This window comes from Streptomyces sp. NPDC043996 (genome assembly GCF_056435225.1).
On record NZ_JBWKEY010000008.1, the window covers coordinates 338,698 to 395,957 of the forward strand.

Here is a 57,260-nt window from a genome sequence, read left to right on the forward strand (position 1 = left end):
GTGGAGCTGCCGCCGATGCCGCCGCGGACGCCGCCGTGGATGACGGTGAAGGCGTGCGGCCGGGTGAGCGGCTTGCCGTTGCAGTTCGCCGTGATGTCGTACGCGCCGGGGTGGGCGTTGTGGTGCACGGTGACGGTCGCGCTGGAGGTGCTGCCGCCGGGGATGGGCTTCAGGTTCGTCTTCGGGAAGGCGGGTGACTCGACGGTGCCGGGCGCCTCGCAGCTGTCGACGGTGACGGTCAGCTGACCGCCGCGCGCGATCACGCTGGGCATGGCGACGATGTTGCTGGGCCCCGCCCAGGCGGCGGCCGTCGGCGCGGCGAGCCCGACGACGGCGCTCGCGGCGACGACGGCCGCTAGTGCAGATGAGTTGCGCATGGAATTCCTCCGCGAGGGGCGCCCCGGGGAAACCCCTTCCCCGGTCGATCGGCGAGAGCACCTCTCAGAAAGACCCTCAGACGCCGTGCGTACAGCCGCATTTCGGCAATCGTCCGTCCTGGTGAGGCAACACGCCGACGAGCGTCCATGCGACCTGATATCACCGCAGGTCACAGACCGTCAGAAATTTCCCGTGAGCGGCGACTCGGATGGCGCAGACCCCGCGTGGCCGCCACCCGTTCGCTGCCGCCCTTTCGCACGCCGAGCGCGCTGCACTTAGCGTTTTCGTACGCGCCACGGACACGGCCACAACGCCGCGTCGAGAGGGGATAGGGAATGTCGTCGTCCCAGCCGTTCGAGCGGCCTTCCGGGGAATTCGAGGAGTTCGGGGAATCCAGGGAATCCAGGGAATCCAGGGCATCCGGGGAGTCCGGGGAATTCGGTGAGTGCGCGGAGGAGCGGCCGCGCAAGCGCGCGCCGTGGGGCGTGATGGCGCTGGTGCTCCTCACCGGGCTCGCGCTGATCCGCAACGGCTCCGGGGAGTTCGACGTGGGCCCGCCGCAGCCCGCGCAGGCCGCGGCCGCCGACCGGGCGCCGAGCGCGCGGCGGGGCGCCCCCGCACCGCTCACCTTCTCCGCCGCCGCCCGGGTCCGCGTCAAGGCGCTGCGCGTGGACGCCCCGGTGATGCCGGTGGGCCTGGACGCGGAGGGCTGGGTGGACGCGCCGCCGCCGGAGGACCCGAACCTCGCGGGCTGGTTCACCGGGGCGGTGTCGCCGGGCGAGAAGGGCACGGCGGTGGTCGTCGGGCACGTGGACAACCAGCAGGGGCCCGCGGTGTTCTACGGCCTCGGCTCGCTGAAGAAGGGCAACCGCGTCGAGATCCTGCGCGCGGACCGGCGCACGGCCGTCTTCGAGATCTACGGCATCGAGGTCTTCGCCAAGAACGACTTTCCCGGGGACCGCGTGTACGGCGACACCGGCGTCCCCGAGCTGCGGGTCATCACCTGCGGCGGCGGCTTCTCCAAACAGAACGGCTACGACGGGAACGTGGTGGTGTTCGCCCGCCTGGTCCAGGTGCGCTGACCGGCGCGCGCTCCGGGCCCGGCGGGCGGGGGCCTCGGCGCGCCGCGCGCTCAGAGGGTCACACGCGGGCGCGGCTGGGCACCGTGAAGCCGTATCCGGCGTCCAGGAGCGCGGGCAGATAGGCGTCCAGGGCCGCGACGCTCTGGGAGCGGTCGCCGCCCGCGTCGTGGGAGAGGACCACGACGCCGGGGCCCGCGCCGTTCAGGACGCGCCGCACGATGGTGCCGGTGCCGGGGGTGCGCCAGTCGAGGGTGTCGACGGTCCAGGCGAGCGGCTCCATGCCGAGTTCGGCGCCGAGTTCGAAGGCCGCCCGGTTCCAGGCGCCGTAGGGGGCGCGGAACCACAGCGGCGGCGCCCCGACGGTCTCGTCCACGACCGCGCAGGTGCGCTCCATCTGCTCGCGGACCGCGGCCCTGGCGAGGGCGGGCAGCAGGGGGTGGCTCCAGGTGTGGTTGCCGATGACGTGCCCGTCGTCGGCCATCCGCCGCAGCAGGTCCGGGTGGTCCGCCGCCATCTCGCCGCACACGAAGAACATCGCGCGGACGCCGTGGCGCTTGAGGGTGCGCAGGATGCCCGGGGTGTAGCGCGGGTCGGGTCCGTCGTCGAAGGACAGGACCATGGACCGCTCCCGCCCCGGAAGGCGCAGGATCGGCGCGCGGCGCACGGCGGGGCGGTGCGGGGCGGCGCGCTGCGGCCCGGCTCCCGCCATGGGCTGCAGGCGGTACATGGAGGGCTTGCGGGCGCGGGCGGCCTGCGGGCCCGCGGCGGGGGCGCCGCTGGCGGGCGGGCGGCTCGGGGTGTGCGCGCGCTCGCCGCCGACGCAGCCCGTGGCCGCCGCGAGGCCGAGGACGGTGGCGCCGCGCAGCACCGCCCGGCGCAGCGGAGGCATCTGATCGTCTTTCATGACTAATGCCTCGCATGGCCGAAGCCCCTGGGGGACTCAGCAACGCTGCGGGGGCGGGCGAAAGCACCCGATGGGACCAGCCGCCGCGGGCGGCCCGCTCAGCGGCGGCGGACCAGCGGGAAGGGCAGGGTCTCGCGGATGGTGAGCCCGGTGAGGAACATGACGAGCCGGTCGACGCCGATGCCGAGGCCGCCGGTGGGCGGCATGGCGTACTCCAGGGCGTCGAGGAAGTCCTCGTCGAGCTCCATCGCCTCCGGGTCTCCCCCGGCGGCGCGCAGCGACTGCGCGGTGAGGCGGCGGCGCTGTTCGACGGGGTCGGTCAACTCCGAGTAGGCGGTGCCCAGTTCGGTGCCGAAGGCGACGAGGTCCCAGCGCTCGGCCAGGCGCGGGTCCGCGCGGTGCTGGCGGGTGAGCGGGGAGACGTCGGTGGGGAAGTCCTTGTAGAAGGTGGGCAGCTGGGTCCGCTCCTCGACGAGCCGCTCGTACATCTCCAGGACGACGTCGCCGCGGCCGTCGTCGGGGGTGTACGGCACGCCCGCGCGCTCACACAGGCGGTGCAGGCGCTCCAGCGGGCTGTCCGCGTCGAGTTCCTCGCCGAGGGCCTCGGAGATCGCCCCGTACACCGTCTTGACCGGCCAGGGCCCGGAGATGTCGTGCTCGGTGCCGTCCTTGCGGGCGATGGGGGCGCCGAAGGCGGCGGTGGCGGCGCCCTGGATGAGCTCGCGGGTGAGGTCGAGCATCACGTCGTAGTCGGCGTGGGCCTGGTAGGCCTCCAGCATCGTGAACTCGGGGTTGTGCTTGTAGGAGACGCCTTCGTTGCGGAAGGTGCGGCCCATCTCGAAGACCTTCTCCATGCCGCCCACGCACAGCCGCTTCAGATACAGCTCGGGCGCGATGCGCAGATAGAGGTCCAGGTCGTAGGCGTTGATGTGGGTGGTGAAGGGGCGGGCGTTGGCGCCGCCGTGGATCTGCTGGAGCATCGGCGTCTCGACCTCCAGGTAGCCGCGGTCGAGCAGGCCCTGGCGCAGCGCCTGGACGGCGGTGGAGCGGGCGCGCACGACGTCGCGAGCGCCGGGGCTCGCGACCAGGTCGAGGTAGCGGCGGCGGACCTTGGCCTCGGGGTCGGTGAGGCCGCGGCGCTTGTCGGGCAGCGGGCGCAGGCACTTGCCGGTGAGCTGCCAGGCGGTGACGAAGACGGTGAGCTGGCCGGTGTCGCTGCGGCCGACCTCGCCGGTGGCGGTGACGTGGTCGCCGATGTCGGTGGTGGCGGTGAAGGCATCGAGCACGCCGGGGCCCGAGCGGTCACGGGTGAGGGCGATCTGGAGGTCCCCTGACCAGTCGCGCAGGACGGCGAAGACGACGCCGCCGAAGTCGCGGGCGAGCATGACGCGGCCCGCGACGGTCACCCGCTGGCCCGTCAGGTCCGCGCTGACGGCGGCCAGTTCGTGGGTGCGCTCGGGGCCGCCGACGGGGTAGGGGTCGATGTCCTGGGCGCGCAGCCGGTCGAGCTTGCGGTGGCGGACGCGGATCTGCTCGGGCAGGGCCTCGAAGGGGTCGCGGGCGGCGCCGCCGGCGCCGCCGAGGCCGAGCGCGGCGAGGGACGGCAGCCCCTCGGTGGTGGCGGGCTTGGTGACGCCGCGGCTCCGGTGGCCCTTGCCCCACAGCTTGCGCAGGGACGGCACGGACACGAAGCCCTCGGCGATGCCGGAGGCGAGGCCGATGCGGGCGAGGGAGCCGGTGTCGCCGTAGCAGATGAACCGCGGATACCACTCGGGGTGGTACTTGGCGTTGGAGCGGTAGAGGGCCTCCAGCTGCCACCACTTGGAGAAGAACAGCAGCAGCTTGCGCCACAGCCGAAGGACGGGACCCGCGCCGATGCGGGCGCCCTCCTCGAAGACGGAGCGGAACACCGCGAAGTTCAGCGAGATCCGCCGCACCCCGAGCTTCGGCGCGACGGCGCACAGCTCGGCGACCATGAACTCCATGACGCCGTTGGGGGCGCTGCGGTCGCGGCGCATGAGGTCGAGCGAGACGCCGTCCCTGCCCCAGGGCACGAAGGACAGCAGGGCGAGCAGCCTGCCCTCGGTGTCCAGGGCCTCGACGAGCAGGCAGTCGCCGTCCTCGGGGTCGCCGAGCCGGTCCAGGGCCATGGAGAAGCCGCGCTCGGTCTCGGTGTCCCGCCAGGCGTCGGCCTTGTCGACGATCTCCTCCATCTCCTCGTCGGAGAGGGTGGCGTGGCGGCGGACGCGGGCGGTGGCGCCGGTGCGGCGCACCCGGTTCACGGCCTGGCGCGTGACGCGCATGTCGCGTCCGTCCAGGTCGAAGTCCGGTACGTGCAGGATGGCCTCGTCGCCGAGCTGGAGGGCGCCGAGCCCGGCGCGGGCGAACGCCGTCGCGCCGTCTTCGGAGGCGCCCATCACGGCGGGCGCCCAGGCGTAGCGGCGGGCCACGTCCAGCCAGGCGCCGATGGCGTGCGGCCAGGCCTCGCGGTCGCCGACGGGGTCGCCGCTGGCGAGGCAGACGCCCGCCTCGACGCGGTAGGTGACGGCGGCCTTGCCGCTGGGCGAGAAGACGACGGCCTTGTCGCGGCGGGTGGCGAAGTAGCCGAGGGAGTCCGCCTCGCCGTAGGCGCCGAGGAGGGCGCGGATGCGGGGTTCCTCGTCGCCGTGCAGGGCGGCTTCCATGCGCTGGGAGCGGAACAGGGTGGCAGCGGCATTGAGCAGGGCGAGCGCGCCGAACAGGCCGAGGAAGAAGAACAGCGGGCGCGGCGGGGCCCCGGCGAAGTAGTCGTGGCCGTGCAGCAGGCCGCCGCACACCCGGTTGGCCGCCCACAGCAGCCGCTCGCCGCGCGGCAGGGTGCCGGGGAAGAGCTCGACGAGCCCCCAGCCGACGAGGATCGCGATGCCGAGCCCGGCGGCGAGCACCGCGACGGCCCGCCACAGGGCGCCGCGCCGCGAGTCGGCGTAGAACTCGGCGCGCGCCCAGATCAGCAGGACCAGGAACGCCCCGCAGATGACGAAGGACGGCAGCGACTCGCTCCAGTAGCCGAGGGCGACGCCGAGCACGTCGAAGGCGATGAGCAGGCCCAGGTAGACCACGACGAGCCACCAGGCGACCTTCTTGCGGGCCGCGGTGGCCGCGGCGAGCAGGAAGAGGAAGACGGCGTAGGCGAGGTTCGGGCTGACCGGCACGGTGAGCTGGTCGAGGAAGCGGATGACGGGCCGCAGCAGGTGCCGCAGGGGCGCGATGACGGCGAGGACGGCGCAGAACAGGCCGAGGGTGCCGAAGAAGGCCGCGAACACCTCGGGCACCCGGTGGAGGCCGCTGAGGCGGAAGCCGCCGGGGCGCCTGCCGCCCGCGGCGCCGGGCTCCTGCGCGGTGGCACTCATGGTCACGACTCTAAGAACAGCTGGGGCGCGCCGCCCGTCGAACGCCCGGCGGCCAGGAGGCCGCCCGACCACGGAACGAGGTCCTCCGATAGCCTCGGAGCCGTGACCGAAGAGCCCGTGCAGCAGCCGTCCCAGCAGTTCGAACGGGGCACCGACGGCCCCAAGGTGATCGTCGTCGGCGTCGACGGCTCGGATTCCTCGCTGCGCGCCGCGGCATATGCCGGAGGCCTGGCGCGGCGGCAGCGGGCGCTGCTCGCGGTCGTGTACGTGCAGCCGGTGCTCGCGGCGGGGGCGGCGCTCGGCGCGCCGGTCGCGGAGACCACCGACGCGATCGCCGAGGGCCTGATCGCCGAGATCCGCGAGGCGACAGAGCGCGTGAAGGGCATATTCGACGTGCGCTGGGAGTTCCACACCTTCCGCGGCGATCCCTACAACGGCCTGGTCAGCGCCGCCGACGAGCTGACGGCGGACGCCGTCGTGGTGGGCGCGTCCGAGCAGGCGGGCCACCGCATCGTCGGCTCGGTCGCGGTGCGCCTGGTCAAGGCGGGGCGCTGGCCGGTCACGGTCGTGCCGTAGAGCGTCGTGCCGTAGGGCCTCGTGCCGTAGGGCCGACCGGGCGAACCTGGCCCGGGTGGCGGGGCCGCGCCCCCGCCGGGTGCGTGGCGCCTTCCGTGCCGCCGGGGCCTGGGCCATCATGATCCGCCAGCAGCCGACGGCCGCCAGCGGAGAGGTGAGGCTCATGGCCGGACTACGGATGGGGCAGGGCGTCCTGCGGCGCAAGCCCATCGAGACCATCGAAGAGACGGCGGAGACCGCAGCGGGCGGCGCGGAGGCACAGCTCACCCGCACGCTGGGCCTGTGGCAGCTGACCGCGATCGGCGTGGGCGGCATCATCGGCGCCGGGATCTTCACCCTCGCGGGCACCGTCGCCAACGAGAAGGCGGGGCCCGCGGTCCTCATCTCGTTCCTGATCGCGGGCGTCGCGAGCGCCGCGGCGGCGTTCTCCTACGCGGAGTTCGCGGGCCTGATCCCGAAGGCGGGCTCGGCCTACACCTACGGCTACGCGGTGCTCGGGGAGATCGCGGGCTGGTTCATCGGCTGGGACCTGCTGCTTGAGTACACGGCGATCGTGGCGGTGGTCGCGATCGGCATCTCGGGGTACTTCAACTTCCTGCTGAACGAGATGGGCGCGGAGCTGCCCACCTGGATGCTGGGCGCGCCGGGCACCGGCGACGGCCACAAGGTCGACCTGTTCGCCGCGGTCCTGTGTCTGTTCATCGCGTACATGCTCACCCTCGGGATCAAGAACGCGGCGCGCTTCGAGATGGTCGTCGTCGTCCTGAAGGTCCTCGTCGTGCTCCTCGTCATCGGCGTCGGCTTCTTCCACGTCAAGACGGGCAACTACTCGCCGTTCTTCCCGTTCGGCCTGAGCGGCGCGTTCACGGGCGCGGCCACGGTGTTCTTCGCGGTCTTCGGGTACGACGCCATGTCCACGGCCGCCGAGGAGTCCAAGGACGCGCAGCGGCACATGCCGAAGGCGATCCTGTACTCGCTCGCCATCTCGATGGTCCTGTACGTCCTCGCCTGTCTGGTCCTGACGGGCATGCAGGACTACAAGGACATCGACCCGGAGAGCGGCTTCTCCTCGGCGTTCAAGGCGGCGGGGCTCGGCGGGCTCGCGGACGTCATCGCGGTGGGCGCGATCATCGGCATCCTCACGGTGATGTTCACGTTCATGCTGGGCTGTACGCGCGTGTGGTTCTCGATGAGCCGCGACGGGCTGCTGCCCAAGTGGTTCGCCAAGACGCATCCGACGCGGCACGTGCCGACGCGCGTGACGTGGATCGTCGGGTTCGCTTCGGCCGCGATCGCCGGTTTCCTGCCGATCGGCGAGGCGGCCGAGCTCACCAACATCGGCATCCTGCTGGCCTTCGTCGTGGTGTGCGTCGCGGTGATCGTGCTCCGCTACAAGCAGCCGGAGCTGCCGCGCACGTTCCGCTGCCCGGGCATGCCGGTGGTGCCCGCGGTCGGGGTGGTCTTCTCGATCTGGCTCATCACGTTCCTGGAGTGGCAGACGTGGGTGCGGTTCGCGGTGTGGTTCGCGATCGGTCTGGTGGTGTACTTCGCCTACTCGTACCGCAGGTCGGAGCTGGCCCGGAGCGAGGGCGGCGGGCCCCGGTGAGCCCCGTCAGGGGGTGACCAGGTCCACGACGGCGCCCACGAGGCCGCTGACGAGTCCGCCCACGGAGTCCCGGACCCACTCCCCGAAGTCGGTCGGGGCGACCAGCACGACGAACAGCAGCACGACGAACACCATCAGCAGGTCGTCCGAACGGCCGCCGGCCAGCGTGTGGCCGCGCAGGCGCAGCACGATGAGGACGGCGAGGAAGAACGCCACGTTGATCGACAGACTCACCCGGGGGGCCTCCCGTCAGACGTGGCACCGGCGCGGCACCGGACGCTGCTCCACCTTCCTGGATAGCCACTGCCGGGCGGCGAGGTGACCGCTTTACCCATGATTGGCGGCCGAAACCCCCACTGAGGCTGGAATTCCCCGGCGCGCGGCGAGGGCCGCCGCCCCCTAGGCACCAGAAGGGTCCCAGGGGCGGGCCGCTCTCACTTCCCCATCGTCAGACCGTCCTTGGCCGCGCCCCGGCTCAGCACCACCCGGCGGATGCGGTCGCGCACGTCGCGCACGTCGGCGCCCCGGTCCAGGGCGGTGTTCAGGTTGACGACCCGTCCGGCGCCCGTGTCGAACCAGTGCGGGACGAACTCCGCCCGGCTCACCCGCCAGCGGCCGCCGGGCGCGGCGGGCGGGGCGAAGGTGAAGCGGCCGACGGTGCCCTGGTTGCCGCGCGGGTCGTGGGCGCCCGCGTGGTTGATCATGTCGCCCGCGATCTGGTCTCCCATGCCGTAGACGACCCAGACGCCGTTGACCTTCTCGTACGCCTGCGGGACGTGGGCGTGGGTGCCGAGGATCAGGTCGATGTCGGGGCGCCCGCCCGTCCGCGATGCGGTCAACCGGCGGCCCAGGGTGAGCTGCTGGCGGTCGGGGGCGTCCTGCCATTCGCTGCCCCAGTGCAGGGACACGACGACCACGTCGGCGCCCGCCTTCCGGGCCGCGCGGGCGTCGGCGACGATGCGCTGGGGGTCGATGAGGTTCACCGCCCAGGGCCTGCCCTTCGGCAGCGGGATGCCGTTCGTGCCGTAGGTGTACGCCAGTTGGGCGACCCTGGCCCCGCCCGCGCGCAGCCACGCCGGGGCGCGGCCCTCGGCGGCGGTGCGGCCGGAGCCCGCGTGCTTGATGCCCGCGGCGTCGAGCGCGGCCAGGGTGCGCCGGATGCCAGGGGCGCCCGCGTCGAGGGTGTGGTTGGAGGCGGTGGAGCAGGCGTCGTAGCCGGTGGCCCTCAGTCCGTCGGCGACCTGCGGCGGGGACTTGAAGGTGGGGTAGCCGGTGTAGTCGCCGTCCGCGCCGTACACGGTCTCCATGTGACAGATCGCCAGGTCCGCCCGGGAGACGACGGGCCTGGCGCCGGCCAGCATCGGCGCGAAGTCATAGCCGTCGCCGCCCGCGTCGGCCTGGGCCCTGCGGATGATCGAGGCGTGCGGCAGCACGTCGCCGGAGGCGACGAGGGTGAACGGGCGGGCCGCGCCGGTGCTGCCGCCCGCCGCCGAGAGGGCGGGCGAGGGCTGCCTGGCGGCGGGCGCGCGGGGGCGTTCCGGCTCGGGCGGCGGCCCCTGCCCGCAGGCGGTGGCGGCCCCGACCAGGGCCGCGGCCAGGAGCGTCAGACTCCGGTAAGGGGGACGGGGGCGCCGCGCGGCCCGTGTACGCTGTGTCATCGGCTTGTCTTCCGTATGAGGTGATAAACGACAAGTCGATCCAGATATGGATGTAACGGCTAGTCAAGACGCAATGCCGCGTGCATCACTGAAACGGACCTCCACATAGCGTGATGTGAGCCGAAAAACACATGCCTCGCGACCTGGGACGAAACCGTACGGCAGGTCAAGGCTCGGCAAAGCGCCTTGCTCAGCACCCCAGTTGAGTAATCGTCTTGCCTCATCCGTGTTCCGGGTGGGGGGCCAGAAGCCGGTGACGCGTACACGGAGCCTAGGAAGGCGGAGCGTGATGCTGCACGAGAGCACGGACGGCACCGGTGGCCCCAGCGGCGGCGAGCTGACGGTGCCGATGGCATGGCTGTACGCCGAGTACATCGCGGACGAACTGCTGCGTACCGGCGATCTGATGCCGCCGACGTCGTTCGAGTACCGGGCCGGGCGCGACGCGCTCGCGCTGACGATCTTCCTGTCGGACACCCGGGGTGAGCTGTCCGGCATCCGCGTGGTGTCGCAGCTGGAGACCTGGCTGTCCCTGACCGCGCACGACCAGCCCTGGCAGGAGTGGGTGCGCGAGCGCCTGGACGGCCGCACCGCCGACGCCATGGCCGCGCGCGACCCCGCGCCCGACCTCGCGCTCGCCGAGGCCGCCTGGCGCTGGCTGGAGGAGACCGAGCTCCTCGCCCCCGACCTGGACGCGGTGCCCGGCGGCCCGGGCCCGGGCCCCGGCGAGGACGACGTACCCAAGGTGTGGACCCCGGCCTGGCAACTGGGCCTGCCGCTCGGGCACTTGGCGATCCAGCTGTTCTGACCGGCCGAAGGGGGCGCCCGGCGGTGCCGGGCGCCCCCGGCCGGTTGAGTGATTCGGCGGCCGAATCCGTACGGGAGAGGGCACGGAACACCCCTCACCGACAAGGAACGCCATGAGGTCCCCTGAGCCCCATCGCGACGTCGGCGCCTACGCGCTCGGCGTCCTGGACCGAGCGGACGCCTTCCGCTTCGAGGACCACCTCATGGACTGCCCCCGGTGCCGGTCGAGCCTCGACGAACTCGCCCTGCCCGCGGGTCTTTTGCGCACCCATGGCGGGGCGCTGCCGCTCGGCGCTCCCCCGGCGCCGGGCCCGCGGCTGCTCGACCGCCTCCTCGGGGAGGCCGGACGGGTCCGCCGGGTGCGGCGGGTGCGGCGCAGGTGCTGGCTGGGGTCCTTCGCCGCGGGCGTGGCCCTGGCCGTCGCCGTGCCCACGGCCCTGGTCCCGCACCCGGAAGGACCGGCTCCGCTGCGGCTCGCCGCGACCGACGCACACGGCCGGATGTCCGCCGTGCTCACCGCGTGGGAGCGCTCCTGGGGCACGGAGGTCGACCTCCGGGTGCGGGACGGCGCGGCGGGGCGGCGGGTGTGTGAACTCGTCGCCGTGGGGCGCGACGGCGCCGAGGAGACGGTGACGACCTGGCACGGCCCGGGCCGCGCGCTCGCGGTCAGCGGCGGCACCGCGCACCGCCTCGCCCACGTCGACCGCTTCGAGGTGCGCGCCCGCGGCGGCGCTCGCGTCCTCACCCTGCGCCCGCGCTGACGTGGGGCAACCCCGGGACAGGGGACCGGGGTTGCCTCTTCCCCGGCCCCGGCGCGGCTACTTCAGGAGCCGCGACATGCGGCGGTCGGCCAGCGGCTTGCCGCCCGTCTGGCACGTCGGGCAGTACTGGAGCGAGGAGTCCGCGAAGGAGACCTCGCGGATGGTGTCGCCGCACACCGGGCAGGGCTCGCCGGTGCGGCCGTGGACGCGCAGGCCCGACTTCTTCTCCGACTTCAGGCGGGCGGCGGCCAGGCCGTGGGAGCGGGCCACGGCGTCGGTGAGCGTCGCCTTCAAGGCGGTGTACAGGCGCGCGGTCTCCTCGGGGCCGAGGCGGTCGGCGCGCGCGTAGGGCGACATGCGGGCGGCGTGCAGGATCTCGTCGCTGTAGGCGTTGCCGATGCCCGCGATGAGGCTCTGGTCACGCAACGCGCCCTTGATCCGGCGCCGTTCGCCCGCGAGCAGCTCCGCGAGGCGCTCCTCGGTGAAGTCGGCGGCGAGCGGGTCGGGGCCCAGGCGGGCGATGCCGGGCAGCGCCGCGGGCGCGTCCGTCACGTACACCGCGAGGCTCTTCTTCGTGCCCGCCTCCGTCAGGTCGAAGCCCGCGCCGGTCTCCAGGGCCACGCGCAGCGCCAGCGGGCCCTTGCCGGGGCGGGGCGCGCCGCTCGGCAGCGGGTCCCGCCACTGGAGCCAGCCCGCGCGGGCCAGGTGCGTGACCAGGTGCAGCCCGTCGGCGTCGACGGCGAGGAACTTGCCGTGCCGGGCGACCCCGGTGACCGCGCGCCCTTCAAGGGCCGTCACCGGCGGGTCGTACGTCTTCAGGACGCTCACCGCGAGGGGCAGCACGCGCACGATCTCGTGGCCCACCAGCTCCGCGTCCAGGAACTCCCGCAGCGCCTCGACCTCCGGCAGTTCGGGCATCGGTCACCTCCTGGCCGCTCGGCCCTACGCCTCGTCCCGCGCGGGCACCACGAACTCGCACCACACGCACTTGCCGCTGCCGCGCGAGTCCACGCCCCACACGTCCGCGAGCCGGTCCACGAGCAGCAGGCCGCGCCCGGAGACCCCGTCGTCGGAGGCCTCGCGCAGGCGCGGCAGGGCGCTGGAGGCGTCCTCGACGTCGACGCGCAGCCGCCGGTCGGCGCCGCTCAGGACGCGCAGGGTGACGATGGCGGGCCCGTCGGTGTGCATGAGGGCGTTGGTGATCAGCTCGTCGGCGGCGAGTTCGATCTCGTCGGCGCGGCCGCGTGCCCCCCAGGCGCGCACGGCCGCGCGGATCATGTGCCGGGCGTCGTAGAGCCCGTCGGGGTCGTTGGGGGCGACGTGCTGCTGGAGCCGTCCGCCGGAGCGGGGGGCGTCCATGACGAGGCGGCGCAGCAGGAGCAGCGCGGCGTCGTCCTCGCCGCGGGCGCCCTCGACGCTGCCGCACAGCAGGTCGGCGAGGTGCTCCAGGTCGCGGGGGCCGCCGCAGACGAGCTCGGCCAGGGCCCGGGTGCCGTCGTCGAGGTCGGCGCCCGGCTCCTCGACGAGGCCGTCGGTGAACAGGATCAGGGTCTGTCCCGGGTCGAGTTCGACGGTCGTGACGGGGTAGTCGAGCCGCCCGAACTCGGCGGAGAGGCCCAGCGGCAGACCACCGGCGACGGGCACCCGGCGGCAGGTGCCGTCGGTGAGCTGGAGCAGCGGGTCGATGTGCCCGGCGCGCACCAGCTGGACCACGCCGGTGGACAGGTCGGCCTCGGCGTACAGGCACGTGGCGAAGCGTTCCGTGTCCAGTTCGTGGAGGAAGCCGGAGGCGCGGGCCATGACGGTGGCCGGCGTGTGGCCCTCGGCGGCGTACGCGCGCAGCACGATGCGCAGCTGCCCCATGACGGCGGCGGCGTGTGTGTCGTGGCCCTGGACGTCGCCGATGACGGCGCCGACGCGGCCGCCGGGCAGCGGGATCACGTCGTACCAGTCGCCGCCGACGTCGCGGCCGAGCGCGGCGCTGCGGTAGCGCACGGCGATGTCGGCGCCGGGCACGCCGGGGATGGTGCGCGGCAGCATCGCCTGCTGGAGGCCCTTGGCGAGGTCCTTCTCCTGCTCGTACAGCATGGCGCGCTGGAGGCTCTGCGCGATGCTGCTGCCGAGCGCCACGATGACGTTGCGCTCCTCCTCGGTGAAGCCGGTGCGGTCCTGGTAGAGAAGGCCGAGGGCGCCGATGGGCCGGGCCTGCGCGATCAGCGGCAGATACGCGGCGGCGGTGATGCCGAGGTGCTCGATGTGCGGCCACAGGATCGGGTACGCGGTGGCGAACTCCCGCGGCGACTCGATGAAGCGGGGGGTGAGGGTGCGCACGGTCTCGCTCATCGGGTAGGGCTCCTCGACGCGGGTGACGCGGGTGCCGGGCACGTAGCTGCCGACGGGGCCCTCGGCGACCAGGCGGATCCGCCCGGACTCGACCAGGCCCATCACGATGTTCGACGCGCCCAGGTTGGCCAGGCCGTGGGTGTCCTTGAGGACGTCGATGACGTCGGCGACGGTGCGGGCGTGGGCGAGGGCCGCCGTGGTGTTGCGCACGATGCTGGTGCGGCGGCGCCGGTCGGCCTCCGCCTCGACGCGCTCGCGGTGGGCGGTGCTGTCGCTCAGCTCCCGGGTGGCGTCGCGCACGATGCCGACGATGCGCTGGGGGCGCCCGGTGGCGTCGCGCAGGATGTGGCCCTGGGTGTGGGTCCAGCGCAGGGTGCCGTCGCGGCGGCGGACGCGGAAGTAGGCGCCGTAGGAGACGCTGCCGTCCTTCATGGCCAGGGACACCTGGGCGTCGAGGCGCTGGGCCTCGCCGGGCGGGACCCGGTCGGCGAGGCTCGCGGGCCGGTTGTCGAATTCGTCGGGCCGCAGGTCGAACAGGGCGAGCGCCTCGGCGTCCATGAGCAGGACCGAGGTGCTCAGGTCCCAGTCGAAGCCGCCCATGCCGAGGGCGGGGCCGAACTGGTCGAGGAAGCAGTTGGCCACAGCGGCTGCGGAGCCGCAGCGGCAGCGCCGCAGCGCCGCCTCGACACCGTCTGTGCCCGCGTCCATGGGCCCACGCTAGGCGCACCCGGGGACAGCCGCATGTGGACGGTGTCGTCCCTGGTGGGAGCGCATGGCGGGGTCAGCCGGCGAAGGAGCCGGGGTCGGTGGAGTCAGCGGGGAACAGACCGCTGTCGGGCAGCCCGGGGGTGTCCGGGAGGGTGTCGGGGCCAGTGTCCTCGCCCTCGGTCTCGCCGGAGGGCGGCTGCGGCACCACGTCCGTGCCGTCTGGCGGAGGCACCGTGTCCGCGTCGCCGGTGGCGGGCGAGGGGCAGCCGGGCGGGAGCGGGGAGGGGGTGGCGTCGTCGGGGGGCGCGACGCCCGGGGTCGGGGTGGGGCAGTCCGTCACGAGCGGGGACGTGCCGCCCTCGCTCGGGGTGTCGCCGGGCGTGTCCGTGCCGTCGGGCTCGTCGCTGCCGTCGGGCGACGTGGAGTCGGCCGGGCCGCTCGGGTCGGTCGAGTCCGACGGGTCGGTGGGGTCGGTGGGGGTCGGCTCCGGCGGCGGCACGGGGCGGTCGTCGGTGGCGTCCTCGTCGCCGGTCTTCCGCTCGATCCAGGTGTTGTTGACGATGTTGATGATCGTGATGTGGGTGATGGGGCGGGGCGCCGGGGTCACCACGATGACCTGGGCGGGCCGGTAGCCCTGCCAGGGCCGCCCCTGGTGGCGCGCGGCCTCGCGGAAGGCGACCGGCGGCTTCAGCGGGTTGCCGCAGGCGCAGCGCACCCGGGGCAGGCCCCGGTCGTCGACGAGGACGGCGGTGCCCGTCTGGAGCACGGACTGGAAGGACGTGGCGTGCCCGTCGCGGTAGCCGTGGTTGGTGACGCGGGTGTCGGCGCGCAGCACCACGGGGGTGAGCCCGCGCAGATACGCCGAGACGCCGCCCTGGGCGATGCCCGCGGCCTCGGCGAAGGCCAGGCCCTTGGCGCGGTCGCCGGTCAGATAGCGGATCTGGCGGCCCACGTCGCAGCTGCTGAGCTGGTGGGTGCCGCCGTACAGGCCGGGCGTGCCGCCCGCGAAGGAGCGCAGGCCCTGATCGGTGGGGGTGGCGGAGCCGGTGCCCTCCGGCTGCGGCGAACGGGTGACGGGCGGGGGGCTCGCGGCGGCCCTGGCGGTCGATTCGGTGAAGGGGTCGGGGCCCTGGGCGGCGACGGGCTGGAGGAACAGCTCCTTGCCGTCCGCGGCCGTGGCGCGGGTGTCCCCGACGTCGTCTCCGGAGCAGCCGGAGGCCGCCAGGGCCGCGGCTATCGCGAAGGCCGTGGCATAGGTGCGGATCGTGGGGCCCACGGGTCTCTCCCGCCTGTCGCCGGGCAGTTCGCCCCCATTGTCCGATCCGCTGCCCGGCGTCCCGCAAGCGGAGCGGGCGCCGCTCACTGGTCCCTGCGCCGCACCCCCGCCACCGTGATCAGGGCCGCGGCCAGGGCCCACGCCGCGTACACCGTCCAGGCGCCGCCCGTCGACCACGGGTAGGGGCTCTGGAACGTGTCGGGCTGGGTCAGGCGGTGCCAGGCCTCGTACGGCATCGTGTGCGCGACCACCGCCGACCAGTGGCGTTCGGAGCTGAAGACCACCGGCAGGATGATCAGGGTGACGACGGCCAGGACGATCGTCGTGCCCGTGTGCCGTACGAGCGTGCCGATCGCCATGCCGGTGAGCGCGCCCACGGGCAGCAGCAGCGCGGAGGCCGCGAGGACGCGGGCCGCGCCGGGGTGGTCGAAGGGCACGCCGAGGTCGCGCCCGGACAGGATCGCCTGGGTGGCGGCGAAGGAGGCCACCGCGATCAGCGCGCCGAGTGCGGTCATGACGGCGGCGACGACGGCGGCCTTGGCCGCCATCACCGCCCCGCGCGCCGGGACGGCGGCGAACGTCACGCGGATGAGCCCGGTGGCGTACTCGCCGGTCACGGTGGTGGCGCCGAGGGCCCCTGCGGCGAGTACCAGGAGGGTGGCGGCGTTTCCGGTGAAGGCCTCCTGCAGCGCGATCCCGTCGCGGACGAAGTCGGCCCGGCTCGCCGCGTCCCGGGACGTCCAGTAGCGGTAGGTGTCGTAGGCCGTACCGGCGTTGAAGCCGACGACGGCGAGGAAGACGACCGCGTACGCCCACGGGGTGGAGCGCAGCGACCACAGCTTGAGCCACTCGGCGGCCAGCAGGTCGCGGAAGCGGGCGCGGGGCTCGGCGGGCGCGTCGGCGGCCGCGGCACGGGACGACGGGGTCGGGGGCGCGGTCAGGGGTGTGGTCATCGGGTCTCTCCGGTACGGGGACGGGGCGCGCCCGTGCGGGCGGGGGGCGCGCTCGTGAGGAATTCGGCGCTGTCGGCGGTCAGTTGCATGAAGGCGTCCTCCAGGGACGCCTGGCGGGCCACCAGTTCGTGCAGGGGCAGGGCGTGCTGGCAGGCCAGGTCGCCGATCCGGGCGGTGTCGAGGCCGGTCACGGTCAGGCCCCGGCCGTCCTCGGCCACCGTCGCGCCCGCGGCCCTCAGCACCCGGGCCAGGTCCCGCGCGCGAGGCGTGCGTACATGGACACCCCCGCCCGTGCCGCGGGCCGCGAACTCCGCGAGGCTCTCGGCCGCGATGAGGCGGCCGCGGCCGATGACGACCAGGTCGTCGGCGGTGTGCTCCATCTCCGACATCAGATGGCTGGAGACGAACACGGTGCGCCCCTCGTCGGCCAGGCGCCGGAACAGGCCGCGCACCCACAGCACCCCTTCCGGGTCGAGGCCGTTGAGCGGCTCGTCGAAGAGGAGCACCGGCGGGTCGCCGAGCAGCGCGGCGGCGATCCCCAGGCGCTGCTTCATGCCCAGCGAGAAGCCGCCGACGCGGCGCCGGGCCGCGTCGCCGAGGCCGACGTCGGTGAGGACCTCTTCGACGCGGCGGCGCGGAATCCGGTGGGAGCGGGCGAGCACCGCCAGGTGCGCGGCGGCGGTGCGGCCCCCGTGCACGTCCCCGGCGTCGAGCAGCGCGCCCACGTGGCGCAGGCCGCGCGGCCGGTCGCGAAAGCGGCGGCCCTCGACGGTGACGGTGCCCGCGGTCGGGTCGTTCAGGCCGAGGATCATGCGCAGCGTGGTGGACTTGCCCGCGCCGTTGGGCCCGAGGAACCCGGTGACGCGGCCCGGCCGGACGGTGAAGGTCAGCGCGTCGACGGCCGTGGTGGCGCCGTACCGCTTCGTCAGTTCCCTGGTTTCGATCACGGGTCCCACGCTGCCGTGGGCCGGGCGCGTCCGGCATCGGACCGGAGCAGACACTTGCCGGCGCGCCGGTGTCGACCAGGGGTGTACACCCCTGGTCCGATGACCGCTGTCGATCATCTGGCTACGATGCCGGGCATGTCCGCGACACCGGCTCCACCCCTGCTCAAGCGTCTGTCCCCCGGCGCCTGGACGACCCTGGCGTGGTGCGCGGGCACGGCGCTCACGTTCCTGATCCGGTTCCGCCTTCCCGGCGAGTCGGAGCCCTCGGTGATACGGGGAGTCCTCTTCCTGCGCTGGGACGGCCTGCTCGTGCTCGCCGTCGCCACCGCCGTCACCGTGCGCGGCGCCACCCTGCTGGCCCGTCGCCCGCTGGCGGGGCTCACCCTGCTGCTCCTCGGCTCCGTCCTCGGCGCGAACCCCCTGAGCGTGGCCGAGATACCGCTCCAGCAGTTCCTCGCGGTCGACGCCGCGCTGTACTTCGTCGCGGCGGCGCGGCGCGGGCGCACCCGGCTCGTCGCCCTCGGCATGGCCCTCGGCACCCTGGCCGGGTACCTCGCCTTCCGGCTCCTGAGCGGCTGGACCGTCGGCACCTCCGCCGAGCTGACCGTCGCGCTCACCGCCGTCATCGCCTGGCTGCTCGGCCGGGCGGCGCACGAGGCCCGCGCGCACGCCGAGCAGGTGCGCGTCCAGGCGGCCGCGCGGGCGGTCACCGACGAGCGGCTGCGGATCGCGCGCGAGCTGCACGACGCGGTCGCGCACACCATCGGCATCGTCGCCCTCCAGGCCGGGGCCGCGCGCCGCGTCATCGACACCCGCCCCGAGCTGGCCCGCGAGGCCCTCGGCGCGGTGGAGACCGCGAGCCGCGACACGCTGGCGGGCCTGCGCCGGATGCTCGGCGCGCTGCGCCAGGCCGAGCCGGGCAAGGAAGCCGGGGCGGCGCCGCTCGACCCGGCTCTCGGCCTCGCGGACGTCAACCGGCTCGCCGCGCGCACGACGGCCGCCGGGGTCCGCGTCGACGTGCGCTGGCTGGGCACGCCCCGGCCGCTGCCGCCTGAGGTCGACGTGTCCGCGTACCGGATCATCCAGGAGGCCGTCACCAACGTGGTGCGGCACGCGGGCACCGCGTCCTGCCGGGTGACCGTGGAACGGCGCGCCAAGGAACTCACACTTGAGGTCGTCGACGACGGGAAGGGCGCGGGCGCGGTGGACGGCGAGGGCTACGGGCTGCTCGGCATGCGGGAGCGGGTGAGCCTGCTGCACGGCGAGTTCTCGGCGCGCCCGTGCCCCGGCGGCGGCTTCCGGGTCGCGGCCCGCCTGCCCGTTCCCGCGGGTGCGCGATGACGGTCCGGGTGCTGCTCGCCGACGACCAGCCGCTGGTGCGCACGGCCCTGAGCATGGTCATGGCCGAGGCCGGGGATCTGGAGGTCGTCGGCGAGGCCGGGGACGGCGAGGAGGCGGTGCGGCTCGCCGGGGAACTGGCGCCGGACGTCGTCGTGATGGACATCCGCATGCCCGGCACGGACGGCATCGAGGCCACCGCGCGGATCACGGCGTCGGGCTCGGCGACCCGGGTCGTGGTCCTGACGACGTTCGATGACGACGACTACGTGTACGGGGCGCTGCGCGCGGGCGCCTCCGGGTTCCTCGTCAAGGACATGGCCCTGGACGACATCCTGGGCGCGGTCCGCGTCGTCGCCGCCGGGGACGGGCTGATCGCACCGAGCGTCACCGGCCGCCTCATCAAGGAGTTCGCCGAGCGCCCGGCCGCCGTGCCCGAGCCGGAGCCGCCGCGGATCGAGGGCATCACCGACCGGGAGCGCGAGGTCCTCGCCCTGGTCGGCGGCGGCCTGTCCAACACCGAGATCGCCGAGCGCCTGTGCCTCAGCGTCGCCACCGCGAAGACGTACGTGACCCGGCTGCTCGCCAAGCTCGGCGCCCGCGACCGGGTGCAGCTGGTGATCATCGCGTACGAGACGGGGCTCGTGGCGCGGTCGCGGTGACGTGAGCCGACGGGACCGATGGCTCACTCAGCGTCACAATGGGGGCGTGGAGTGGTTCACGGCGGACGGCTACTGGCTGAGCCGCCTGGTCTTCCAGCGCGTCCTCGCCGCGGTGTATCTCCTCGCCTTCCTCGGCGCCGCGCTGCAGTTCCGCGCGCTCATCGGGGAGCGCGGCATGCTGCCGGTGCCCCGGTACGTGGCGCGGGTGCCGTTCCGGCGGGCGCCGAGCCTGTTCCACCTCGCCTACTCGGACCGGCTCTTCGCGGGCTGCGCCTGGACGGGCTGCGCGGTGTCGGCGGCGCTGCTCGCGGGCGCGGACGGGTGGCTGCCGCTGGGGGCGGCGATGGCGCTGTGGCTGGTGCCGTGGGTGCTGTACCAGTCCATCGTGAACGTGGGGCAGACCTGGTACGCCTTCGGCTGGGAGTCGCTGCTCCTGGAGGTCGGCTTCCTCGCCGTGTTCCTGGCGGGCGACGACGTCGGGCCGCCGGTGCTCGTGCTCCTGCTGCTGCGCTGGGTGCTGTTCCGCGTGGAGTTCGGCGCGGGTCTTATCAAGATGCGCGGGGACGCCTGCTGGCGCAAGCTGACCTGTCTGTACTTCCACCACGAGACGCAGCCGATGCCGGGCCCCCTGAGCTGGTTCTTCCACCGCCTGCCGCGCCCGCTGCACCGGGTGGAGACGGCGGCCAACCACGTCACCCAACTCGCCGTGCCCTTCCTCCTTTTCACCCCGCAGCCGGTGGCGACGGGCGCGGCGTGCCTGATGGCCGTCACCCAGCTGTGGCTGGTGCTCTCCGGCAACTTCGCCTGGCTGAACTGGCTGACGATCGCGCTCGCCCTGTCGGCCGTCGACTTCCGCCTCTTCCTCGGCGACGCGGCGCGGCCGCCACCGGGCCTCGCCGCGCCCCCGCTCTGGTACGAGGTCCTGGTGTGCGCCGTCACCGCGCTAGTCCTCGGCCTCAGTCACCGCCCGGTGCGCAACATGCTGTCGCGGCGGCAGGTCATGAACACCTCCTTCGACCCGCTGCACCTGGTCAACACCTACGGCGCGTTCGGCAGCGTCAGCCGCGTCCGCCAGGAGGTGGTGATCGAGGGCACGGCGGACCCCCGGCCGCGTCCTGACTCCGAGTGGCGCGCGTACGGCTTCAAGGGCAAGCCGGGCGACCCGCGCCGCTGGCCACGCCAGTTCGCCCCGTACCATCTGCGGCTCGACTGGCTGATGTGGTTCGCCGGGCTCTCCCCCGCCTACGCGCGCTCCTGGTTCGGACCGCTGGTGGAGCGGCTCCTGGAGGGCGACCGGGACACCCTGCGGCTGCTGCGCCACTGCCCCTTCCCGGACCGCCCGCCGCGATATGTGCGGGCGCGCGTGTACCGCTACCGCTACACGACGTGGCGGGAGCTGCGCGCGAGCGGCGCGTGCTGGGAGCGCGACTACGTACGGGAGTTCCTGCCGCCGACGCGGCTCGGGGCGGGTGCCGCGCGGGAGCCCTGAAGGGCCCCGGGCGGCACGGCGGCCGCCTCACCAGGCCGTCGTCGGAGCGGCTTCCTTGGGGTTCGGGCCGTAGGTGTTGGCCGGTGCGCTGTCCTGGGCGAACATCACGATCAGGGCGATCCAGCCGATCACCGGCACCAGGAACAGCAGCAGCCACTTGGCCGTGCGGCTGGTGTCGTGCAGGCGCCGGGCGCCGACGGCGATGCCCGGCACGAGCACCGCGAGGCTGTAGATCCCCTGGAGGATGAAGCCGGTGCCGATCGCCAGGTCGATGAGCGCGAGCGCGATCCCGATGACCCCGCTGATCAGCGAGAACATCCAGTACTCCGCGCGTCGCGCGCGCCCGTCGAAGTCGGCGTACTTCCTGAGCACGTCCACGTACCAGTGCATCGCGTCCCCCTTTGTCCCGCTGTACCGCGCTGGGCGCGGTCCTCACGAGACCGCGCCGAGAAGGCGAAGGTAGGGCTTCGGGCGGTCCCGGTCAGCGGTGCGTTCCGCTCAGCGGAACGGATTCCCGCGGCGGTCCCGCCTCGACAACGTAGGGCTGTACGTCTCCGGCGCCAACCCCTGCTGTCAGCCCGGCTCGGGGAGTCCGTAGACGCGTCGCGCGGTGCCCGCGAACACCGCGTCGCGCTCGGCCGCGGCGAGGTCCGCCGTCAGCGCCCGTGCCGCGTCGACGACGTCGCCGTAGGAGGCGGCCAGTGTGCACACCGGCCAGTCCGAGCCGAACATCAGCCGCTCGGGGCCGAAGGCGTCAAGGACGGTCCGCGCGTACGGCCGCAGCCCGGCCACCGTCCAGGACTCCCAGTCCGCTTCGGTGACGAGGCCGGAGAGCTTGCACACGGTGTTCGGCAGCGCGGCGAGGACCCGCACGGACGACGCCCAGGGTTCGAGGCCGCCGGAGGCGACGGGCGGCTTGCCCAGGTGGTCGAGCACGAAGGTGAGGTGCGGCAGCCGCGCGGCCGCCTCGGCGCACACCGGCAGCTGGTGGGGGCGGACCACGAGGTCGTAGACGAGGCCCGCGTCCGCCACGGCGGCCAAGCCCCGGCGCACGTCCGCGCGCAGCAGCCACCCCGGGTCGGGTTCGGACTGCACCTGGTGGCGGATGCCCACCAGGTGCTGCCCGCCCGGCCCTGCGGCGAGCGCAGCGAGGGCGTCGGCGACGTCGGGCCGGGTCAGGTCGGTCCAGCCGACGACCCCGGCGACCAGGTCGCTGGCGGCGGCCAGGGCCAGGAACTCCGGGGTATCCGCGGCCTCGGTGACGGTCTGGACGAGGACGGTGGCACCGACGCCCGCGGCACGGGCGTGCGGCGCGAGGTCGCCGAGGGTGAAGGTCCGCCGCAGCGGCGCGAGGGCGGGCCCGGTGATCCAGTCCTGGTCGCGCACCGCGAGGTCCCACACGTGGTGGTGGGCGTCGACGAGGGCCGCGCTCATGGCAGTTCCCAGACGACGGGCAAGGCCGCTCGGGCGCCGTCGGCGGAGTAGTCGTGGGCGTCGTCGAGCAGCTCGGCCATGCGGGCCTGCCAGGCGACGTTCACGGGCAGGTGCTCCAGTTCCGCGAGGAGCCTGGCGTAGTCGTCGCACTCCACGACGTGGAACAGGTCGGTTCGGCTGCGCCAGATCGTCCACGACGTGGCGCCCGCCGCGCGGATCGCGGCGGTGAGCGCGGGCGGGACCTCGCGGTGGGCGGCCTCATAGGCGTCGATCCGGTCGGCGCGGACCGTGGTGCGCAGGGCGACTCTCACGACGGCTCCTCTCCCGGTACGGGCACGTGCGGCGGCAGCAGCCCTTCGGCCCGCGCCTGTGTCCAGAAGTCGGCGGGGACGGGCGTCGCGAACGCCTCGGCCGCGTCGTCGACCTGACCGGGCGCGCGGACGCCGACGAGAACGCTCGCGACGGCCGGGTGCCCGAAGGGGAAGGCGAGGGCGGCGGCCCGCAGCGTGGTGCCGTGCCGGGCGGCGAGCGCCTTCAAGGAGCGGGCCCGGCCGAGGAGTTCGACGGGGGCCCGCCGGTAGTCGTAGCGGGCCCCGTCCTTGGGGTCGGCGAGCAGGCCGGAGTTGAACACGCCGCCGATGACGACCGACACGCCGCGCTCGTGGGCGGCGGGAAGGAGCGCGGGCAGCGCCTGGTGGTCGAGGAGGGTGTAGCGGCCCGCACACAGCACGGCGTCCACGTCGGTGTCGCGGACGAAGCGCGTCAGCATCGCGGCCTGGTTCATGCCCGCGCCGATCGCGCCGACGACGCCCTCGGCGCGCAGCCGCTCCAGGGCCGGATAGCCCTCGCGGAAGGCCTGTTCGCCGTGGTCGTCCGGGTCGTGGAGGTAGACGACGTCGACGCGGTCGAGGCCGAGCCGCGCCAGGCTGGACTCCAGGCAGCGGCGCACCCCGTCCGCGCTGAAGTCCCAGACGCGGCGGTGCGCGGCGGGCACGGCGAAGCCGCCGTCGGCGAGGTCGTCGCCCGCGGCCGCTCCCGTGACCGGCTCCAGGAGCCTGCCGACCTTCGTGGAGATCGTGTACGCGTCGCGGGGGCGCCCGCGCAGGGCGGCGCCGACGCGGCGCTCGGACAGGCCGAGGCCGTAGTGCGGGGCCGTGTCGAAGTGGCGGATGCCCGCGTCCCAGGCCGCGTCGAGGGCGCGCGCGGCGTCCTGGTCGCCGACCGGGGCGTAGAGGTTGCCGATGCCCGCGCCGCCGAAGGACAGCGCGCTCACCGTGACCTCGCCGTGCCCGATGCGGCGGGTGCCGATGCCGCTCACCGGGTGGCTCCCGGGCGCGGGCGCAGGCCCTGCATGCCGCCGTCGACGGCCAGGGCGGTGCCGGTAGTGGCGCCGGACAGGGGGCTCGCCAAGTAGGCGATGGCGCCCGCCACTTCGGCGGCGCTCACCAGGCGCCCTGTGGGCTGGCGCGCTTCGAGGGCGGCCCGTTCGGCGGCCGGGTCCGCGGCGGCGTCCAGGAGGCGGCCGACCCAGGGGGTGTCGACGGTGCCCGGGTTGACGCAGTTGACGCGGATGCCCTCGCGGACGTGGTCGGCGGCCATGGCGAGGGTCAGGGAGAGGACCGCGCCCTTCGACGCCGCGTACAGCGCGCGGCGCGGCAGGCCCGCCGTGGCCGCGATGGAGCAGGTGTTGACGATCGCCGCGCGGTCTGAGCGGCGCAGGTGGGGCAGGGCGGCGCGGGTGGTGCGCACGATGCCGAGGACGTTGACGTCGAGGACGGTGTGCCACTGGGCGTCGTCGTTGTCCTCGACGGTGCCCTGGGCGCCGATGCCCGCGTTGTTGACGAGCACGTCCAGGCCGCCGAGGTCGGCGGCGGCCGCCGCGACGGCGGCCCGTACGGCCGTGTCGTCGGTGACGTCGGCGGTGTACGCGCGCAGGGGCCCGGGGCCGTCCGGGGCGCGGTCGAGGACGGCGACGCGGGCGCCGCGCGCGGCGAGCAGGTCGGCGGTGGCCCGGCCGATGCCGGAGGCGCCGCCGGTGACCAGCGCGCTGAGTCCCTCGAAGTCCGTCATGCGGCGGCTCCTTTCCGCTGGGCGCGGTCGGCGGCCCAGAACGTGCCGTCGGGGTGGGTGAACCGGGCGATGGACTCGGCCCGCATCGTCGCCGAGAAGCCCGGGGCGGTCGGGGCCAGATAGTGCCCCGCGCGCAGCCGCACGGGGTCCACGAAGTGTTCGTGGAGGTGGTCGACGTACTCGATGACGCGGTTCTCGGTGGTGCCGGACAGGGCCACGTAGTCGAACATCGACAGGTGCTGGACGAGTTCGCACAGGCCGACGCCGCCCGCGTGCGGGCACACCGGGACGCCGAAGCGGGCGGCGAGCAGCAGGATGGCGAGGTTCTCGTTGACGCCGCCGACGCGGGCGGCGTCGATCTGCAGGACGTCGATGGCTCCGGCCTGGAGCAGCTGTTTGAACACGATGCGGTTCTGGACGTGTTCGCCGGTGGCCACCTTCACGGGGGCGACGGCCTCGCGGATCGCGGCGTGCGCGAGGACGTCGTCGGGGCTGGTGGGCTCCTCCACCCAGTACGGGTCGAACTCGGCGAGGGCGCGCGTCCACCGGATGGCCTCGTCGAGGTTCCAGCGCTGGTTGGCGTCGACGGCCAGGCGGACGTGGGGGCCGATGGCGGCGCGGGCGGCGCGGCAGCGGCGGACGTCGTCGGCGAGGTCGGCGCCGACCTTCAGCTTGATCTGGGTGAAGCCGTCGGCGACGGCCTGGCGGGCGAGGCGGGTGAGCTTCTCGTCGCTGTAGCCGAGCCAGCCGGGTGAGGTGGTGTAGCCGGGGTAGCCGTGCGCGCGCAGCTGGGCCTCGCGGGCGCCCGCGCCCGCGCGTCCGGAGCGCAGCAGGGCGAGCGCGTCGTCGGGGGTCATGGCGTCGGCGATGTAGCGGAAGTCGACCTGGGAGACGAGCCAGGCGGGGTCGGCGTCGGCGAGCAGCTTCCACAGCGGCCGCCGGGCGCGCTTGGCGGCCAGGTCCCAGACGGCGTTGACGACGGCGCCGGTCGCCATGTGCATCACGCCCTTCTCGGGGCCGAGCCAGCGCAGCTGGCTGTCGCCGACGAGGTCGCGGTGGAGGCTGCCGGGGTCGGCGCACAGGGCCTCGACGGAGCGGCCGACGACGTGGTGGCGCAGCGCGTCGACGGCGGCGACCTGCACGTCGTTGCCGCGTCCTATGGTGAAGGCGAAGCCGTGCCCTTCGAGGCCCGCGCCGCCGTCCTCGGCGTCGGTGCGCAGGACCACGTAGGCAGCCGAGTAGTCGGGGTCGGGGTTCATCGCGTCGGACCCGTCGAGCTCCCGGGAGGTCGGGAACCGTATGTCGTAGGTGTCGACCGCCGTGACGCGGCCGGGAGTCGGGGACACAGGGTGCCTTTCCGGCAGGGAACGAAGGGGGGCGGCGGCCTCAGTCCTGGGCGCGGCCCGTGGTGACGCGCGCGATCATCAGGGCGACGAGGATGATCCCGCCGTAGATGGCCTGGATCCAGAAGGACGGCACCTGGGCGAGCGTGAGCAGGTTCTGGACGACGCCGAGCAGCAGCACGCCGGTGAGCGCCCCGGCCATGGTGCCCTTGCCTCCGTCGAGGCCGATGCCGCCGATGACGGCGGCGGCGAACACCGTGAAGATCATGTTCTGGCCCTGGTTGGCGTTGATGGCGCCGACGTAGCCGGTCTGCATCAGGCCGCCGAGGGCCGCGAGCGTCCCGGCGACGACGAACACGCCGAGCATGACGCGGTCGACGCGGATGCCCGCGGCGCGGGCCGCGTCCGGGTTGCCGCCGATCGCGTACAGGGCGCGGCCGACGCGGTGGTACTTGAGCACGAGCCCGGCGGCGCCGAACGCGGCCGCCGCGATCCACACCGACATCGGCACTGTCAGGAACGTGGTGGTGGCGAGGGTGAAGAAGGACTCGGGCATGCCGAAGAGCGTCTTGCCCTCGGTGGCGCCGACGAGGACGCCGCGCAGGACGATGAGCATGGCGAGCGTGACGATGAAGGCGTTGAGCCGCAGCTTCACCACGAGGACGCCGTTGAAGCCGCCGATGACCGCGCCGACCAGGAGGATCGCGAGCAGCCCGACGGGCGCGGGCAGTTCGGTGCCGAATCCGGCCTCGGCCGCGGGCAGCACGAGCAGCGCGCCGACGGCGGGCGCGATGCCGACGACCGACTCCAGGGAGAGGTCGAACTTGCCGGTGATGAGGACGAGCGACTCGGCGAGGACGACCATCGCGAGGGCCGCGGACGCGCCGAGGACCGAGATGAGGTTCCGCTCGGTGAGGAACGAGTCGTTGACGAACGCGCCGAACACCATGAGCAGCAACAGCGCGGGAAGCAGGGCCAGTTCGCGGGCGCGCCGCAGCAGGGCCGCTCGGGCCTGCCGGCGGGCGGGGGCCCTGGGGGCGGCGGGCGGGGGCGCCTCGTCAGCCGTGTGGGTCACGGGTGTGCGGGGCGTGGGCGTGCGGGTCACGGGGGTGTCGGGCACGGGTGTGTCGGGCATGGGCGACTCCTTCGATGGAGGCGATCAGCTCGTGGTCGTGCCAGCCCGCGGGGTGCTCGGCGACGATCCGGCCGTGGAAGAGGACGAGGACGCGGTCGCAGCGCCGGAGGTCGTCGAGTTCGTCGGAGACGACGAGGACGGCGGTGCCGTCGTCGCGGGCCTGGTCGACGCGGGCCAGGAGGGACTCCTTGGACTTCACGTCGACGCCCGCCGTGGGGTTGATCAGGACCAGCAGGCGCGGTTCGCTGGCCAGCGCCCTGGCCATGACGACCTTCTGCGCGTTGCCGCCGGAGAGGTCGGACACGGGCTGGTCGGGGCCCTCGGCGTGGATGTCGAGCCGCTCGATGAGCCGGGCGGCGAAGCGGCGCTTGCGGTCGGTGGAGACGAAGCCGCCGCGGCCGATCCGGTCCAGGACGCCGAGGGTGGCGTTGTCGCCGATCGACAGGGAGAAGACCAGGCCCTGGCCGTGCCGGTCGCGCGGGACGCAGCCGACTCCGGCGCGCAGGGCGGCGGGCACGTCCCCGAACGGCAGGGGGACGCCGTCGAGGGTGGCGCCGCCGCCGGTCGGGGTGTGCAGACCGGCGAAGGACTCCGCGAGGTTGATCTTGCCGCTGCCGCTGGACCCGGCGAGCCCGACGACCTCGCCGCGCCGCACGCGCAGGTCGATGTCCGTGTACGAGGAACTGCTCAGGCCCCGCGCGTCGAGCAGGACGGGGGCGTCCGCGGGTACCTCGGTCCTGGCGTGGGCCCGGCTCTCGGTGAGCGTCTCGCCCGCCATGGCCTCCACGAGGGCGGCGCGCGGCAGGTCGGCGACGGGCGCGGTGGTGATCCAGCGGGCGTCGCGCAGCACGGTGACGGTCTGGCAGACCTCGTACACCTCCTGCAGGTGGTGCGAGATGAACAGGAAGGTGACGCCCGCGTCCTGGAGGGCGCGCATGCGGGCGAAGAGGCGCTCGATCTCGCGGTTGTCGAGCTGGGCGGTCGGTTCGTCGAGGACGATGAACCGGGCGCCGAAGCTCAGCGCGCGGGCGATCTCGACCATCTGGCGGTCCTCGACCTTGAGCTCCGCGGTGCGCGCTTCGGGGTCGACGCGCACGTCCCAGGTGTCAAGGACCCCGGCGGCCTCGGCCCGCAGCCTGCGCCAGCTGATGAGGCCGCCGCGGCCCTGGGGCTGCCGGTTGATGAACAGGTTCTCGGCGACGGTCAGTTCGGGGACGACGGTGGGCTTCTGGTACACGCAGGCGACCTTGCGGCGCCAGGCGTCGCGGTCGGCGAGCGGTGGCGCGCTCTCGCCGTCGAAGGCGAGGGTGCCCGCGTCCGGGGCCTGTAGTCCGGTGAGCAGGGAGACGAGGGTGGACTTGCCCGCGCCGTTGCGGCCGACGAGGGCGTGGGACTCGCCGGTGTGGACGGCGATGCGGCCGTCTTGGAGGGCCACGGTGGCTCCGTATCGCTTGACGATGCCGCGCGCCTCGGCGAGCGGCGGGCGCGGTGCGCTCTGGGGGCTCGTCGGGGTGCTCATCGGACCGCGTTGCCCCACAGCTCGGCGTCGTCGACGTTCTTCTTCGTGACGAGCGGGGCGGGCAGCTGGTCCTCCAGGTTGCCGCTCGGCAGCTTCACGATGGTGGAGCCGTGGTCGGTGGGACCGGGCTTGAACGTCTTCCCGTTCATGGCGGCCTTGATGTAGTGCATGCCGTACTTGGCGTAGGCGTCGGCGGGCTGGGAGACGGTGGCGTCGATCTGACCCTCGCGGATGGCGTCGAACTCCTGCGGGATGCCGTCGTTGGAGACGACCGTGATGTGGCCCTTCTCGCCGGTCTTGTGCAGCATCCCCTTGGACTTCAGCGTCTGCAGGGTGGGCGCGAGGTAGACCCCGCCCGCCTGGAGGTAGACGCCCTTGATGTCGGGGTGGGAGGTGAGCAGGGTGTCGAGCTTGGCGGCCGCGGTGTCCGACTCCCACTTGGCGGGGATCTCCAGGACCTTCAGGCGGGGATACTTGTCCTTGACGCAGCGGCGGAAGGCCTGGGAGCGGTCGCGGCCGTTGACGGACGCCAGGTCGCCCATGATCTGCACGACCTTGCCGCTGGGGACCTTCTTGCCCAGGTAGTCGCAGGCCTTGTGGCCGTAGGCGACGTTGTCGGCACGGACGACCATCGCGACCTTGCCCTTCTCCGGGGCGACGTCCACGGCGACCACGGGCACGCCCTTGCGTTCGGCCTGGTCGAGCCCGGCGGAGACGGCGGCGCTGTCCAGCGGGGCGACGACGAGGCCCTTGACGCCCTGGTTGAGCTGGTTGTTGATGTCGGTGATCTGCTGCGAGGGGTCGCTGTTGGAGTTGACGGTCTTCAGCGCCTCGACGTCCTCGGACTTCGCCATCTTCGGGACGTAGTCGTTGTACGACTGCCAGAACGGCGAGGTCAGCAGCGGCAGGATCACGCCCACCTTGCCCTCTCCCCCGCCGCCCGCTCCGCCGGTGTCCTTGGTGCTGCCGCAGGCACAGAGGACGAGGGCGGCGCAGGCCGCCGCCGCGGCGAGGCGGACCGCCCGGCTGCGGCAGGTGCTGCTGGAGTGGTTCCTGTTGGGGTGGTTCCGCACTGTGCTGCCGACCATCTGACGGCTCCTCATCGACCGGTATCGGGCGGGGCGAGCGGTGTCGAGCGGTGTCGAGCGGTGTCGAGTGGGGGGGGGGCGCGGGGGGGGCGCGGAGGCGAGCGGGGGCGAGCGGTTCCTGGCCGCGTCGTCGTGCGGCGGCTGGGCGAATATTTATCAGACCACTTCCCGCCCACAACACCCCTCGTCGCCAAGTTTTCCCGTATTCAAGCCGTAGTGGTCGGACCACCCGGCTGGCTAAACTGCGGCACCCGGCAAGTGAAGGAGCGTCATATGAACCAGGCCCCGCAGAGCGCCGTGCCCGCGCAGAAGGGCACCGTGACGCAGCGGGCCATCGAGCAGATCAAGGCGATGATCGCGGAGCGGCTCCTGGAGCCGGGCCAGCGCCTGCCCACGGAGCGGGACCTCGCGGCGCAGCTGGGCATCTCGCGCAGCTCCATGCGCGAGGCCATCCGGGCCCTGACCGTCCTCGGCGTCCTTCAGGCGCGGCACGGTTCGGGCATCTACGTCACGCAGTTGGAGGCCGGGGACCTCCTGGAGACGTTCGGCGTCGTCGCCGACCTGTCGCGCGGGCCGCGCCTCCTGGAGCTCCTTGAGGTCCGGCGCGTCCTTGAGTCCACGGCGACGGCGCTCGCGGCCGCCCGCATCACCCCTGAGCAACTGGCCGACGTGGAGGCGCACTTGGCGGCGATGAACGCCACCGACGACCCCGAGGAGATCCTCTCCCACGACCTGGCCTTCCACCGGACGATCGCCCTTGCCGCGGGCAACGACACGATGGCGGCGATCCTGGAGGGCCTGTCGTCACGCACCTTCCGGGCCCGGGTGTGGCGCGGCTACCAGGAGGAGGGCGCCTTCGCACGCACCCGGCGCGAGCACGCCCGCATCCACCGGGCGCTCGTGGCCCGCGACCCGGAGGCGGCACGGGCCGCGGCGGCCGCGCACGTGGGGGAAGTGGAGGCGTGGCTGCGGGGGCGGTAGCGCCCGTCGCGCGGCTCAGTCCACGTCCACGTCGTCGAACACCTCCAGCATCCGCGTCAGGACGTGCACGCAGGCGGCCACGTCGGCCTCGGTGACGTCGGCGCGCATCCGCCGCATCACGGCGTGCTCGCGCGCGATCGTCGCCGCGATCGCCGCCTCGCCTCGCGGGGTGAGCCGGATCAGGGACGACCTGCGGTGGGCGGGGTTCGCGGCGATCTCGACGAAGCCGTCCGCCGCCGCGTCGTTCACCATGCGCTGGACGAACTGACGGCTGAGGGACTGCGCCCGGCCCATCTGCGGGACGGTCATGGGGCCGTTCACGCGCAGCAGGGCGAGGACCCCGCGCACCCCCACGGACAGCCCCTCAAGCGGCTCGGACTGCTCCACCTTGCGCATCACGCGCCGGTACAACGGCCCCACCAGGTCAAACACCTCGGTGAGCCGGTGGGCGAGTTCGTCGGGGCCGAGCGCGGCGTCGGCGGTCATGGACTCTTCGGACATCCCCTCATCATGACACCCAGGTTCTCACTGTGACACCTGAGTACCCATCACGACAACCCAGTTGCCATTCCTCATCAACTTTGACACTTTGGTTGTCATGACTGACGCTTCTGTTGTGTACGAGGCGCGCGGTGACCAGCTGCGCGCGTTCCCCACCCAGGACGGCACGCTCGCCTACCACGACACCGGCGCGGGCGAACCGGTGGTGCTCCTCCACGGCGGTTTCCTCGACCACCGCATGTGGGACGACCAGATCGCGGTGCTCGCCCGGCACCACCGGGTCATCGCCCCGGACGCCCGCGGCCACGGCGCGTCCGCGAACGCGACCGTGCCGTTCCGCCAGACCGACGACCTGGCCGCGCTCCTGCGCCATCTCGACGTCGGCCCCGCGGTGCTCGTCGGGCTCTCGATGGGCGCGGGCATCGCGGTCGACACCGCCCTTGAACACCCGGACCTCGTCAGCGACTTGGTGGTCGTCGGCGCGGGCACCAGCGAGCCCGAGTTCACCGACCCGTGGGTCACCGCCATCCAGGCCGAGTGGGCCAGGGCCACGGCCGCCGGGGACGCCGAGGCGTTCGTCGACGCGACGATGCTGTTCGCGGCGGGCCCGCGCCGCACCCTCGCCGACGTCGACCAGGACGTCGTACGGCGCCTGCGGGAGATGACGGAGCGGACCGTCGCCAAGCACAGCGGCGCCGAGCCCTCGCTGCTCGTCCCCGTCACCGACACCTGGGCCCGCGCCGCCCGGCTCCCCGTCCCCGTCCTGGCCGTCACCGGCGAGCTGGACACGGCCGACAACACCGCCATGGCCGAACGCCTGGCCCACTCCGTGCCCCGGGGCCGCACCGCGTCCGTCGCGGGCACCGCGCACTACCCGAACATGGAACGGCCGGACGTCTTCCACGCGTTGCTGTGGGACTTCCTGACATCAGAGCGCTGACGCGCCGCCGGTCAGCCCGCTCGCCCCGCCGCGTCGTGCAGGTGCGCGACCATCCAGAACTCGGCGACCCGCTCCCCGACCCCCGTCATCACCATGACCAGGTCGGACATGATGTCCGGCAGACAGCCCGGGAGCACGTCCGGCACGACGCGGTCGGCGAGCACACGGAACGCGATGGCCTGGCGGAGGACCAGGTGCGCGGGGCTCTCCCAGGCGGGTTCGAAGTCGTCGCCCTCCTCCTCGTACATCGCGCGGGCCCGCGCGCGGTACGTGTCGGACGCGGCGGTGAGCTCGTCACGCAGCCGCGCCCTCGCGGCGGACGGCATCCCGTCCGCTACGAGGGCCGCGGCGGCCAGCGGGTGGCCGTCTATCTGTGCGTGCGCCAGGGCGAGTTCGAGGGCGTGCCGGCGCATCCGCCCCCGCTGCGCGGGCCCCAGGTCCGCCAGATAGCCCGCGAAGGGCTCCCGCTTCAGCAGCGGCGAGTCCACGAGCGACTGCGGCAGCACGTACTCCGGCACCGGCTCGACCTCCACGACGCGGTGCGGGCCCCGCACCCACGCCGCGTCGAACCGCGCGCCCGTCGCACGCTCGACGGCCACGAGGCTGGAGCCCCACCCCGGGCGGATCCCCAAGGCCAGGCCTTCCAGGAAGGGTTCCCAGGCGCCGGGGCGCGCGCCGAACGCGTCCTCGGGCACCAGCACGTCGAGCGCGGACGAGACGAGTCCGTCCTCGGCCAGGCTGAGCCGGTTCGCCCCGCTGACGTTCCAGAAGGCGCTGGCGGTGCGGCCGAGGCGCGAGAGCGGACGGAGCACCTCCTCACGGCCGCCCTCATGCTGGCTGTTCTCCACGACGACGACCGTCGGGCCCGAGCGGGACACCACGATCGCGCCGCCGTCCTCATCCTCGCGCAGATCCTCAAGCCGCATGGGCCGGGCCCGCCCGGGGTCGCCGCCGAAGAGCCGGATCACGGCGTCCTCGTCAACGCCGCGCACGGCCGTGAACGTGGCCGCCTCGTCCAGCCCCAAGTCGGTGAGGAGGGCGTCGAGTTGTTCGGGTGAGGTCATGTCGGGATTGTCGCCGCCGCCACTGACAACACCGCCTCACCGGGGGCCGGAGCTCACAGACCGACCGTCGCCAGCGCCGGGCGGAAGGCCGTCAGGGCGCCGGGCACCGGCTGTGGCGGGGTCCATGTGCTGGTGGGGTGGCGCCTGCTCCACCAGACGCGCTCGTCGCCGCCCGCGCCCTTCCAGGTCAGGTAGAGGAACTCGGAGTGGACGGCGAGGGCCGGGCCGACGCTGCTGAGGGCGCCGGGAACCGGCTGGGGCGTCGTCCAGGACGTGGAGTTGGCGAAGAGCTGGCTCCACCAGACGCGTTCGTCGCCCCCCGCGCCCTTCCACGCCAGGTACAGGCCGCCCCCGGGCGGCCCCGCGAGCGCGACCCCGGCGCTGCTGAACGCCCCCGGCACCGGCTGCGCGCCCGTCCAGTCGTTGGTGCCGGTGGTGCCGCCCCGGTAGGTGTTCCAGAACACGCGCTCGTCCCCGTCGACGCCCTTCCACGCCATGCGCGGCACGCCATAGGTGCCGATGTGGTCGACCGCGAGGGCGGGCCCGAAGCCGGTGAGGGCGCCGGGGACGACCTGCGCCCCCGACCAGCCGCCGTAGCGGCTGTTCCAGAAGATCCGCTGGTCCCCCGTGACGCCCTTCCACGCCATGAACACCCCCGCGTACGGGGCGAGCGCCGGACCGACGCTGGTGAGGGCGCCCGGCACGGGCTGCGGACCCGACCAGGACGCGCCGTCCCCGTATGACCACCAGACGCGCTCGTCGCCCCCGGCGCCCTTCCACGCCAGGTGCAGCGAGCCGCCGGAGACGCCCGCGAGGGCGACGCCCGCGCTGCCGAACGCGCCGGGCACCGGCTGCGCGCCGGACCAGCCGCCGTCACCGCGCACGCCGTTCCAGAAGATCCGCTGGTCGTCACCGAGCCCACGCCAGGCCATGAACGTGCTGCCGTCGCTCGGGGCCCGCCCGCCGCGGGCCGAGCGCCCGGCCGCGGTCGGCGCCGCGGCCCCCAGGACACCAGCGGCCACCGCGGCCGCCGCACCCGCGCGCAGCACGCCGCGGCGACCCGGTAAGGCGTCTCTCTGCGACTCGTTCATCGTTCTCCCTCGGTCCGTGGAAGCCGTCGCCACGCCCGCGCACGGGAGCACGCGGGCGTGTCGACTATGCCGAGGGGCGCCCGGGAGAGGCCAGCGAAGGTCCGCTGAGCGGAACAGCGGTCTCCTCCGCCTCGGGACGACCACGCGAAGGGACGGCCCCGTCAGCCCCTGCGCACCCGCAGCGTCACCAGCTCGAACGGGCGCAGCGACACGGCGAGGGCGTCCCCGTCGCGCTCGGGCGCCTCGGCTCCGGCCAGGGGCCGCTCCAGCAGGTCCGTCACCTCGACGCCTGCGGCGTCGAAGTCGCACCACAGCCTGGTGCGGGCGCGTCCGCCACGGGCCTCGTGGAAGCGGACGACCACATCGCCGCTGCCGTCGTCGGCGAGCTTGACGGCCGTGATGACCACGGCGTCGTTGTCGGCGGTGACCAGCGGAGCGACCTCCGTGGCCCCTCCGGTGACCCGCCGCTCGGGCAGGTTCACGCGGTAGCCCTCGCGCACCGCGTCCAGGATGTGCGCCCCGGGCACCAGCGCGTGCCGGAAGCGGTGGACGCCCTGGTCGGTCTCGGGGTCGGGGAAGCGCGGCGCGCGAAGCAGCGACGCCCGCACGGTGGTGGTCGTACCCCCGTCGTCCTCCCGCACGGTGCGGGTCACGTCGTGGCCGTACGTCGAGTCGTTGACCAGCGCCACGCCCCACCAGCCGGGCTCGTCCAGGTGCACGAACCGGTGGTTGCACGCCTCGAACTTGGCGGCCTCCCAGCTGGTGTTGGTGTGGGTGGGCCGGTAGAAGTGCCCGAACTGCGTCTCGGAGGCGTACCGCTCGGCGCGCAGGTCGAGCGGGAAGGACAGCTTGAGGAACTTCTCCGTCTCGTGCCAGTCGACCTCGGTGTCGATGTCGAGCCGGTGCTGGCCGGGCGCGAGGGTCAGCACCTGCGTCATCGTGGAGTCGCCGAAGCGGCGCACGACGCGGACGGACGCGCCGTCGCCGGGCGCCACCTCCGCCGCCTCCGTCAGATCCGTGACCGTGTGGCGGTAGAACTCGTCGACGTCCCACGCGTCCCACATGTTCGGGAAGTCGGCGTGCAGCTGCGGCAGGTTCGCGGCCTGCCCCGGCGCGACCGTCTCCCGCTCCACGACGAGGTCGTACGCGGAGACCACCAGGCCGCGCGCGTCGATCTCCACCCGCAGCAGTCCGTTGTCCAGGACGTGGCCGCCGTCCGCGCGGGCGGCGATCGTCGACGTCCCCCGGGGCTCGGGGGCCTTGGCACCGCCCGCGGGCACGCCCTCAAGGGTGTGAGGCGTGGAGTTGAAGAGCAGCGTGCGGGAGCCCTCGCCCGCGAGGGCCCGCTGGGCGGCGTCGATGATCGCGTTGAGATCGTCCGCGAGGGCCGCGTACGTCGCACGGGCCTCGCGGTGCACCCAGGCGATCGACGAGCCGGGCAGGATGTCGTGGAACTGGTGCAGCAGGACCGTCTTCCAGATCCGGTCCAACTCCTCGTACGGATACGGGAATCCGGCCCGGACCGCGGCCGTCGCCGCCCACAGCTCCGCCTCCCGCAGCAGGTGCTCGCTGCGGCGGTTGCCCTGCTTGGTGCCCGCCTGGCTGGTCAGCGTCGCGCGGTGCAGCTCCAGATAGAGCTCGCCCACCCACACCGGCGCGTTCGGATACTCGGCCTCGGCCTTCTCGAAGAACTCCGCCGGACTCTCCCACTGAACGGTCGGCGAGCCCTCCAGGTTCCTCATCCGGCCCGCCTTCGCGATCATCTCGCGGGTGGTGCCGCCGCCCCCGTCGCCCCAGCCGGTGGGCGCGAGCGAGTGCCGGGCGACGCCCTTGTCCTTGAAGTTCCGCGCGGCGTGGGCGATCTCGCTGCCCTTCATGGCGCAGTTGTAGGTGTCGACCGGCGGGAAGTGCGTGAAGATCCGGGTGCCGTCGATGCCCTCCCACTGGAAGGTGTGGTGCGGGAACTTGTTGGTCTGCGACCAGGAGATCTTCTGCGTGAGCAGCCACTTGGACCCGGCGGCCTTGATGATCTGCGGCAACCCGGCGGCGAAGCCGAAGGTGTCCGGCAGCCAGGCCTCGTCGTTCTCGACGCCGAACTCCTCCAGGAAGAACCGCTTGCCGTGCACGAACTGACGGGCCATCGCCTCCGAGCCCGGCATGTTCGTGTCCGCCTCCACCCACATGCCGCCCGTGGGCACGAACCGCCCGTCGGCGACGGCCTTCTTCACCCGCGCCCACACCTCGGGCCGGTGCTCCTTCACCCACGCCCACTGCTGCGCCTGCGACATGGCGAAGACGAAGTCCGGGTCGTCCTCGAGGAGCGCGGTCATGTTGGAGGTGGTACGGGCCACCTTGCGCACCGTCTCGCGCAGCGGCCACAGCCACGCCGAGTCGATGTGCGCGTGGCCGACGGCGCTGACCCGGTGCGCGGAGTCGTGCGCGGGCGCGGCGAGGACCTCCGCCAGGCAGGCGCGGGCCGCGGCGGCCGTGCCGTTCACGTCCTGGAGGTCCACGGCGTCCAGGGCGCGGTCGACCGCGCGCAGGATCTCGTGGCGGCGCCCTCCGTCCTCGGGCAGCTCCGCCATCAGCTCGCCGAGGACCTCCAGGTCCATGACGAGCTGCCACACCGTCTCGTCGAAGACGGCGAGGTCCATGCGCTCCAGTCGGTACTGCGGCTCGCTGCCCGCCGTCTCCTTGTCGCCGAGCTGGGTCGGCAGGAAGGGGTGGTAGTCGAGGATGACGGGGTTGGAGGCGGCCTCCACGCGCAGGTCCACCGTCTCGCCGCCCTCGGCGGGGGCGGCGATCCGCACCCACTGGTTGCGGGGGTTGAGGCCCTTCACGGGGGTGCCGTCGGGGCGGTAGACGAGGCCCTCGCACTGGAAGCCCGGCATGTTCTCGTCGAAGCCGAGGTCGAGGATCGCCTCCACGGTGCGGCCCGCCCAGGCGGCCGGGACCGTGCCCTTCACGTGGAACCAGCTGGTGCCCCAGGGGGCGCCCCAGCGGGCGCCCGCCGCGGTGGGCTCCGGCGTCGCGGCGATGCCTTCCGCCACGGGGACCGGCTCGCCCGGGGCGTTCCAGACGGCCACCTCCAGGGGGATGGACTCCGGGTAGACCGCCGGGCGGATCCGCTCGTCGAGGACGCGCTTGAGCCGGCCTTCTATGAGCTTGCGGTTGTCGTGCATGCGGGATGTCTCCATAGGTCGTCGCAGGTGGGTGGCTGAGGCGGGGGCCCTGCCGGGGGCCTCCCCAATCCCGCCCCTTTCCCGAAACCAGGGGGCTCCGCCCCCTGGACCCCCGTTTATCGCCGCTCCGCGGCTCGTCCTCAAACGCCGGACGGGCTGAAGATCCCCGGCCGTGGCTGAGACGGATTTCAGCCCGTCCGGCGTTTGAGGACGAGGCCGAAGGCCGATTGCTTTGAGCGGGGGAACGGGGGCAGCCGCACCCGGAGCGGGAAGGGGCGGGCCTGGGGCGCCCCGCGAGGGATCAGGCCAGGCGGCGGTCAGAGGACGTCGGCCGGGCGGATCACCTCCGTGATGCCGCGCTCCGCCAGGTACCCCCCGTCCCCGGCCCGTTCGGCGAGAACGAGCGCGGGCCGCACCCCCTCCCCCACCAGCCGAGCGAACGCCTCGAAGACGGCCCCACCGGGAGCACACACGGAGCGCCGCGAGGCACGGGGGCCGACATCGACCACCACGGCCGTGCTCCGCACCGCGGGCGCAGGCCACCGCTCCTTCGCGAGCCGCGCCAACGCGGCCCCGGCGGGCTTCACCCTGCCCTCGTTCGTCAGCAGGCCGAGGTTGTACTCGAGTTCGGGGAAGTCGGCCAGGGAGCGCGACACGTCGTGGGAGCACCACCACGTCACGCCCCACACGTCCGCGCAGTCGAGCGCGGCGCTCACGGTGGCCTCGGTGAACACGGCCGCGTGCTCCGCCGGGATGAGCGGGGCGGGCGCGCCGACCTCCTGGAGCCACACGGGCCGCCGCGGGTCGAGGGCCCACGCCTTGGACAGCTCGATGAGGTACGCGGCGTGCTGCCCGGTGGCGACGCCGTCGCGCCCGTGCCGCTGCGCGGTGCCGTTGAACACCCAGGAGTGCACGGCGGTGACGGAGCCGAGCCGCGCGGCCTGCGCGGGGGTGAAGGGCTGGTCGTCCTGGTACCAGGCGGCGTCGTACTCGGCGTGCAGGTGGAGCCGCCCGGGGGCGCCCTCCTCGCACGCGTCGAGCACCTGCCGCAGCCAGGCTTCGGCCTGCTCCTGGGTGATGCGGTCGGGGTCGGGGTGCGGCCCTGAGGCGAACTGGTTGATCTCGTTGCCGATGGTCATGCCGATGAAGTTGGGCCGGTCCGCGAGGGCGGCGGCCAGGGTGCGCAGGTACTCCCGCTGGCCGGAGACCACGTCCGGGTCGGTGAAGAGGTTGCGCCGGTGCCAGGTCTGGGTCCAGGCGGGCAGGAAGTCGAAGCTGGACACATGGCCCTGGAGGCCGTCGACGTTGACGTCGAGCCCGCGCTCGGCGGCGGCGTCGGCGAGGGTGACGAGCTGCTCGACGGCGCGCGGGCGGATCAGAGTGCGGTTGGGCTGGAAGTACGGCCAGATCGGGAACACCCGGATGTGGTCGAGGCCGAGCGCGGCGATGGCGTCGAGGTCACGGCGTACGGCGTCGGGATCGAAGTCGAGCCAGTGGTGGAACCACCCTTCGCTCGGGGTGTAGTTGGCGCCGAAGCGGGGCGGCGCGGCGGGGGCCGTACCGGAGGTTTCTTCTGACGTCATGCGGATCCTGGTTCTCCAGAACGTGTCCGAGGACGTGCCCGAGGACGGACGTGCCCGAGGACGGTGCGGGTGGTGCGGGCGGGTGTCAGCCCTTGACCGCGCCCTCGCCGACCCCGCGGAAGAAGTACCGCTGGAGGCAGGCGAACAGGACGATCAGCGGCAGCACGGCGATGACGGTGCCCGCGGCGACGAGGCGCTCGTCGTTGGCGAAGGTGCCGTGCAGATAGTTGAGGCCGATGGTGAGGGTGAACTTGTCCGGGTCGCTCAGGACGATCAGCGGCCACAGGAAGTCGTCCCAGGCACCCATGAACGCGAAGATCGCGACGACGGCGAGGGTGCCCTTCACAGCGGGCAGCGCGATGCGCACGAACCGCTGCCACACGTTCGCCCCGTCGACGAACGCCGCCTCCTCGATCTCGTACGGGACGTTGAGGAACGCGTTGCGCATCAGCAGGACGTTCAGCGCGGACACGCAGCCCGGAAGGAGCACGCCGATGAGGGTGTTGTTCAGGCCGAGGTCCCGCATGGTCGTGAACTGGGCGATGATGATGCCCTCGACGGGCACCAGCATGGCAAGGATGAACACCAGCGTGGCCGCCTTGCGGCCGCGGTAGCGCAGCCGGGCCAGGGCGTATCCGGCGAGGGCCGCGCCCACGCAGTTGGTGAAGACGTTCGCGGCGGCGACCTTCAGGGAGTTGAAGGCGTAGTCCCACACGGGGATGGTGTCGGAGACGCGCTCGTAGTTGTGCAGCGTCGGGTCGGAGGGCAGGAACTTCGGCGGGGAGCTGAAGATGTTCTCGTGCGGGCCCTTCAGGGACGTCGAGAGCTGCCACAGGAACGGGCCGACCATCAGGGCGAGGACGGCGAGCAGCAGCAGATAGCGCAGGGCCAGTTCCCAGACGGGCATGCGCCGCCCGTTCTCGTCCCGCACCCGCCACTTGCGGGCGCGCGGCGCGGAGCCCCGCCCGGGAGCCGCCTCGGTGTCCGTGGTGTGCGTCACCGGTCCTCCTTCCGGTCCGCGCGCAGCACGAGCAGCATCAGCGCGACGGTGACGACGAAGATGACGACGGAGATCGCGGAGGCGTAGCCCACCCGTCCTGTCAGGCCGGTGCCGGTGCGCTGCACCAGCATCACCAGGGTGGTGTCCTCGCCCGCGGGCCCGCCGGTCGGGCCCGCCATCAGATACACCTCGGAGAACACCTTGAACGCGGCCACCGAGGACAGCGCGGCGACCAGGACCATGGTGGAGCGCACGGCGGGCACGGTGACGCTGAAGAAGCGGCGGACCGGTCCCGCGCCGTCGACGGCGGCGGCCTCGTGCAGCTCACGGGGTACGTTCGCGAGCGCCGCCAGGTAAATGATCATGTAGTAGCCGAGGCCCTTCCAGACCGTGACGGCCATGGCGGAGAACAGCAGCAGCCACTGGTCGCTGAGGAAGCCGACCTTGCCGACGCCCACCGCCTCCAGGACGGCGTTCACCAGGCCCCGCTCGTCGAGCATCCAGACCCAGATCAGGCCGACGACGACGATGGAGGCGACCACGGGGGTGTAGAACGCGGACCGGAAGAACGTGATGCCGGGGATCTGCTTCTGCACGAGGAGCGCGAGGAGCAGCGGCAGGATCACGAGCGCGGGCACCACCACGAGGACGTACAGGGTGCTGTTGCGCAGGCCGATCCAGAACATCTCGTCGTGCAGGAGCTCGCGGAAGTTGGCGAGGCCGACGTACTCGCCGTCCACCAGCTGCCGCTTGTCGGTGAAGGCGTTGGCGACGGTGCTGACGAACGGGTAGAGGATGAACCAGCCGACGATCACGAGGCCGGGGGCCGCGAACAGCCAGGGGCTGGTGGGCAGTTGGCGGCGGACTCGGCGGCGACGGGCGCCCGCATCCCCGGCGGCGGTCCGCCGGCCGGCCGCGGCGGCTCCACCGGCGGGCCGCACCGGGGCGGCGGCGGAACTTGGACTCTTCATGGCTGACGTTCCCTGGCTCGCGGATCAGCTCTGCTGGAGCAGCCGGTCACACTGCTTGACAGCGTTGTCAAGCGCTTCCTTGGGGCTCTCCTTGCCCTGCAGCGCCTTGGCGACGGAGTTGCGCAGAGCCACCTTCATCTGCTCGCTGAACAGCACGGGCGTGTAGTTCACGGCCGTCTTCAGGGACTTGGCGGCGGCGATCCGCACGCGCGTCGCGTCGGTGCCGTCCTCCTTGGTGAAGTACGGGTCGTCGAGGGAGCCCTGGGTGCTGGGGAAGATGGCGACCTTCTTGGCGAAGGACATCTGGCGCTGCGCGTCGGTGACGAAGTGCGCGAAGGCGACGGCGGCGGGCGTCTGCTTGGTGCGCTTGTTCACCATCACGCCCATCACGTACATGTTGTCCTTGCCGGTGCTGCTGATCTGCGGCGTGATGCCGATGTTCTTGTACAGGCCCGGGGCGTCCTTCTTGAACTTCTCCAGGTCCAGCGCGCTGCCCGGGTTCATGGCGACGGCCTCGGTGAGGAACTTCTTGCCGGTCGACTCGGGCGTGGCCGTGAGCGCCTGCGGGTCAAGCGCCTTGGCGTCGTACAGCTTCTTGTACTTGGTGAGCAGCTCGACGCCCTTCGCGTCGTTGAAGGTGAAGGCGGTGCCCTCCTTGTTCATCAGCGGGACGCCGTAGCGGCCGAAGTCCTCGACGGTGGGGACGTTGGCGAGGGTCGCGATGTCGCCGTCGCTCTTCTTGGAGATCTCCAGGGCGTCGTCGAAGAGCTCGTCGTACGTCTTCGGCGGCTTGGCCGCGTCCAGGCCCGCCTCCTTGAACAGCCGCTTGTTGTAGAACAGCGGCCCGGTGTTCAGGTACCAGGGGAAGGCGTACGTGCCCTCGAGGCCCGGGACCTCGTGGCTCTTCCAGGCGCCCGGCAGGTACTCCTTCTCGTACTTGCCCGCCGCCTTGTCGAGGTCGAGCGCGATGCCCGCCTTGGCGAGCGGGGCCACCAGGTCGGGCGAGACGTTGACGACGTCGGGCAGGGTGCCTCCGGCCGCGTCGGCGCTGATCTTGTCGGCGTAGCCCTCGCCGGGCTGGTCGACCCATCTCACCTCCGTGCCCGGGTACTTCTTCTCGAAGTCGTCGACCAGGCCCTCGAAGTACGACTTGAAGTTCGCCTTGAGGTTCCAGGTCTGGAAGGTGATCTTGCCCTCGACCTTGCCGGAGGCGTCGGTCGAGCCGCCGTCGTCATCGCCGCCGCAGGCGCTCAGGGGCAGCAGGACGGCGAGTGCGGCAGCGGCGGTGACCGCCCTGCGAGGGCTGCGGGATATCCGGAAATGACGCACGGTGAACGGCTCCTTTGCTCGGCCCGGCGGGTGGCGGCGGCGGCCACCGGAGGCGATGGCGGCCGCGACGAATCGCGCCGAGGCAGACCCTGCACGGCGTTCCGGTGAAAAGTCAATGGATGCGCCGGGATTCGCTTTTCCCGCTCCCGTTCTCATCTGCTAACTCGCAGGTCAGACAGGTGCGTTGAATGCCTTGCCAGGATCAGCTAATGCGCTTTAGGGTGTGCGAGCTCAAGCGCATTAGTACGCACCGCTGTCGTGCCGTCGTGGCCGTAGTGGCTCGTGACCGTCGCGGCCGTCGTGGCCGTGTTGGGGGCGCGAGCCGTCCTCGCGGGCAGTGACACGCGGTCGCCGCAGGCAGAGAGGGGCAAGGGGTGCAAGGCAAGCGGTCACCGGCGCGCCGGCCGACCATGAAGGACATCGCCCGGCGCGCCGGGGTCTCCGAGAGCGCCGTCTCCTTCGCGCTCAACGACCGGCCCGGGGTGTCCGAGGTGACCCGCGACCGGGTGCGCAGGGTCGCCGAGCAGCTGGGCTGGCGGCCGAGCACCGCGGCGCGCGCCCTGTCCGGCGAGGGCTCGGCGACGGTCGGCCTGGTGGTGGCGCGGCCCGCCGCCACGCTCGGCGTCGACTCGTTCTTCCTCCAGCTGATCTCGGGCATCCAGGAGGTCCTCGCCGAGCGGCAGCTGGGCCTCCTTTTCCAGGTGGTGGAGGACGTCGAGGCGGAGTGCGCGGCCTATCGCCGCTGGTGGGCCGAGCACCGCGTCGACGGCGTCCTGGTCGTGGACCCGCGCACGGACGACCCGCGCCCCGCGCTCCTGGAGGAGCTGGGGCTGCCCGCGGTGGTCACCGGCGGCGTGCCCGACGCCGAACGGCCGCCGCGCTCCGGCCTGTCGACGGTGTGGGCCGACGACGCGGGCGCGATGGCGGCCGTCGTCGGCCATCTGCACGCGCTCGGCCACCGGCGGATCGTGCACATCGCCGGGCTTCCCGGCCTCGCCCACACCGAGCGGCGCGTGCGCACCCTGCGCGCCGAGGCCGAGCGCCGGGGCCTCAGCGGGGTGCGCTCGGTGACCACCGACTACTCGGACGCGGAGGGCGCCGCCGTGACCCGCCGCGTCCTGCGCTCCACCACCCCGCCGACGGCCCTGGTCTACGACAACGACGTGATGGCCGTCGCCGGGGTGGCCGCCGCGGCCTCCCTCGGCTTCGCCGTGCCCGCCGACGTGTCGGTCGTGGCCTGGGAGGACTCGGCGCTGTGCCGCATGGTGCACCCCTGGCTCACGGCCCTTTCCCGGGACACGGTGTCCTTCGGGCGGACGGCGGCGCGCGAACTCCTCGGCCTCCTCGACGACGCCCCCGCGGGCACGGTGCAGGTGCCACTGCCGACGCTCATCGAGCGGGAGAGCACGGGCGCGGTGCGCCTCGCCGACGACTGAGGGAGGCCCCGGCGCGCCGCGTCACGCGAAGCGGCAGCGGCTCTCGATGCCGCCCAGCTTGCCCGTCAGGCGGACGACCCGGCCGATGCCCTTGGGCACGATCCTGGCGCGCAGGGTGACCGCGGCCTCGACGGGGGCGCCGTCCGGGGCCGAGACGAGGAGCCGCAGTTCCTCGTTCACGTGCAGGAACTCGCGGTCGGAGGTGCGGAAGTCCCAGTAGGCGGTGGTGAATCCGACGCCGGACGACGTGATCCGCGGGCAGTACACCGTCTTGCGCCGGGTGACCTGCGGGGAGAGCTGGGCGCCGAGCGCGGAGGCCGCGACGTTGAAGCTGAGGCCCGCGCCCATGGTGGTCTCCAGCTCCACCGGGCTCTCGCCCTCCACCAGGGTGGGCGACATGTCCGCCACCAGGGCGCCGGGTGACACGGACAGGTCGATCACCAGGCGCGACCAGCGCACATCGGTCTCGGGGTGCGTCTGGACCACGCAGATCAGCGGGATGTCGTAGCCCGCACGGCCCGCGGCCGCGCCGGGCACCCGCCGGACCTCGCCGCGGGCAAGGCCGATGCGGGTCTCGCGCCGCAGCAGCCGCACGGTGGTCTCGTCGACGGGGGCGGCGTCCCGGTCCCGCTCGTCCTCCTCGACGGCCGGGGTGACGAGGTCGAGCAGCTCGAATCCGGCGGGCAGTCCGGTGGCGGTCAGCATGCGGTGCTCCCAGGGGTCGTGGGACGGGGGTCGACGCTCGGGGCGCGCCAGTCGCCGAGCAGGCAGAACGGCGCCCAGCTCTCCAGCCGGCCGCCGCCGACGCGGTCGCGGGCGGCGAGCGTGGCGGTGCGCAGCGCCTGGCCGGGGGCCGCACCGGCCGCGGTCAGGTCGTGGAAGTCGCCCATGAGGGCCGCCGTCGTGGCGTCCGGGACCCGCCACAGGCTCATCACCAGGGACCGTACGCCCGCGAACAGCAGGGACCAGCTCAGGCCGAGGGTGTCGTCGGTGCGGCTGGTGCGGCCGAGGCCGGTCTCGCACGCGGACAGGACCGCGAGCCGCACGCCGTGCCAGTCCTGCCGCAGGATGTCGCGGGCCGTCAGGACGCCGTCGGCGAGGACGAGCCCGGAGGACAGCGGGTCCTCGGCGTCGAACGAGGCGTGGCAGGCGGCGTGGAACACCGCGGCGCCGGGCAGGCCGCGAAGGACCGCGGCACGCGTCGCGCCCTCGCCGAGCAGCGGCGCGCAGCCGAGCCGCTCGGCAAGGGCCTTGGCCTCGCCGCGCGCGTGCGGCAGATCGCCGCCCGGGTCGCCGAGGACGACGGCGCCGCCGCCCGCGACGGGCGCGCGGTGGTCGAGCGTGCGCAGCAGCGACACCGTGGGCAGATACGCGACGGGGTTGCGGTCGATGAGGGTGCCGGAGCCGTCGGGGCACAGGGCGTGGAAGGGCACGTGGTGCAGGGCGCCGGTGGGGCAGATGAGGACCGTGTCCTCGGGGCGGGTGAGCCCGGCCAGGGGCGCGACGAGCGGGTCGAGGACGCGGTGGAAGAGCCCCGGCATGTCCTCGGCCATCTCGCGGACGCTGCCCGCGCTGCCCAGGTTGTCCTCGATGAAGCGCAGTACCGCGGCGCCGTCGGCGTCGATGGGGGTCACGCACACCGGGGTCCCGTCACCGCCGCCGTCACCGTCGCCGCCGACCGTGAACAGGGCGATCTGTCCGGTGTCGAGCAGCGCGTACGAGGCCACCACGGTGCGCTGCCCGGCGAGTTCGGCGGCGACCGCGCCGGGGGCCATGACGCTGGCGCGGCGCACCGCGACGTACTCCTCCGCGCGCGGCCCGCGGGCGGCGAGGTCCCGCCACACCGCGTCGAGCCGCGCGGTGAGTTCGTAGTGGCGCTTCCAGTCCACGGTGGGGGCGGCCGCGACGGCGGCGCGCTCGCTCAGGAGCGCGGCCTCGTCGTCGAGCAGGGCGCGCGGGACGCCGTCGGGCGCGCGCAGCTGGGCGGTGCTCATGGCGTCGAGCAGGGACCGGGCGCGCAGCCGCTCGGAGGCGGTGAAGGCGGCGGCGATGTGGTGGCCGGGGTCCTTGGACGGGTCGGGCTCCGCGCCGTCCCCGGCGGCGTCCGGCTCGGCCTCCCGCGCGGCTTCCCGCTCGGCGCGCTGGAGGCGGAAGCGGGTGAGGAGTTCATACGCCTCGGCCCGTTCGTCCTGCAGGTGCATGCGGCGTTCGGGGTTCGGCTCGGCGGCGCGCACCAGGTCGGCCAGGTCGACGCCGAGTTCGAGGACGTCGGTGGCCGTGTACGTCTCGCCGGACTCCCAGGCCGCGTGGGCCATGGGCAGGATCGCGGGCCAGGCGCGCTCGGCGGACAGCACGCGGTGCCCGGTCGTCGCCGTGGGCTCGCCGCGCGGCGCCCAGAACAGGGGGTCGCCCTTGCTGCCCGGGACGCCCGAGAGGCGCAGGACCTGTTCGTAGGCGAGCACGGCGATGCCGAGGTCGGGCCAGCGGCGCAGCACGGAGGCGGTGGCCAGCCAGTCCTGGGCCAGGCGGTCGGCGTTGCCGGAGTTGCGGGCGCGGGCCTCGGCGAGGTGGTGCAGCGCCATGCGGGGCAGGCCGAGTTCGCACAGGACGGTGCCCAGGTAGTGGTGGACGGTGGCGAGGGCGACGGGCACGGGGACGCGCAGCGCCTCGCGTTCGGCGAGCGGCAGGGCCTGGTGGAACCAGCTCAGGGAGCGCTCCTCCTCCCCCAGTTCGTGCCAGGCGACGGCGAGTTCCACGAGGGAGACGATCCGGTCGTGGTCGCTGGCCGGGACGTCGGCGGTGATCTCGTCGAGCCTGCGCTGGTAGTCCTCCGCCGCCGCCGCGTCGCCGCAGCGGCGCGCGACCCGGGCGAGGGATGCGAACAGCGCGGCCCACACTTCCAGGTGGTTGTACTCCTCGAAGCCGAGCCAGGGGTCGCGGCCCGCGCGCTCGCGCTCGTGCTCGTCGGCCTCCAGCCAGCGCTCGGCCTGGCGCAGCAGGTCGTAGGCCTCGCTGTAGCGCCCCATGTCGTCGAGGACACCCGCGGCCTGCTTCAGGGCGTCGGCGAGCAGCCGTGCCCGGCCCGGTTCCTCCTCCTCGCCCGTGGGCCACTGCGTGTCCAGGTGCTCGGCGATCTGCACGCCGCGCCGGGCGAGCAGCAGGGAGCGCTCGAAGTCGCCCGCCTTGAAGGCCCATTGGAAGACCATCGTCCGCAGGATGTCGACGGCCTCCTGCCAGTGTTCCGGGGCCTCGTCGCGCAGCCAGTCGGTGAAGCGGCCGTCGTCGGCGGCGGCGTCGAAGAGGGCGGCGGCGCCGGGCACGCGCTCGCGCATGGCGGCTTCGAGCTCGGCGGGCAGCTCGGCCTTGACGCCGGTGCCGCCGACCGGTCCGGACGTGGGCAGTCCGATGGGGCCGCCGTAGGGGGCGCCGAAGCGGGCCGGGGCGTGCGGCGCGGGAACCTCGGGCTTCCCCGCGTTCTCGGCGTTCTCGGCGTTCTCGGTGTTCCCGGTGTTTCCGGTGTTTCCGGTGTTTCCGGTGTTTCCGGTGTTTCCGGTGTTTCCGGTGTTTCCGGGGGTGGCCGCCGGTGCGGCGGGCGGGGTGGTCTCGGCGGTCTGGGGCGGGGCGCTCGGTTCGGTGCGCGGCGGGAGTCCGTCGAGTGCCTGCCGTGCCCCGCCGTAGCCGGGGTCGATGGCCAGCGCGCGGGTGTAGCAGCGGCGGGCCTCCTCCGTGCCGTCGAGGCTGTCGCGGAAGGTGTCGCCGAGGAACCGCCACGCCATCGGTGTCTCCTCGACGGCGAGGGACTCCTGGAAGTGGACCCGGGCGAGGCCCATCTCACGGCGTACGTAGTGCACGTCGCCGATCATGAGCAGGGCCAGGGAGCTGTCCGGGTCGACGGCCAGGGCCTGTTGGTAGTAGCGGGCCGCGTCGGCGTACTCGCCGCGGTGGAAGTGGTGTTCGCCGCGGCCGATCAGCTCCTGTGCCTCGCGCTGGATCCGGGTCACCAGGGGCACGCCGAGGACCTTCGCCACCTTGGCGGCGATCAGGGGCTCGTCCTCGGCCAGGAGCCGCAGCCGCTCGGCGCCGTCCGGGCTGCCCGCGATCATCGCCGCCCAGATCTGGGTGCGGATCTCGCCCGGCGGTACGTTTCCGGTCTGGGGGTCGATGAGGAGCTTGCCGTCCTCCAGGACCGCGAACACCGGCTGCGGTGCGGGTGGCGCGGGGGCGTTGCCCGCGGAGGGCAGGCCGTCGTTGACCCGGCGGCCGCCGGTAATGCGGGCCAGCTCCTCGTCCCAGCGCTGGGCCTCGGGGTGCATCCGCCCGGAGAGCAGCAGCACGATCAGCTCGACGAAGGGCTCGTCGTCCGGCCCGGGCGGGTCCGCGATGCGGGAGCGCAGCAGCGCCACGGCGTCGTCGAGGCGGTCGGCGGCGGCGTACGCGCGGGCGAGGAAGCGCACGGCTTCCCGGTCGTCGGGGTCGTCGGCGAGGAGGTCCGTGAGCACCTGGATCTCGCGGGCGACCGCGCGCCGCTCACGCAAGTGCACGGCGAGCACCCAGCGAAACGAAACGGCTCCCGGGAAGCCCGCGAGCACCCGATCCCCAAGCCCCGCCCAGGCAGCGACCCCATCCCGAACCCCTCCCCGACCGGGCACACCTCCGCCACTGCCACGGCCGGTCTCACCATCGGTGCTGCCACGGCCGGTCTGGCTGCCCGTGCTGCCACGGCCGGTCTCACCACCCGCACTGCCGCGGCCGGTCTCACCACCGGTACTGCCGCGGCCGGTCTCGCTGCCCGTGCTGCCGCTGCCGGACCCGCCGCCCGTGCTGCCACGGCCCGGCTCGGCGCCCACGCCGTCCCGGCCCAACTCGCCGTCCACACCGACGTGGCTCGACCCACCATCCGCGCCGCCCAGGCCCGACCCACCAGCCGCGCCGCCCGGGCCCGACCCGCCGTCTACGCCGACTCGGCCAAGCCCGCCATCCACGCTGGCCCACCCCGGCCCGCCAGCCGCGCCGCCCGGGCCCAACTCGCCGTCTACGCCGACCCGGCCAAGCTCACCGTCCGCGCTGGCCCGCCCCGACCCACCATCCACACTGCCCAGGCCCGACCCGCCGTCAACGCCGACCCGGCCCAGCCCGTCCTCCACACCGCCCCGGTCCGGCCTGTCGTCCACACCGACCCGGCCCAGCCCCCCATCCACGCTGGCCCGCCCCGACCTGCCATCCGCGCCGCCCGGGCCCAACTCACCTTCCACACCGCCCCGGTCCGGCCCGTCACCCACACCGACCCGACCCAGATCGCCATCCGAACTGACCCAGCCAAGCTCACCATCGATACCGACCCGGCCCAACTCGCCGTCCACGCCAACGTGGCCCCGCCCGCCATCCGCGCCACCCAGGCCCGACCCGCCGTCAACGCCGACCCGGCCCAGCCCGTCCTCCACGCTGGCCCACCCCGGCCCGCCAGCCGCGCCGCCCGAGCCCAACTCGCCGTCCACGCCGACCCGGCCAAGCTCACCGTCCGCGCTGGCCCGCCCCGACCCACCATCCACACTGCCCAGGCCCAACCCGCCGTCAACGCCGACCCGGCCCAGCCCGTCCTCCACGCTGGCCCACCCCGGCCCGCCAGCCGCGCCGCCCGAGCCCAACTCGCCGTCTACGCCGACCCGGCCCAGCTCACCGTCCGCGCTGGCCCGCCCCGACCCACCATCCACGCCACCCAGGCCCAACTCACCTTCCACACCGCCCCGGTCCGGCCCGTCACCCACGCCAACCCGGCCCAGATCGCCATCCGAACTGACCCAGCCAAGCTCACCGTCGATACCGACCCGGCCCAACTCGCCGTCCACGCCAACGTGGCCCGGCCCGCCATCCGCACTGACCCGGCCGAGATCACCCTCCACGCTGGCCCGCCCCGACGCACCATCTGCGCCACCCGGGCCCGACCCGCCGTCTACGCCGACCCGGCCAAGCCCATCGTCCACACCGACCCGGCCCGGATCGCCATCCGCACTGATCCGGCCAGGCTCACCCTCCACGCTGGCCCGCCCCGACCCACCATCCACGCCGCCCGGGCCCGGCCCACCATCCACGCCGACCCGGCTCAACCCGCCATCCGCGCCACCCAGGCCCGACCCACCGTCAACGCCGACCCGGCCCAGCACATCGTCCACACCGACCCGACCCGACCCAGCATCCGCGCCGCCCAGATCCGACGCACCGTCAACACCGACCCGACCCAACTCCCCGTCCGCGCTGGCCCACCCCGGCCCCTCGTCCGTACCGCCCCGCCCCAGCCCCTCGCCGCCCGGTGCCTCCTCGGAGGGCTCCTCGTGGATGCGGCGCGTCAGCGTGTCCATCCATACCGGCCACAGCTCCGCCCCCGCGCCGGGGCCCCGTCGCCGCAGCCAGGCCGTCAGGGTCGTGGCGGCGGCGGTCTCGTCGGGTTCCTCGGATGCCGCTCGCACCTGGTCGTACGCCTCGCAGCGGGTCGTCACCGCCTCGCGGAGTTCGGGGAGTTCGGTTCCGCACAACTCCTCAAGGGGCGCGAGCAGCTCCTGTGCCGCTAGGGGCGGCTGCGCCGCGGGCGCTCGGTCGGCGTCCTCGTCGGTGAGGGCGGCTCCGATGCCGCCGAGCGCGAAGGAGACGGGGTCGACGGCGGCGGTGGCCGGGTGCGCGGCGAGCGAGAAGTGGCGGTGGGCCTCGTTCCGGTGGCCGGTGGCGTCGGCGGCGATGCCGCGCAGCAGGTGGGTCTGCGCCGTCAGTATCCGCAGGACGCGCTGGGCTTCGGTCCGCCTCGGGTCGCGGTCGACGGCGACCGCGGCGACGACCGCTTCGAGCGCGTCACCGAGCAGCCCGGCCTCCTCGCGGACCCGCCACGGGTCCTCGCACCCCGCCCCGACGGCGCAGACGTCCGCGAGGAGGCCGACCGTCCCGTCGACGGAGCGCTCCGCCACCTCGTCCCTGCGGGCCGGGGGCGGCAGCGCGGACAGCGCCCGCAGGCGCTCGAGCGCGGCCGCCCGGTCCACGTCCGCCTCCGCGTCGAGCAGGTCCCGCACCCAGCGCGCCCAGGTCACCAGCATGGTCAGTCCCAGCACCGCGTCCCCCTCAGCCGGTCCCTCACCTCACCTCCCAGAGAACGCCGGGGGCGCGACGGCGGTTCCACTCGGGGGGCGTCAACCCTCGGCGAGGGGCGCGGAGTTCACCGGCGCGCGCCGTTCGGCGGGGCCGGTGGGGGCCGCGGGACCGGCGGGATCGGCGGGCCGGCCGCCGCGGCGCAGCCACAGCGCGGCGCCCGCGAGCAGCACGGCGGCGCCGAGCAGCCAGCGCGCCGGGCCCGCGGGCAGGAGCCCGGCGATCAGCCCGGTGACGGCGCCGATCAGCTGCAGCGCGAGGGACTGGACGGACAGCGCGGTGGCCCGGGACTCGCTCGGCACCCGCCGGTGCAGCAGGTCGTTCTCGCTGGGGCCCGCGGCGCCAAGCCCCAGATAGACGAGCCCGTAGCCGACCGCGGCGAGGAGCAGCGGGGCCGGGCCCGTCGCCGCCGCGGTGACCGCGAGCAGCAGCAGTCCCACCCCCGCGCCGCCCAGGCAGAGCAGCACGGCGCGCTCCCCGCCCCCGGTGAGGCGGGCGACGCGCGGCGCGAGATGGCTGCCGAGGCCCGAGCAGAGGAATCCGGCGCAGGCGAGCGCGGCGAACACCACCGCGCCCGACTCGGGGGCCCCGGTCAGCTCCGCCGCCCGCCCCGGGGTGAGGAGTTCCACGGTGACCAGGGCGGCGCCCGCCGCGCCCGCGCTGAGCAGCACGCGGCGCACCAGCGCGTCGCGGCCGCCCAGGCGCAGCCCGGCGACGACGGTGGCGGGGACGCCGCGCAGCACGTCGCGCAGCGTGGCGCGGGGGCGGGGCGGCTCGGGCAGCGCGGTCAGGACGTACCCGATGAAGACGAGCTCGACGAGGACCCCGAGGAGCGCGGGGACGGACAGCGGGAGCACGAGCCCCGAGGTGGCCTCGTCCAGGCGGGCGCCGAGGTCGGGGCCGAGCCCGAGGAGCCAGGGCAGCGCCCCGCCGACGAGGGTCCCGGCGGCGAGCGCGACGGCGGTCGCGGTGGAGCCGCGCGCCAGGCCGGTGCGCAGCTCGGCGTCGGCGCCGGAGCTCGCGTGCACCGTGTCGACGTACCAGGCCTCGGCGGGGCCGCTGGACAGGGCGCGGCCCGCGCCCTTGAGCGCCATGGCGAGGGCGAGCACCCAGGCGGTGGTGCCGAGCGCGTGCAGGGCGAGGGCCACCAGGTCGAGGACGCCCGCGGCGACGAGGACGGCCCGGCGCCCGATGACGTCCGAGAGGCCTCCGGTGGGCAGTTCGAGCAGGGCGGCGGTCAGTGAGTGCGCGGCGACGCACGCGGCGACGGCCGCGAGGGCGAGGCCCCGCTCGGTCATCAGGGACACCATGGGGGCGATGGCGAGGCCGAGCGGAAGCCAGAACAGGGCGCAGACGACGGCGTAGCGGCGCCGCGCGGTGCGGGGGTCGAGGGCGCGGGTCTCGGGGGTGGGGGTCTCGGAGGTGGGGGTCACGAGGACTTCCAGGTGACGGGCCCACGGCCGGGGCCGGACGCTTCGCCCGCGCCCGGCTCCGGCCGTGCGGCGGCGGCGCTGCCGCCGGCCTCAGGGCCCGCGTCGGCTCCGGGCCCGGCCTCGTCCGCGTCGAGGCCACCGCCACCGCCACCGCCGACGCCGACGCCACCGCCAGGCTCCGTCGAGGCCACGGAGCCGCCGACGCCGGGCTCCGTCTCCCCCGGGTAGGCCGCCACCGGCAGCGTCGCCAGGGCCACCACCACCTGCTCCGCGCGGGGTTCCTCGGCGTCGCGCGCGGTCAGCTCGGCCAGCTTCCCCTCGAAGGCCTGCCACAGCTCGGTGAGCGACTCGGAGGTCAGGCGCGGCATCAGGTCCGTGATCCCGGCGTGCTCGCGCCACTCGGGGCCGAGCCGCTCGGCGGCCAGGTCCCGCTCGGACCGCGCCAGGGACGCGCCGATGTGGTCGAGCTGGAGCCGCACGATGCGGCTCATGAAGGCGCGGCCCGCGGGCGAGGCGTCCATCGCCGCGTTGTCCCAGCCGGTGACCGCGTGCACCGGCTGCCAGCGACGCTCGCGCCCGTCGCGGTGCTCGGCCTCCGTCACGAAGCCGTACTTCGCGAGGACCCGCAGGTGGTAGCTGGTGGAGGCGGACGACTCACCGGCCCTGGCGGCCAGCTCGCTCGCGGTGGCGGGCCCGTCGGCGCGCAGCATGCCGAGCATCCTGATGCGCAGCGGGTGGGTGAGGGCCTTGAGGGCGGCGGCGTCCCCCTCGGGGTCGAGGACGCGACGGCCGGACCCCTGACTCGGTGTTTCTTCTCCCATGACGGGAGCGTAGGCCGCGGAGAGCACTTTCCCAAATAGTTTTTGCAGAATTTCTTTGGGAAAGTGGACGGAGGGAGAGGAGGCCGCGCGCAGAGCCACGGCGAGCCATGAAGGGCCACGCAGAGCCACACAGGGCCACGAGGAGCCACACGGTGAAGCACACGAACGCGGCCGGTTCCCGATGGGCGGCCCGGTGGCGTCAGGGACGCGAACGCCCCGCACCACGGGAGGGTGCGGGGCGCGCGGGGCCGGTCAGTCGATGCCCGGCAGGATGTGCGGCTCCGCGAGGTCGTCCTCGTAGCCCGCGAGTCTGATCGGGGCCGCCTTGGCCCAGGCCTCCAGGCCGCGGAGCTGCTGTGGACGTCCGCCGCGCTCGCCGCCGCGCTCGGCGGGCCGCTGCTCCTGCTTCGTCGGATCTGGTGTCACCGCGCACTCCTCTGTGTCGCGTAACGGAAGAACGGGTCTGCACTGTCTTCGCGGTCGCGGTGGCGCCGGTTCCGGGCGGGATCGCGGCCGTGGTGGCGAGCCTGTCCCTGGGCGGCCGCGAGGCGGTGGTGGGTACCCCGTAGTCGTCCGTGCACCCCAGGTTAACCAAATGAGCGCGAGTCTGCTCGATAGCGCTGGAGCAAGGGGTCGATTCCGGACATGCCTTATTCGCAGACGTCTGCGCCGAAACGCAGACGTCTGTACGAGGAGCGAACAGGTCTGCCCCGTGTGGGCCCGCGCGTGCGGGCCCGGCTCACCACTTGCCGGGCGCGTAGTCCTTCAGGAAGACGCCGTACAGGTCCTCGCCCGCCTCGCCGCGCACGATCGGGTCGTAGACGCGGGCCGCGCCGTCGACCAGGTCGAGCGGGGCGTGGAAGCCCTCCTCGGCCAGGCGCAGCTTGTCGAAGTGCGGGCGCTCGTCGGTGATCCAGCCCGTGTCGACGGACGTCATGAGGATGCCGTCGCTCTGGAACATCTCCTGGCCGCTGGTGCGCGTGACCATGTTCATCGCGGCCTTCGCGGCGTTCGTGTTCGGGTGCCCCGCGCCCTTGTAGCCACGGCCGAAGACGCCCTCCATCGCGGAGACGTTGACGACGTAGGCCCGCCCGCTGGACGCCTTCCTCGCGGCCTCGGCCATCAGCGGCCGCAGATGGCTGATCAGGATGAACGGCGCCGTGTAGTTGCACAGCTGGGTCTCGAGCAGCTCCACCGGGGAGATCTGCTCGATGGTCTGCACCCAGGTGTTGGACTCCACGACGTCCGGCACCAGGCCGCCCGCGTCGATGGCGCTGCCGTCGCGGTGCCGCTCGACGCTGGCGTTGCCCGCGACCAGGGCGAGGTCGGCGACCTGCTGCGCGTCCAGGCCGCTGACGCCGACGGGCAGCGCGGTGAGGCCGTCCACGGCGCCGGAGTTGAAGGCGCCGATCACCTGGTGGGCGGGCAGCTCCCCGGCGGGCAGCGGCGCGCTCTCGCCCTCGACGAGGGCGGCGTAGGCGGCGGGCAGACGGCGCACGGTCTGCGTCGCGTTGTTGATCAGGATGTCCAGCGGGCCGCGCTCGGCGACCTGCTCCGCGAGGCTCACCGCCTGCGCGGGGTCGCGCAGGTCGATGCCGACGACCTCCAGGCGGTGCAGCCAGTCCGCCGAGTCCTCCATGGCCTTGAAGCGGCGGATGGCGTCCTTGGGGAACCGGGTGGTGATCGTGGTGTGGGCACCGTCACGCAGCAGGCGCAGCGCGATGTACATGCCGATCTTGGCGCGCCCGCCGGTCAGCAGCGCGCGCTTGCCGTGGAGGTCGCTGCGCGCGTCGCGCTTGGCGCGGTTCAGCAGGGCGCACTCGGGACAGAGCTGGTGGTAGAAGTAGTCGACCTCGACGTAGCGGCTCTTGCAGGTGTAGCAGGAGCGCGGGCGCTGGAGTATCCCCGCCACCTTGCCCTCCTCGGTGACCGACGACGGCAGGATGCCCTCCGTCTCGTCGTCGATGCGCTGCGCCGAGCCGGTGGCGGTGGCCTCGGTGACGGCCTTGTCGTGCGCGGTCTTGGCGGCCCTGCGCTCCTGGCGGCGGCGCTGCTTCACGGTGCGGTAGATCCCGGCCGTGGCCCGGCGCACGGTGATCGCGTCGGGGTGGTCGACGTCGAGCTGGTCGAGCTCGTCGAGGACGCTGAGGCAGACGGCGAGGCGCTCGGGGTCGATGCCCGGGCCGTACTCCGCCCCGTCCTCGGACGCCGCCCCGGAGAGCGCCTCGCGCACCTCCTGGGACACCGCGTCGGACACCGCTTCGGACACCGCTTCGGAAACGGCCGCGGCGACGGCGTCGGCGCCCTGCTGCTGGCTCTCGTCTGTGACCGTCATCGCCGCTGTCGTTCCTCATCGCACTCGTGCCGCGGCCCGCCCGGAATGGACCGCGGAAGCTCCAAAAGCGGAACTTTACGTAGCACGGGTGCCCCGCATCAAACTCGTTCGGTCGTCACGGGCGGCCACCGGGCCCGCGAGCTCCGCGCACAGGCGGCCTACAGGGCGGTCCGGGCGGCGGTCCGGGCGGGGCAGCGCGCACCACGCCTCACACCGGCACGCGCTGCCCCTTGCCGAGCGCGATCACTCCGCCCGGCGAGACGGTGTACAGCTCCGCGTCGCGCTCGGGGTTCACGCCGATCGTGGCGCCGGGCGGGACGTCCACATTCTTGTCGAGGACCGCGCCGCGCACGACGGCGCCCCGGCCGACGCGCACGTTGTCGTGCAGGACCGACCCCTGCACCACGGCGCCCTCCGCGACCGTCACACCGGGCGAGAGCACCGACCGCGTGACCTGGCCGCGGATGACGCAGCCGGGGCTGACGACGGACTCGCCCGCGATGCCGCCCGCGCAGAACCTGGCGGGCGGCAGCTGCCCGGAGAAGGTGTAGATGGGCCAGCGGCGGTTGTCCAGGTTGAACACGGGCTGCTCGGAGATCAGGTCCAGGTGTGCCTCGTAGTACGCGTCGAGGGTGCCGACATCGCGCCAGTAGCCGTGGTCCCGCGCGGTCTCGCCGGGCACGTGGTTGTCGTCGAAGTCGTACACCTGGGCCAGGCCGCGCTCGGTGAGCATCGGCAGGATGGAGCCGCCCATGTCGTGCGCGGACGAGTCGTCCTCGGCGTCCCGCTGGAGGGCGTCGACGAGCGCCTTGGTGGTGAAGACGTAGTTGCCCATCGAGGCGTACACCCGGTCCGGGGCGCCGGGCAGCCCGGGCGGGTCCGTGGGCTTCTCCAGGAAGCGCTCCACGCGGGTGCCGTCGCGCGCCGGGGTGATGATCCCGAACTGCGCGGCGTCCGCGCGCGGCACGCGGATCCCGGCGACGGTGACGCCCGCCCCGGACTCGATGTGCTGGCGCAGCATCTGCCGCGGGTCCATGCGGTAGACGTGGTCGGCACCGAACACCGCGATGTGGTCGGGCTGCTCGTCGTGGACGAGGTTCAGGGACTGCAGGATCGCGTCGGCGCTGCCGAGGTACCAGCGCGGCCCGAGGCGCTGCTGGGCGGGGACGGGAGTGACGTAGTTGCCGAGCAGGCCCGACATGCGCCAGGTGGTGGACACGTGCCGGTCCAGGGAGTGCGACTTGTACTGCGTGAGGACGCAGATGCGCAGGACGTCGCCGTTGACGAGGTTCGAGAGGACGAAGTCCACGAGGCGGTAGGTGCCGCCGAAGGTCACCGCCGGTTTCGCGCGGTCGGCGGTGAGCGGCATCAGCCGCTTGCCCGCGCCGCCCGCGAGGACGATTCCAAGGACCGAAGGCCCGCCGCGCATCGCCGCCCCCTTCACCGGCCCCGCGGGGCCGCGGGGCCTTGTGGTCGCTCCTGTCCGGACTTCAGCAGTTCCCCGTGGGGACTCGGGCAGTCCTCACGCGGGCTTGAGCAGTTCCTCGTACACCTCGGCCGTACGCCGTGCCACCACGTCCCAGCCGAAGGAGCGCTCCGCGCGGTGGCGGCCCGCGGCGCCCATCGCCGCGGCCCGCCGCGGATCGGTGGCCAGGCGGTTCAGGAGCACGCCCAGGTCGTGCTCGAAACGTTCCTCCTGGTACGCGTCGTACGGCACGAGCAGACCGGTCGTGCCGTCCGCGACGACCTCGGGGATGCCGCCGACGCGCGAGGCGACGACGGCGGTGCCGCAGGCCATCGCCTCCAGGTTGACGATGCCGAGCGGCTCGTACACCGAAGGGCACACGAACACGGCGGCGTGGCTGAGGAGCTGCACGACCTCCGGGCGCGGCAGCATGCGCGGAATCCAGTGGACGCCGTCGCGGGCGCGGCTCAGCTCCGCGAAGAGGGTACGGAACTCCCGGTCGATCTCGGGGGTGTCGGGGGCGCCCGCGCA

The 57,260-nt window shown here is 73.7% G+C and carries 47 protein-coding genes (2 of these 47 only partly in view); 12 read left to right on the forward strand and 35 right to left on the reverse strand.

Annotated elements, in window-relative coordinates:
• A protein-coding gene (locus AC07A4_RS22725) for a hypothetical protein (RefSeq protein ID WP_478601494.1) crosses the window boundary here: on the reverse strand, positions 1-377 show its 5' portion. Its footprint begins 109 nt before the window's first position; only the first 377 of its 486 coding nucleotides appear in the window; its start codon is at positions 375-377; its stop codon lies beyond the left edge, outside the window.
• Positions 378-866: 489 nt separating this feature from the next.
• On the opposite strand from AC07A4_RS22725, the gene AC07A4_RS22730 reads away from it, so the two are divergent.
• A complete protein-coding gene (locus AC07A4_RS22730) occupies positions 867-1,460 on the forward strand; it encodes a class F sortase (RefSeq protein ID WP_478601705.1) in 594 nt (197 codons plus the stop codon).
• Positions 1,461-1,518: 58 nt separating this feature from the next.
• Here the strand turns inward: AC07A4_RS22730 and AC07A4_RS22735 are convergent, their stop codons facing one another.
• Together AC07A4_RS22735 and lysX are read right to left on the reverse strand one after the other, a co-directional pair.
• Complete coding sequence (locus AC07A4_RS22735) at positions 1,519-2,364, reverse strand: polysaccharide deacetylase family protein (protein WP_478601496.1); 846 nt, start codon at positions 2,362-2,364, stop codon at positions 1,519-1,521.
• A 98-nt stretch (positions 2,365-2,462) separates the two neighbouring features.
• Complete coding sequence (gene lysX / locus AC07A4_RS22740; RefSeq protein WP_478601498.1) at positions 2,463-5,753, reverse strand: bifunctional lysylphosphatidylglycerol synthetase/lysine--tRNA ligase LysX; 3,291 nt, start codon at positions 5,751-5,753, stop codon at positions 2,463-2,465.
• Between the two features lie 102 nt (positions 5,754-5,855).
• On the opposite strand from lysX, the gene AC07A4_RS22745 reads away from it, so the two are divergent.
• Both AC07A4_RS22745 and AC07A4_RS22750 read left to right on the forward strand, forming a co-directional pair.
• The gene (locus AC07A4_RS22745) at positions 5,856-6,329 is read left to right on the forward strand and encodes a universal stress protein (RefSeq protein WP_478601500.1); all 474 of its coding nucleotides are present in this window, start codon (positions 5,856-5,858) and stop codon (positions 6,327-6,329) included.
• A 163-nt stretch (positions 6,330-6,492) separates the two neighbouring features.
• The gene (locus tag AC07A4_RS22750) at positions 6,493-7,935 is read left to right on the forward strand and encodes an amino acid permease (protein WP_478601502.1); all 1,443 of its coding nucleotides are present in this window, start codon (positions 6,493-6,495) and stop codon (positions 7,933-7,935) included.
• 6 nt (positions 7,936-7,941) lie between these two features.
• Here the strand turns inward: AC07A4_RS22750 and AC07A4_RS22755 are convergent, their stop codons facing one another.
• Both AC07A4_RS22755 and AC07A4_RS22760 read right to left on the reverse strand, forming a co-directional pair.
• Positions 7,942-8,169 (reverse strand): hypothetical protein, encoded by a 228-nt coding sequence (locus tag AC07A4_RS22755; protein ID WP_478601504.1) that lies wholly within the window; start codon positions 8,167-8,169, stop codon positions 7,942-7,944.
• Between the two features lie 200 nt (positions 8,170-8,369).
• Positions 8,370-9,593 carry a CapA family protein gene (locus AC07A4_RS22760; RefSeq protein WP_478601506.1) on the reverse strand — a complete coding sequence of 408 codons (1,224 nt, stop codon included), beginning with the start codon at positions 9,591-9,593 and terminating at the stop codon, positions 8,370-8,372.
• A gap of 289 nt (positions 9,594-9,882) precedes the next feature.
• Here AC07A4_RS22760 and AC07A4_RS22765 point away from each other — a divergent pair, with 289 nt between their 5' ends.
• Together AC07A4_RS22765 and AC07A4_RS22770 are read left to right on the forward strand one after the other, a co-directional pair.
• Positions 9,883-10,401, forward strand: coding sequence for a hypothetical protein (locus AC07A4_RS22765; protein ID WP_478601707.1), 519 nt, complete (start codon positions 9,883-9,885; stop codon positions 10,399-10,401).
• A gap of 112 nt (positions 10,402-10,513) precedes the next feature.
• Complete coding sequence (locus tag AC07A4_RS22770) at positions 10,514-11,161, forward strand: zf-HC2 domain-containing protein (protein WP_478601508.1); 648 nt, start codon at positions 10,514-10,516, stop codon at positions 11,159-11,161.
• 57 nt (positions 11,162-11,218) lie between these two features.
• Here the strand turns inward: AC07A4_RS22770 and AC07A4_RS22775 are convergent, their stop codons facing one another.
• The 5 genes from AC07A4_RS22775 to AC07A4_RS22795 form a co-directional block, all read right to left on the reverse strand.
• A complete protein-coding gene (locus tag AC07A4_RS22775) occupies positions 11,219-12,079 on the reverse strand; it encodes an Fpg/Nei family DNA glycosylase (protein ID WP_478601510.1) in 861 nt (286 codons plus the stop codon).
• 24 nt (positions 12,080-12,103) lie between these two features.
• A complete protein-coding gene (locus AC07A4_RS22780; protein ID WP_478601512.1) occupies positions 12,104-14,212 on the reverse strand; it encodes a SpoIIE family protein phosphatase in 2,109 nt (702 codons plus the stop codon).
• Positions 14,213-14,285: 73 nt separating this feature from the next.
• Positions 14,286-15,488 carry a DUF6777 domain-containing protein gene (locus AC07A4_RS22785; protein WP_478601514.1) on the reverse strand — a complete coding sequence of 401 codons (1,203 nt, stop codon included), beginning with the start codon at positions 15,486-15,488 and terminating at the stop codon, positions 14,286-14,288.
• A gap of 83 nt (positions 15,489-15,571) precedes the next feature.
• Positions 15,572-16,441: an ABC transporter permease gene (locus AC07A4_RS22790; protein WP_478601516.1), complete on the reverse strand. Its 870-nt coding sequence runs from the start codon at positions 16,439-16,441 to the stop codon at positions 15,572-15,574.
• On the reverse strand, positions 16,438-17,388 hold the full coding sequence (locus tag AC07A4_RS22795) for an ABC transporter ATP-binding protein (protein ID WP_478601518.1): 951 nt from the start codon (positions 17,386-17,388) through the stop codon (positions 16,438-16,440). The genes AC07A4_RS22790 and AC07A4_RS22795 overlap by 4 nt, the downstream gene beginning before the upstream one ends.
• A gap of 135 nt (positions 17,389-17,523) precedes the next feature.
• Here AC07A4_RS22795 and AC07A4_RS22800 point away from each other — a divergent pair, with 135 nt between their 5' ends.
• From AC07A4_RS22800 to AC07A4_RS22810, 3 genes are read left to right on the forward strand one after another with little or no spacing between them, the layout of a single operon-like run.
• The gene (locus AC07A4_RS22800) at positions 17,524-18,729 is read left to right on the forward strand and encodes a sensor histidine kinase (protein ID WP_478601520.1); all 1,206 of its coding nucleotides are present in this window, start codon (positions 17,524-17,526) and stop codon (positions 18,727-18,729) included.
• Entirely contained in the window at positions 18,726-19,388 is a 663-nt protein-coding gene (locus tag AC07A4_RS22805; protein WP_478601522.1) for a response regulator, read from the forward strand. The genes AC07A4_RS22800 and AC07A4_RS22805 overlap by 4 nt, the downstream gene beginning before the upstream one ends.
• Before the next feature lie 46 nt (positions 19,389-19,434).
• Entirely contained in the window at positions 19,435-20,877 is a 1,443-nt protein-coding gene (locus tag AC07A4_RS22810; protein ID WP_478601524.1) for a lipase maturation factor family protein, read from the forward strand.
• A 27-nt stretch (positions 20,878-20,904) separates the two neighbouring features.
• Here AC07A4_RS22810 and AC07A4_RS22815 read toward each other — a convergent pair whose 3' ends face one another.
• From AC07A4_RS22815 to AC07A4_RS22855, 9 genes are all read right to left on the reverse strand, one after another.
• On the reverse strand, positions 20,905-21,267 hold the full coding sequence (locus AC07A4_RS22815; RefSeq protein WP_478601526.1) for a DUF805 domain-containing protein: 363 nt from the start codon (positions 21,265-21,267) through the stop codon (positions 20,905-20,907).
• 183 nt (positions 21,268-21,450) lie between these two features.
• The gene (locus tag AC07A4_RS22820; RefSeq protein WP_478601528.1) at positions 21,451-22,311 is read right to left on the reverse strand and encodes an amidohydrolase family protein; all 861 of its coding nucleotides are present in this window, start codon (positions 22,309-22,311) and stop codon (positions 21,451-21,453) included.
• Positions 22,308-22,622, reverse strand: a complete 315-nt coding sequence (locus tag AC07A4_RS22825) for an L-rhamnose mutarotase (RefSeq protein ID WP_478601530.1) — start codon at positions 22,620-22,622, stop codon at positions 22,308-22,310. Before AC07A4_RS22825 ends, AC07A4_RS22820 begins: the two co-directional genes overlap by 4 nt.
• A complete protein-coding gene (locus AC07A4_RS22830; protein ID WP_478601532.1) occupies positions 22,619-23,629 on the reverse strand; it encodes an aldo/keto reductase in 1,011 nt (336 codons plus the stop codon). The genes AC07A4_RS22825 and AC07A4_RS22830 overlap by 4 nt, the downstream gene beginning before the upstream one ends.
• Positions 23,626-24,381, reverse strand: coding sequence for an SDR family NAD(P)-dependent oxidoreductase (locus AC07A4_RS22835; protein WP_478601534.1), 756 nt, complete (start codon positions 24,379-24,381; stop codon positions 23,626-23,628). Before AC07A4_RS22835 ends, AC07A4_RS22830 begins: the two co-directional genes overlap by 4 nt.
• Positions 24,378-25,727 (reverse strand): enolase C-terminal domain-like protein, encoded by a 1,350-nt coding sequence (locus AC07A4_RS22840; RefSeq protein WP_478601536.1) that lies wholly within the window; start codon positions 25,725-25,727, stop codon positions 24,378-24,380. Before AC07A4_RS22840 ends, AC07A4_RS22835 begins: the two co-directional genes overlap by 4 nt.
• A gap of 40 nt (positions 25,728-25,767) precedes the next feature.
• Positions 25,768-26,673, reverse strand: coding sequence for an ABC transporter permease (locus AC07A4_RS22845; protein ID WP_478601709.1), 906 nt, complete (start codon positions 26,671-26,673; stop codon positions 25,768-25,770).
• Positions 26,674-26,782: 109 nt separating this feature from the next.
• A complete protein-coding gene (locus AC07A4_RS22850) occupies positions 26,783-28,378 on the reverse strand; it encodes a sugar ABC transporter ATP-binding protein (protein WP_478601538.1) in 1,596 nt (531 codons plus the stop codon).
• The gene (locus tag AC07A4_RS22855) at positions 28,375-29,466 is read right to left on the reverse strand and encodes a sugar ABC transporter substrate-binding protein (RefSeq protein WP_478601540.1); all 1,092 of its coding nucleotides are present in this window, start codon (positions 29,464-29,466) and stop codon (positions 28,375-28,377) included. The genes AC07A4_RS22850 and AC07A4_RS22855 overlap by 4 nt, the downstream gene beginning before the upstream one ends.
• Positions 29,467-29,739: 273 nt before the next feature.
• Between AC07A4_RS22855 and AC07A4_RS22860 the strand changes: the two genes are divergently transcribed.
• Positions 29,740-30,447 carry a FadR/GntR family transcriptional regulator gene (locus AC07A4_RS22860; RefSeq protein WP_478601542.1) on the forward strand — a complete coding sequence of 236 codons (708 nt, stop codon included), beginning with the start codon at positions 29,740-29,742 and terminating at the stop codon, positions 30,445-30,447.
• Between the two features lie 15 nt (positions 30,448-30,462).
• On the opposite strand, the gene AC07A4_RS22865 is transcribed toward AC07A4_RS22860, so the two are convergent.
• A complete protein-coding gene (locus AC07A4_RS22865) occupies positions 30,463-30,948 on the reverse strand; it encodes a MarR family winged helix-turn-helix transcriptional regulator (RefSeq protein ID WP_478601545.1) in 486 nt (161 codons plus the stop codon).
• 97 nt (positions 30,949-31,045) lie between these two features.
• Here AC07A4_RS22865 and AC07A4_RS22870 point away from each other — a divergent pair, with 97 nt between their 5' ends.
• The gene (locus AC07A4_RS22870) at positions 31,046-31,888 is read left to right on the forward strand and encodes an alpha/beta fold hydrolase (protein WP_478601547.1); all 843 of its coding nucleotides are present in this window, start codon (positions 31,046-31,048) and stop codon (positions 31,886-31,888) included.
• An 11-nt stretch (positions 31,889-31,899) separates the two neighbouring features.
• Here AC07A4_RS22870 and AC07A4_RS22875 read toward each other — a convergent pair whose 3' ends face one another.
• The 7 genes from AC07A4_RS22875 to AC07A4_RS22905 form a co-directional block, all read right to left on the reverse strand.
• A complete protein-coding gene (locus AC07A4_RS22875) occupies positions 31,900-32,952 on the reverse strand; it encodes a hypothetical protein (protein ID WP_478601549.1) in 1,053 nt (350 codons plus the stop codon).
• Between the two features lie 53 nt (positions 32,953-33,005).
• A complete protein-coding gene (locus tag AC07A4_RS22880; protein WP_478601551.1) occupies positions 33,006-34,043 on the reverse strand; it encodes a hypothetical protein in 1,038 nt (345 codons plus the stop codon).
• A gap of 161 nt (positions 34,044-34,204) precedes the next feature.
• A complete protein-coding gene (locus AC07A4_RS22885; RefSeq protein ID WP_478601553.1) occupies positions 34,205-37,225 on the reverse strand; it encodes an alpha-mannosidase in 3,021 nt (1,006 codons plus the stop codon).
• A gap of 317 nt (positions 37,226-37,542) precedes the next feature.
• Positions 37,543-38,808, reverse strand: a complete 1,266-nt coding sequence (locus AC07A4_RS22890) for a glycoside hydrolase 5 family protein (RefSeq protein ID WP_478601555.1) — start codon at positions 38,806-38,808, stop codon at positions 37,543-37,545.
• A gap of 85 nt (positions 38,809-38,893) precedes the next feature.
• Complete coding sequence (locus tag AC07A4_RS22895) at positions 38,894-39,715, reverse strand: carbohydrate ABC transporter permease (protein WP_478601712.1); 822 nt, start codon at positions 39,713-39,715, stop codon at positions 38,894-38,896.
• Between the two features lie 89 nt (positions 39,716-39,804).
• On the reverse strand, positions 39,805-40,779 hold the full coding sequence (locus AC07A4_RS22900; RefSeq protein WP_478601557.1) for a carbohydrate ABC transporter permease: 975 nt from the start codon (positions 40,777-40,779) through the stop codon (positions 39,805-39,807).
• Between the two features lie 24 nt (positions 40,780-40,803).
• Complete coding sequence (locus tag AC07A4_RS22905; RefSeq protein WP_478601559.1) at positions 40,804-42,108, reverse strand: extracellular solute-binding protein; 1,305 nt, start codon at positions 42,106-42,108, stop codon at positions 40,804-40,806.
• 410 nt (positions 42,109-42,518) lie between these two features.
• Between AC07A4_RS22905 and AC07A4_RS22910 the strand changes: the two genes are divergently transcribed.
• Positions 42,519-43,544, forward strand: coding sequence for a LacI family DNA-binding transcriptional regulator (locus AC07A4_RS22910; protein WP_478601561.1), 1,026 nt, complete (start codon positions 42,519-42,521; stop codon positions 43,542-43,544).
• Between the two features lie 21 nt (positions 43,545-43,565).
• On the opposite strand, the gene AC07A4_RS22915 is transcribed toward AC07A4_RS22910, so the two are convergent.
• Both AC07A4_RS22915 and AC07A4_RS22920 read right to left on the reverse strand, forming a co-directional pair.
• Positions 43,566-44,249 (reverse strand): hypothetical protein, encoded by a 684-nt coding sequence (locus tag AC07A4_RS22915; protein ID WP_478601563.1) that lies wholly within the window; start codon positions 44,247-44,249, stop codon positions 43,566-43,568.
• A complete protein-coding gene (locus tag AC07A4_RS22920) occupies positions 44,243-48,094 on the reverse strand; it encodes a CHAT domain-containing protein (RefSeq protein WP_478601565.1) in 3,852 nt (1,283 codons plus the stop codon). The genes AC07A4_RS22915 and AC07A4_RS22920 overlap by 7 nt, the downstream gene beginning before the upstream one ends.
• Positions 48,095-48,424: 330 nt before the next feature.
• Here AC07A4_RS22920 and AC07A4_RS22925 point away from each other — a divergent pair, with 330 nt between their 5' ends.
• Positions 48,425-50,110 (forward strand): hypothetical protein, encoded by a 1,686-nt coding sequence (locus AC07A4_RS22925; protein WP_478601567.1) that lies wholly within the window; start codon positions 48,425-48,427, stop codon positions 50,108-50,110.
• Between the two features lie 606 nt (positions 50,111-50,716).
• On the opposite strand, the gene AC07A4_RS22930 is transcribed toward AC07A4_RS22925, so the two are convergent.
• From AC07A4_RS22930 to glgA, 6 genes are all read right to left on the reverse strand, one after another.
• Positions 50,717-52,108, reverse strand: a complete 1,392-nt coding sequence (locus tag AC07A4_RS22930; protein ID WP_478601569.1) for an MFS transporter — start codon at positions 52,106-52,108, stop codon at positions 50,717-50,719.
• Positions 52,105-52,929 (reverse strand): ArsR/SmtB family transcription factor, encoded by an 825-nt coding sequence (locus AC07A4_RS22935; protein ID WP_478601571.1) that lies wholly within the window; start codon positions 52,927-52,929, stop codon positions 52,105-52,107. Before AC07A4_RS22935 ends, AC07A4_RS22930 begins: the two co-directional genes overlap by 4 nt.
• A 252-nt stretch (positions 52,930-53,181) precedes the next feature.
• The gene (locus tag AC07A4_RS22940; RefSeq protein WP_478601573.1) at positions 53,182-53,355 is read right to left on the reverse strand and encodes a hypothetical protein; all 174 of its coding nucleotides are present in this window, start codon (positions 53,353-53,355) and stop codon (positions 53,182-53,184) included.
• 313 nt (positions 53,356-53,668) lie between these two features.
• A complete protein-coding gene (locus AC07A4_RS22945) occupies positions 53,669-55,264 on the reverse strand; it encodes an SDR family NAD(P)-dependent oxidoreductase (RefSeq protein WP_478601575.1) in 1,596 nt (531 codons plus the stop codon).
• Positions 55,265-55,472: 208 nt separating this feature from the next.
• Positions 55,473-56,693: a glucose-1-phosphate adenylyltransferase gene (gene glgC, locus AC07A4_RS22950; RefSeq protein WP_478601577.1), complete on the reverse strand. Its 1,221-nt coding sequence runs from the start codon at positions 56,691-56,693 to the stop codon at positions 55,473-55,475.
• A 93-nt stretch (positions 56,694-56,786) separates the two neighbouring features.
• Positions 56,787-57,260, reverse strand: the end of a protein-coding gene (glgA, locus tag AC07A4_RS22955) for a glycogen synthase (RefSeq protein WP_478601579.1). 696 nt of this gene lie beyond the right edge of the window; the window shows 474 of its 1,170 coding nt (coding positions 697-1,170); the start codon falls outside the window, past its right edge — the gene reads right to left on this strand; its stop codon occupies positions 56,787-56,789.

Coding starts and splice junctions, on each gene's coding strand:
- AC07A4_RS22900 (WP_478601557.1), bottom strand. CDS start 40,779: ATGAAGAGTCCAAGTTCCGCCGCCGCCCCGGTGCGGCCCGCCGGTGGA.
- AC07A4_RS22845 (WP_478601709.1), bottom strand. CDS start 26,673: ATGGTGTTCGGCGCGTTCGTCAACGACTCGTTCCTCACCGAGCGGAAC.
- AC07A4_RS22835 (WP_478601534.1), bottom strand. CDS start 24,381: ATGACGGACTTCGAGGGACTCAGCGCGCTGGTCACCGGCGGCGCCTCC.
- AC07A4_RS22760 (WP_478601506.1), bottom strand. CDS start 9,593: ATGACACAGCGTACACGGGCCGCGCGGCGCCCCCGTCCCCCTTACCGG.
- glgC (WP_478601577.1), bottom strand. CDS start 56,693: ATGCGCGGCGGGCCTTCGGTCCTTGGAATCGTCCTCGCGGGCGGCGCG.
- AC07A4_RS22870 (WP_478601547.1), top strand. CDS start 31,046: ATGACTGACGCTTCTGTTGTGTACGAGGCGCGCGGTGACCAGCTGCGC.
- AC07A4_RS22790 (WP_478601516.1), bottom strand. CDS start 16,441: ATGACCACACCCCTGACCGCGCCCCCGACCCCGTCGTCCCGTGCCGCG.
- AC07A4_RS22820 (WP_478601528.1), bottom strand. CDS start 22,311: ATGAGCGCGGCCCTCGTCGACGCCCACCACCACGTGTGGGACCTCGCG.
- AC07A4_RS22945 (WP_478601575.1), bottom strand. CDS start 55,264: ATGACGGTCACAGACGAGAGCCAGCAGCAGGGCGCCGACGCCGTCGCC.
- AC07A4_RS22815 (WP_478601526.1), bottom strand. CDS start 21,267: ATGCACTGGTACGTGGACGTGCTCAGGAAGTACGCCGACTTCGACGGG.
- AC07A4_RS22865 (WP_478601545.1), bottom strand. CDS start 30,948: ATGTCCGAAGAGTCCATGACCGCCGACGCCGCGCTCGGCCCCGACGAA.
- AC07A4_RS22910 (WP_478601561.1), top strand. CDS start 42,519: ATGAAGGACATCGCCCGGCGCGCCGGGGTCTCCGAGAGCGCCGTCTCC.
- AC07A4_RS22765 (WP_478601707.1), top strand. CDS start 9,883: ATGCTGCACGAGAGCACGGACGGCACCGGTGGCCCCAGCGGCGGCGAG.
- AC07A4_RS22800 (WP_478601520.1), top strand. CDS start 17,524: ATGTCCGCGACACCGGCTCCACCCCTGCTCAAGCGTCTGTCCCCCGGC.
- AC07A4_RS22805 (WP_478601522.1), top strand. CDS start 18,726: ATGACGGTCCGGGTGCTGCTCGCCGACGACCAGCCGCTGGTGCGCACG.
- AC07A4_RS22890 (WP_478601555.1), bottom strand. CDS start 38,808: ATGACGTCAGAAGAAACCTCCGGTACGGCCCCCGCCGCGCCGCCCCGC.
- lysX (WP_478601498.1), bottom strand. CDS start 5,753: ATGAGTGCCACCGCGCAGGAGCCCGGCGCCGCGGGCGGCAGGCGCCCC.
- AC07A4_RS22735 (WP_478601496.1), bottom strand. CDS start 2,364: ATGAAAGACGATCAGATGCCTCCGCTGCGCCGGGCGGTGCTGCGCGGC.
- AC07A4_RS22935 (WP_478601571.1), bottom strand. CDS start 52,929: ATGGGAGAAGAAACACCGAGTCAGGGGTCCGGCCGTCGCGTCCTCGAC.
- AC07A4_RS22850 (WP_478601538.1), bottom strand. CDS start 28,378: ATGAGCACCCCGACGAGCCCCCAGAGCGCACCGCGCCCGCCGCTCGCC.
- AC07A4_RS22855 (WP_478601540.1), bottom strand. CDS start 29,466: ATGGTCGGCAGCACAGTGCGGAACCACCCCAACAGGAACCACTCCAGC.
- AC07A4_RS22875 (WP_478601549.1), bottom strand. CDS start 32,952: ATGACCTCACCCGAACAACTCGACGCCCTCCTCACCGACTTGGGGCTG.
- AC07A4_RS22880 (WP_478601551.1), bottom strand. CDS start 34,043: ATGAACGAGTCGCAGAGAGACGCCTTACCGGGTCGCCGCGGCGTGCTG.
- AC07A4_RS22895 (WP_478601712.1), bottom strand. CDS start 39,715: ATGCCCGTCTGGGAACTGGCCCTGCGCTATCTGCTGCTGCTCGCCGTC.
- AC07A4_RS22750 (WP_478601502.1), top strand. CDS start 6,493: ATGGCCGGACTACGGATGGGGCAGGGCGTCCTGCGGCGCAAGCCCATC.
- AC07A4_RS22780 (WP_478601512.1), bottom strand. CDS start 14,212: ATGGACGCGGGCACAGACGGTGTCGAGGCGGCGCTGCGGCGCTGCCGC.
- AC07A4_RS22885 (WP_478601553.1), bottom strand. CDS start 37,225: ATGCACGACAACCGCAAGCTCATAGAAGGCCGGCTCAAGCGCGTCCTC.
- AC07A4_RS22860 (WP_478601542.1), top strand. CDS start 29,740: ATGAACCAGGCCCCGCAGAGCGCCGTGCCCGCGCAGAAGGGCACCGTG.
- AC07A4_RS22915 (WP_478601563.1), bottom strand. CDS start 44,249: ATGCTGACCGCCACCGGACTGCCCGCCGGATTCGAGCTGCTCGACCTC.
- AC07A4_RS22775 (WP_478601510.1), bottom strand. CDS start 12,079: ATGCCCGAACTGCCGGAGGTCGAGGCGCTGCGGGAGTTCCTGGACGCG.
- AC07A4_RS22770 (WP_478601508.1), top strand. CDS start 10,514: ATGAGGTCCCCTGAGCCCCATCGCGACGTCGGCGCCTACGCGCTCGGC.
- AC07A4_RS22730 (WP_478601705.1), top strand. CDS start 867: ATGGCGCTGGTGCTCCTCACCGGGCTCGCGCTGATCCGCAACGGCTCC.